This window comes from Mycobacterium sp. 852014-52450_SCH5900713 (assembly GCF_001667075.1).
Taxonomy (GTDB): domain Bacteria; phylum Actinomycetota; class Actinomycetes; order Mycobacteriales; family Mycobacteriaceae; genus Mycobacterium.
The window spans coordinates 1-56754 of the sequence record NZ_LZIL01000043.1 but is presented as its reverse complement, the minus strand read 5'-3'; the positions used below and the strand labels follow the sequence as shown (position 1 = coordinate 56754).

The window sequence follows — 56754 nt, the reverse complement described above, 5'->3', positions numbered from 1 at the left end:
TGGGACCGGCATCGCGTCGGGGATCTGCTCGACGCCGCGCTTGCGGAGTGGAGCACCTGAGCTAAGGCCCGTCGTCTTCGTCCCGGAGCAGCTTCTCCGGATGATGAAAACTGTTGGTACGGGGCTGGCCTCGATCCAGATGCGGGGGTGGGATCCATTCGGTGTCACCCTTTGCGTTCTTGCGGGTGCTCCAGCCGCCGGGTTTGAGCAGGCGGTGATGCGGTCCGCAGGCGAAGGTGAGGTTGTCGGCATCGGTGCGGCGGCACTTGGCCCAGTCGGCGACGTGGTGGACCTCGGAGAGGTAGCCGGGCACGGTGCAGCCGGGAGCCGAGCACCCCCGGTCTTTGGCGTAGAGGACGATGCGCTGACCGCGGGCGGCCAGCCGTTTGGTGTGATACAGCGCCAGCGCCTTGCCCTTGTCGAAGACGGCTAGATAGTGGTGGGCATGGCGGGCCAGCCGGATCACATCGCTCATCGGCAGCATGCTGCCGCCGCCGGTCAAACCCCTGCCGGCGGCGGCCTCCAGATCTTGTAGCGTCGTGGTGATGACGATCGATGCGGGTAACCCGTTGTGCTGGCCTAATTCTCCCGAGGCGAGCAACGACCTGAGCCCCGCATTGAGTCCATCGTGGTTGCGTTGCGCAGCCGAGCGGGCGTCGCGGTCGATGGTCTCTTGGCTGGGGGCGCCATCCACGCAAGGGGTGTCCTCGAGCGGGTTGCACATGCCGGGCGCGGCCAGTTTGGCCAACACCGCCTCCACGGTGGCCCGTAGCTCGCGGGTGATCATGCCGCGCAACTCGGACATTCCATCAGGGCCTTGCTTGCCCAAGGTGAGGCCGCGACGGCGGGCGCGGTGGTCGTCGGTGTAGGTGCCGTCGGGGTTCAGGCAATCGGCGACGTGATCGGCGAGCTGGGCTAATTGTTCGGGGCGGTAGTTCATTCCGTGAGCGACGAGGTCGGCTTCGACGGCCTGGCGGGTGGCGAAGTCCACCCAGCCGGGCAGCTGACGGAAGAACCGGCGGATCACCATCACCTGTCCGGTGCCCAGCTTTCCGTCTCGTTGGGCGTCAGCGGTTGCGGCAAGGATCGGCGCCAAGGGCGCCCCGGTCAGCCCGCGCCGCGGCCCGAGGTCGGTGGCTTCTTTCACGCGGCGTGACGCCTCCGCGCGGCTGATCAACGTGGCCTCGGCGATGGCACGCGGCAGCGTGCCGCCGAGCTCTTCGGGGGTGGCCTTGTGGGCCAGGGAATTGATCAGCGGGTGCTCGATGGCGGGCAGCCGGCGGCGCACGCTTTCGCAGTGTTCCAACATCGCCAGCTGCTCGCGGGTGGCCAGGGCGTCGCAGTCCGACCTGACCAGATCGTCGACCGCAGCGTTGATGACGGCAAAGGCCGCCGACAACGCCTCCGGGTCAACACTCATACCTCGAAACTATCGGGACCCACCGACAAAAAACGCGGTCTTGGGACCGCTGAAACTGAAGTGACGCAAGTGAATTCAGCAAGCCCACGCCGGGCTGGTGGTCATCACGTCGACGCCGCCTTCGGTGATGTGGACGGTGTCGCGCCGGAACACCGCTCCGACACCCTCTTCCCAGACATACCCGGTGATCGCCAACACCATGCCCGGCTCCAGCTCGTCGCGTTCGCCTGCGGCCAACAGTGTTTCGGACACCAACGGGGGGTCGAAGCCCAGCCCCAAGCCGTGTGCGATCGGCATCGGCGGAATCGGTTCTCCGGCCGCCTGATAGGCGGCCACCAAGTCGGAGGTGGGAGCGCCGGGCCGACAGGCCGCAAGCATGTTGTCGTACAACACATCCGAGCGGCCGAATAGCGTATGGGGAGAATCACCGGCCGGCCAGGTCCGACCCACCTCCGCGACGTATCCGTTCGCCAGGGCCCCCGCGGCGAACGCGACCAGATCACCCGGGCGTACCTCGCCCGAATCGGCACGGCGCCAGGGGTATTCCTTCGACGTCACCCAGGCGGCGTCCTGCGTGGCTGGCGTGCTCACCCCGCCCGCGGCCATGGCCTGCATCATCGCCCCGGCCAGCGTCCGCTCCGACACTCCCGGCGCGAATTCGGCCAGGGCGGCGGCAAGTCCGCGTTCGGCGACCCGAAGTGCGGGGCCCATCGCCGCGATTTCATCGGGAGTCTTGACGCGCCGCGCCGCGCGCATCGCCACCTCCGCGTCGACGAGCTCGGCATTGGGGAACGCCTCGGGCAGCAGCGCGGCGAAAGTGGGTGTGATCGCATCGGTTCCGACCCGCCGGGCCCTATCGGCCCCGTCGATCTTCTTCAGGACGTCGATGAGCGTCATCGGGTTCCAGGCCAGCCCGTAGAGGTGATCGTGCCCGATCTCCTCCGGAACCCCCTCGTCATCGGTGCTATTGAGGTAGATGTCCCCGGAGGCGCGCACTACGACACACATGGGACCGAACGGCCGCGTCCCGGCTATCCAGAGCTGCGGTGCGCCGGTGACGTAACGAATGTTGGCCTGCCGCCCGAGCACCAGGATGTCGAGCCCTTGTGCGTCCATTTGCGCCAGCGCCCGTTCCCGACGACCCGTCCGCAATGCGCGGGGGTCGGGCAAAACCTCAGTCGCCATAAGGGGCATAGGGGTAGTCGGTGATCGGCAGGTAGCCGTCTTCGGTGATCACCACGATCTCCTCACTGCGGTAGCCGCCTGTCCCGTCCTCCCACACTACGGGTTCCAGAACCAGAACCATCCCGGGTGAGAAGACGAAGTTGTCGTCGAATTCTTCGCCGAGATCCGTTCCGATCATGGGCGCTTCGGCGGGGTAGGTGCCGATGCCGTGGCCTAGATAGAAATGCGGCAACCACGGTTTGCGGCCACCGTTGGCGGCGATTGCCGCCCGCGCCAGATCGCCGGAAGTGACACCGGCTTTGGTCACGGCGAGCACCGCATCCAGGATGGCACGCCATTGCCGGAACTGATCCTGCTGCCGCGGCGTGGGCTGTTCGCCGACAACCCAGGTCCGGCCGAAATCGGAGCAGTATCCGAGGTAGGTCATGCTGATATCGGTCCAGAGCACATCACCGGCGGCGAGTTCACGATCGGTGGGCAACAGCGGCAACGCAAGATCGCCATGGGTCGTCCAGACTCCGGCTTCGCGCGAACTGGGCATGACCTGCCAGATGGCCTCCAGCATGTTGGTGGTGGCGCCCAGCTCGAAGGCGCGACGCACCAGCGTGGCCGAGAGATCGATCTGCCGCACTCCCGGCGCCAGGGCCCCCTGCACGTCCACGATCGCTTCCTCGGTGATGCGGGCCGCCCGGCGAAGGCAGGACAGCTCATCCCGTGTCTTCACCAACTGCGCGGCACCAACCACGATCGCCGCATCCGTCGGCGCGCCCGCGGGGAACAGCTTGGGGCCGGCCCTGCGCATCGCCCCGGTCAATTCGTCGACGGCGATGTTCGCACCCGGGGGGATCAGTCCCGCTAGCTCGCGCGCGAATTGCTCTACCCCATGGTCGAATTCGAGGTAGACCGGGCCGTGCAGGTGGTCGTCAGGCACCGGTGGCCGCGCGGACGCACCGCCGCGGAACGGCATGAACAGGTGCGGGTGTTCGTCGTCGGCGAGCACGACCGCGACCGGGCGCTCCACGTGCGAGAGGCCCGCGTCCACCAGGGGCCAGCTGGCCCCCGTCGCGTACCCGACGTAGCCGTTCATCAGCAGGATCAGCGCGTCGACGCCGTGGTCGGCCATCGCGGACCGCAGGCGCGCCCCGGTCTCCGCGCGCATGCGCGCCCGATCCGGTTCATCGGGTATGTCGATCACAGAGCCACGTGCTGTGGAAGAAGTCATCTCAGATACCCAGGAAGTTTCTGATGTTTCCGCTGACGACGCGGACGGCGTCCTCGGGACCGACGGCATCGACCACCGCGGCCAGGGACCGCTCCGAATATCCGTAAGTGCTTTCGTTGTGCGGGTAGTCGGACGACCACATCACCTTGTCGATGCCGATCTCGTCGATCTGGGCGAGCCCAAGGCCGTCCACCATGAACGAGGCGCACATGTGGGTGTCCCAGTAGTAACGGACGTCGTGTTCGGGTTGGTGTGCGAGCATGTGCCGGTACGAGGCCAGCACGTGCTCGGCGTCCTGCAAAGCCGGTGGGACCCAGGCGATACCGCCCTCGAACCAGCCGACCCGCAGCCGCGGATGGCGGTCGAGGATGCCGCCGAAGACGTACTTGGAGAACATCTCCCGGAACGAGTCGATGTTGACCATCATGGCCACCGCGACGCTGTTGACCTCGCTCGGAACCTTCGGCTGGCTCTCGCCGATGTGGTGGGCTACCGGCAGCCCGGCGTCCTCGATTTCGTCCCACACCGCACTCATCGCGGCACCGGCGAAGTCGATGGCGTGGCCGTTGTCGTCGATGCCGGGGCTTATCGGCATCAGAAACGTCTTGAGCCCCAGCGATTTCAGCTCGTTCAGCGTGCGCCGGGCTCCGCGCGGATCCCACCAGTTGATCAGACCGACACCGTAGCAGTGGCCATCGGAGCGCTCCTGGAAGGCGGCGATGTGTTCGTTGTAGATGCGGAAGATGCGCTCCCGAAGGTCCTTGTCGGGATAGTGGAACAGTGCCAACACCGCGTTGGGAAACACCAGTTCTTTATCGACGCCGTCCTCGGCGAGCTCGCGCACGCGGGCGTCGATGTTGCTGCTGACCGCCCCGGCCAGGTCGTCGTACTGCATCAGCACCGCGCTGAAATCGCCGATCACCATCGACTGCCCCGGCCGGCCGAGCAGGTAGGCGCCGTCCTCGTACCAGATTCGCGGCGCGTAATCCTTCAGGTCGTCGGGGAAGTGGTCGTAGAAGATGTCGTCGGCCACCGAAATGTGGTTGTCGGCGGAAAACACCTCAGTACCGGGGGGCAGGCCCGTGCTGACGCCGGCGGCGTGACCCCGCCGGTGCTTGGGCGCGCCGATCACGCCCTCCGGGTACAGGGCGCGAGTTTGCGATGACATCATCGTCCACTCACCATGTCACTGGCAGCTCGTAGAGGCCATAGGCCAGCGCGTCGTGTTTGAACGGCAGCTCTTCCACGGGCCCCGCGAGCCGCAGTGTCGGGACGCGGCGTAGCAAGGTGGGCAAGACGATCTGCAGTTCCATCCGGGCCAGCTGCTGCCCGACGCACTGGTGCCGGCCGTAGCCGAACCCGACGTGCGCGCCGTCCTCCCGGCGCAGGTCGAGCCGGTCCGGGTCGGGGAATTGCCGGGCATCCCAGTTCGCCGGCGCCACGTCGAGGATGATGCCCTCGCCGGCCCGGATCGTCTCGCCGCCCACCTCGATGTCCTCGACGGCGATGCGGCGCTGCCCGGTCTGAATGATGCTGAGGTAGCGCATCAATTCCTCGACCGCGACGGCGATCACCTTCGGGTCGTCGGTATCGCGCATCAGCGCCAGCTGGTCGGGGTGGTCGAGCAGTGCCGCGATGCTCAGACTGATCATGTTGGCGGTGGTCTCGTGGCCGGCGATGAGCACGCCGGTGGCCAACTGCGCGGCCTCGCGCACGCTGAGCTCTTCGGCGTTGACCCGCTCGGCCAGGTCGGACACCAAATCCTCCGACGGGTCTTGCATTTTGGCCCGCACCAAGTTCGCCAGGTACTTCGCCAACGACGCGGCGCCCTGCGCCGTGTCCTCCTCGGTGGCGTAGCGGCCCATGCCCCGCTGGGCCTGGGCCTGGAAGAAGTCGGCGTCCTCGTATGGCACGCCCAGCAATTGGCTGATGACCAGCGACGGGACGGGCAGCGCCAAGGTGCTGACGATGTCGCCCGGCTTGGGGCCGGCCAGCAATGCGTCGATGTGATCGTCGGTGATCTGCTGCACCGCGGGCCGCAGCGCCTCAACCCGCTTGAACGTGAAGGGTTTTGACAGCATCCGGCGGAATCGGGTGTGTTCTTCGGCGTCGGAGGTGAAAACCGATCGCGGACGCTTGTGCACCGTCGCGAGCATGCCCGCATTCCAATGCGGATAGCCGGGCAGTCGGTCGTCGACGCTGGCGCGTGAATCGGTGAACAACGCCCGGATCGCCTCATAGCCGTGGATCAACCACGGTGTGCTGTCGTCCCAGATCCGCACCCGGCTCAGCTGCTTGTCGGTGTTGAGCTCCAACACCTTTGGCGGCGGGGCGAACGGGCAACCCGGCGCGCGCGACATCGGGAACTCCGGAATATCCGTGGCGGTCGAGACGTCGGTCATCGTTCTCCTTGCTGGCCTGGTTTGGTTTTCGGTCGACTAGCCGGCTGCCGCGCCCACGTGGACCGGTGCGCGCCACAGGCCGACGATGGCGTCGATCAGGCCTTCGCCGGCGACCGGCCAGGCCGAACGCGAACGTGGCCCGTGTTCGGCCAGGGCGCCTTCGTGCTCGGCGCAGGTATGCATGAGCAGGTTGCGCACCATGACCATGCGTTCCGAACGCACCCGCTTGGGCAGGTCGGGGAGGCAGTGGTTGATGCCGTCGATGGTCTGCACCAGCAGTGGTGACGTGAGCGCGTCTTTGGTGACGACGTGGCGGTAGGTGGGGTCGGCCATCGCTTGGGCAGCGAAGCGCGCGTACCAGCTGGGCACCCCGAGCGCGTGCAGGTGATCGGTGAGGGGCCGCACCAACGCGCCCACCCAGTCGCGCAGGTCGGTCGAATCGTCGATGGCGGTCAGCATCTGCGCCCGCAATTCCTCGATCGGCTCCCGATGCTTGCTCTCGATCGCTCGGAGCAGGTCGGTCCTCGTCCCGAAGTGGTAGCACACCGCGGCGTTGTTGCCCTGCCCGGCCGCCTCGCTGATCTGCCGGTTCGATACGGCGTACATGCCACGTTCGGCGAACAGCACTTCCGCGGCCGACAGGATCGCCTCCCGGGTGCCTGTCGACCTGTCGGAACGGGCGATCCGCTCGGCGGTCATCGCCTCAGTGAACACCGCGTGCCCGATTAAATCAAGCAGTTTATTTAACGGCGTGGCGGCCGCGGCGGTGTGCTGCGCGTCGGCATTGGAATCCCGCCCCGTCAAGGCGATTTCATCGTTGCGACGCCCAAGCCGGCTCGCACGGGAATACAGTCACCGTATGAATCCGCTCCAGCGGTTGGCCGGCAATCCGGTGGCCTACCGCCGGTTCGTCCTCAATGGCCGGCCGGTCGCGGAAGCTGTTGAGGCGCTGTTGCGGTTCGCGACCGGTGGGCGGCTCGGCGTGCTGGACCTCGCCGGCCTGCCGAACGTGCGGATCACGACGTCGGGTCGCAAAACGGGCCTCGCCCGCACGGCGACGGTGCAGTACGTGCCCGTCGAGAATGGGTTGTTGCTGGTCGGTTCCAACTGGGGCCGGGACCGCCACCCGTCGTGGTCGGCGAATCTGAAAGCCACGCAGCGAGTTACCGTTCGCAGGCGCGGACAGCGCTTCGTCGCGACGGTGCGGTTGCTCACCGGCGAGGAGCGCGAAAAGGCGTGGTCCGAGGTGCTGGCGCACTGGCCGAACTATCAACTCGCCCAAGATCGCGCGGGCGGGCGCCAGTTCCGCCTGTTTCTGCTTACGCCCATTGCATAGGCGACGTGACGACCGTTAACCAGGGTGGTGGGATTGTTCCAGCCGGGTGATTTCGCCACCCCAAACCGATTGGGCCCCAGCATCACCCACGCGGTAGATCTGGACCGTCGATGCGATGGCGACGGCGAGCACCAGTATCGCGATGGTCGCGCGCACGACCACGCGGCGCTTGTCTGAGCGGCGTTCGATCAGCCGCATCGCCACCAGCACCAGCGCGGCCGCGAGCAGTGCGGCGGAGAAGTAGGTCATCGTCGCGCCCAGCGCGGCGTGCTTCTGCAGGATGGCGGTGGGTTTAGCCCTCAGGTCGTAAAGCCATTCCCCGGCGTTTACCGTGATCGGCGTCAACACCATGGTGGCGGCAGCCGATATCACCGCGAGCCACAACAGTGGGCCCCGCCGCGCCGTCGGCCAAATCACGCAAACGATCTCGAGCAGGGCGGTCAGCGGTACCAGCACGACCACGAAGTGCAGCAGCAGGGCATGGGCTGGCATGCCGTTGATGATGGTCATCGGGCTCCTTTGTGGTGGGCGGTCAGTTCGCGCTCAGCCGCCGAGCCCCTTCTTGATGGCCGCATCTTGTTTCTGGCCCACGTCGTTGACGAAATCCGCGGGGGCCAGGGTGTCGGGCGGGCCGTCGAACTGCAGCGTGACGAAGGCTCTGCCCTCGGTGAACAGGAGAATCGTCACGCCCTTGCTCTTGTCCGGATTATTGCCCAACAACGTTGTTCCGCCGGTTCCGACGTTGGCAGCTTGCGTCGTCGGGGTCTTGATCACGTCACCCTGAGCGCCCTTGGCCGTGTTCAACGCGTCGGTGGCGGCGCCGGGGTCCGCGAACACCTGGATGGTGTCCTTGATGACGTGGCTGCCGTCCTCGTCCTTGAACGTCGTCGCGACGCCCGGCTGGCCATTCGGGTTGGAGGTCGGTGGGGTGGCGGTGAACGGTATCGGCGCGTTGATGTCGCTCGCCTGGATCAACAGTCCGGTGTACTCGCTCGGCTGAGCGGCGGCCGACGACGTCGGTGCCGAGCTGTGCGCACTGGTGGCCGAGCTGGACGACCCCGACTTCGACGGCGTTGACGACGTCGGATTCTTGCCGCACCCCGCTACCGCCACCGCAAGCGCCGTCGCCACCGCGACGCCCGCGGCCACCGTCCGTGAAGTCCTCATAGCTCGAGCTCCCTTCCAGGCTGCCTCCGGCGCCACCGTCGAGTTCGTTCCCGAATCGCACAGTACATTGCGGCGCGGCGCCACCGTGGCACCGAAGGCCCTGGGAGAGATGAAGGGGCTAATCCAGTTGGTCGCGTAGGCCGCGCAGGGTGCTGGCCAGAATGCGGGACACCTGCATCTGCGAGACCCCGATGCACTCGGCGATCTGGCTCTGCGTCATCGATTCGAAGAATCGCATGCGCAAGACCTCGCGTTCACGCTCGGGGAGTGCGGACACCAGGACGCGCAGCGCTTCCCGGTTGGTGATGTGTTCGATCTGCGGGTCGATGCCGCCGACCGCGTCCGCGACCAGTCGCGGCGTGCCCGAGCTATCGGTGCCCACCGGCGCGTCCAGGGAATCCAGGCGGTAGGCGTCGCCCGCCACCAGGCATTCCACTATTTCCTCGCGGGAGACTTCCAGCGCTTGCGACAGCTCGCCCGCGGTGGGCGCGCGCCCCAGCTTCTGGGCCAGATCGCCGGTCGTCCTGCTGATCTGCACGTGCAATTCCCGCAGTCTCCGCGGTACCCGCATGCCCCAGCTGTAGTCGCGGAAGTAACGGCGAACCTCGCCCATCATGGTCGGAACCGCGAAGCCGATGAAGCTGGGCCCTTTATCGGGATCAAACCTGTTTATGGCGTTCATCAGCCCCAGTCGTGCCACCTGGATGAGGTCATCGAGACCCTCGCCGCGGCGCGCGAAGTGGCTGGCCACATGGTCGGCCAGGGGCAAACAGCGGGTCACGATCCGTTCGCGCTGGCGACGGTAGTCGTGCGACTCAGCCGGCATCTGGCGCAGCAGCACGAACATTTCGACCACGTCGTCGTACGAATCGTCGGCTTTTCTGTCACGGCTCGGGGCCGAAGGGGCGGAAGCAGGTCGGGCGGGGGCGATCACACTGGTCATAGGCGCACGCGCCCATTCTCGGCGCGGCTGATCCTGAAAGCTTTGGTGCACAAACATTTCTGCATTACTGACTCACTCCTCTGAGTCGTGTGCAGCGAGGCTGGCAGCTATGCGCACGTCGCCTCACCGCATCTGTATCCGCAGGACTGGTCACTTATCGAACGCGCGGGGTTACCGACGGGAGATGACTCAGGTGTTTGTCGCCGGAGCCATGTCGAGCTCAGTAGCCATACGGCTGACGGGCCGCTTTGAGCTAAACGGCGACACATCCAGAACGGACTTCGTTTACGACTATACGCCCCATTGCGTGCGCCCGCGATCGCTTACCCCAACCGGGTCCCGGCTCATGTCCCACCCGTTTCCACCGAATAAACCAACCGCATTGCAGCAAACCTCCTGGCGCTTGCCCATGCCGGCGCTTTCAGCTGGCGGAACTGGACCGTCCAGGTTTTTCCGGTTCGAACCGGCGACCGTCGGCAAAGCGGAGCGGCATTTCGAGGATCAACCGGAGGCGCCCGCGCTGCTCACGTTCCGCGCGTGTCGAAAGGTGTCGACCGCGGTTCTCATTTCTGTCCCGGCTGGGTACTGTTCGCCTAATGTTCGAGACCGATCTCCCGCGACTCACCCTCGGCTCTGACCGAGAGCTGTTCGCGCACAATGCATTACGACAGTCACGGCGATGAATGTCGGTGGGCGCCTGCTGGACGGGCGCGGCGTGGCGGTGGTCGGTGGCAGCCGTGGGATTGGGCGGGCCGTCGTCGAGCTGCTCTGCGGCCTGGGCGCCGGCGTGATCGTCAACGGGCGCGACGCGGGCCCGGTCGAGGAGACCGTCGCCGCGGTCACGGCGTCCGGCGGGCGCGCCGGTGCGGTGGTCGGACCCGCGGACGACGAGCGCATCGCCGGCGTCCTGATCGACGACTGCGTGCGCAGGTACGGACGGCTTGATGCCCTAATCAACTGCGCGGGGATCGCGGAGCCACCCGGCTCTTCGATCCTGAACATTTCGTCGGGCGACTTCGACCGCCTGATCAGCGCGCACCTCGGCACCGTGTTCCACACGTGCCGGGCGGGGGCTCGCGTCATGGCCGCCCAGGGGCACGGCGCCATCGTCAATACCAGTTCGGTCGCATTTCTGGGCGACTACGGCGGCACCGGCTATCCCGCGGGCAAGGGCGCCGTGAACTCCCTGACCCTGGCCATCGCCGCCGAACTGAAGGGCCACGGCGTGCGAGCCAACGTGGTGTGCCCGGGTGCCCGGACACGTCTGTCCACCGGCGCCGAGTACGAGAAGCACATCGAGGACCTGCACCGGCGCGGCCTGCTGGACGAAACGACCATGCAGGCCTCGCTCGACAGCGCGCCGCCCGCATTCGTGGCTCCGCTCTACGCGTATCTCGCAAGCGACCTGGCGCGGGCCGTGACGGGTCAGATCTTCGTCGCGGCAGGCGGATTCGTCGGTAGCTTCGACCGGCCGACACCGCGGGTCCTGGGCTACCGCGACCACCACGACGCCGGACCCTGGTCGGTCGAGGAGCTGCACACGATGATCGGCGCCGCGCGAGCCGCGCACTGAGCGCCCCGAACCGCCGGGCAACAGCAAATCGATCTCATCGACGCCGCGGCGGTGCCCGCGCGGGTCGGGCCCGGCGCCCCCGGGCACCCTGATTTTGCCGCCGGTGCACCGGAAAGACGCACGTTGCGGGTGTGCGAGGCGGTCCGGCGGCCTAGGCTGTCCTGCGAACCGCAGGAGGGTGTTTTGACAATGCAACCGAACCCGCTCGACCCAGTTGCCAGCGAACGGCTGTCGCACGCAGGCAAAGTGTTCACCTCCGATCTGTCGATCAACGAATTCGCCTTGCTGCACGGGGCCGGGTTCGAGCCGATCGAACTCGTGATGGGTGTCTCGGTCTACCACGTCGGTTATCAGTTCACCGGGATCCGGCAACAATCCGAACTGCCCGTGCTCACCGACGCGACCTACCGGGCGCGCTGGAACGCGATGTCGCGGATGCAGGCGGAGGCCGATTCGCTGGGCGCGGACGGCGTGGTCGGCGTCCGCCTCGAATGGCGTCATCAGGGCGAGGGCGAGCATCTGGAGTTCATCGCGGTCGGCACCGCGGTGCGATACACGGAGAAGCCCGGGGCCTATCGCCGCCCCAACGGGCAGGCGTTCACCAGTCACCTGTCCGGGCAGGATCTGACCACCCTCCTGCGATCGGGATTTGTCCCGGTGGCGTTCGTGATGGGCAACTGCGTATTCCACATCGCCGTGCAAGGGTTCCTGCGCACGCTCGGCCAGGTTGGACGCAACGCCGAGATGCCCCAGTGGACGCAGGGGAGCTACCAGGCGCGCGAGCTGGCGATGTCGCGCATGCAGAGTGAGGCCGAGCGCGACGGCGGAACCGGCGTCGTCGGGGTGCACTTCGCCATTTCCAACTACGCCTGGGGGCATCACACCGTGGAGTTCTATGTCGCGGGTACCGCGGTCCGCCGCGGCGGTGAGGCGCAGACGCTGACGCCGTCGTTCGTCCTGCCCATGAGCGATTGATGACGAGCCTCGATTACGAGCGGGTCGGCGAGTCCATCGGAACGGCCTTGTCCGGTCCCGGGGGAGTCGGGCTGGTCCTGAGAGTCTTCTCGGGCGTTCCGGGGGTGATTTTCGCTCCGGCGCGCCGCGGTTTCTTCCGGTCGCAGCCGGAGCGGGTGCAGATCGGCCATTGGCGTTATGAAGTCACTCCCGACGGCCGCCTGAGCGCCGCCCACCTGGTGAACGGCATCGTCCTGGCCGAAGAGGTCCTCGCCGCCGGCGCCGTCGGACCGCACATCGCTCGTGCCCTCGGGCAGCTGGTGACCAGCTACGGCCCGACGATCATCCCCAACATCGATGCGGCCCTCGAGGTCCTCGAGGCCGGGGCCGGACCGCGCTGAAAGCCGGTTCAGACGCGACCGGCGGCGAAATCGGCCGCCTGGTCGACCATGCCCGCCTCGACGTACTGCCGGTGCGCGACGGGGTTTCCCGCGTCCGAGCAGATCGGGTCGCCGGGCACGCATAATTCGATGGTCTTGGCCGCGTACGAGGGGCCGATCGTCACGGGCGGCTCGTTGATGATGTTCATGAACTGGCTCGACGGCTTTCCGAACAGCGCGACCGCCGACACGTGGTTGGAGACCTCGGCCGGCATCGGCTGCAGCGCCTGCACCAGGTGCACCCCGTCCGGTACCGCGCTTTCGGTGACGAAGCCAATCACGGCCGCGCCCTGGGAGTATCCGCCCAGCACCATCCTCGTTCGCGGGCAGGAGACCGCCATGTGTTCGACGTGCGCGCCCGCGTCGCTGATACCGTCCACCGCCCTGGGGAAGTCCGTGGTCGCCGGGTAGTCGACGGGATACACGCCCAGGGACCTGCCGCCGACGCGCGGGCGCAGGCTGTCGACGAAGCTCTGCCCGATCCGGCCGACGCCGGGCGGCTCGTTGGTACCCCGGGCGAACACCACCTCGACATCGGGACACGGCTCGGCGGCCGCGACGGGAGCGACCGGGAACCCCCAAAAGGGTGCCAGCACAGCACAAATCAAACTGCCGAGACGAAGCGCCTTCACAGCGTGATTTTGTCACAGGGTGACAAAGTGCGCGCGTTATGCGGCGGCGGCCCCCGGGCCGGGCTACCGCGGCGAGTCGGCCCCGGGCGCGTGGGATCGTCTGTGCACCAACGAGCCGGCGGAGCGCAGCACGCCGCGAAACGCGTAGGCGGCGGTCACGATGGTCAGCAGGATCAGCAGGACGAACATGGGCAACCAGTTGCCCCGGCTGTGGTCGACGTCCCACCAGATGATGGTGAACAGCACCGCGCAGACCAGGAGCACCACGTCCCGCCAGTTGCCCCGGTAGGACAACGCCGCCTTGCGCAGGGCCCGGCCCCGGTCGGCGGTCTCGATCAGGTCGTCGATGCGGGCGTCGATGGTGCGCTGCAATTCGGCGCGCCGCGTGGCGGCCTCCGGCGGCATCCGCTCGAGCAAGTCCATGTCCTGCGCGATCAGCCCCCGATAGTCCGGGCCCCGGAATTGGCCGGCCGCGACGGCCAGCATCGCGCCACCGAACACCGGCGCACTATTCAGAGCGATCTGTCCGAGACCCGTCATGCCCGCTCCTTCCGGTCGTCGTCAACGTCGCTCGATGACGGGGTCAGGATGCCTTGAAAGGGCGGCGTCGTGTTCGCGGCGGCTCCGGGCTTTGCAGCGCATCCATCGCGCGCACCAGCTGCGGGTAGGCGATCGCCGGTCCCAGCCAACGCGTGAGATAGCGCCGCAGATCGGCACCGCTGCGCGGCGCCCGCCCCGGGTCGGCGAGGAACGAATGCAGCACCCGCAGGCTGAATTCGTTCAATTCGTCGAGGCCGGATTCGTCGAAACCGTAACGCTCCCAATCGATGTCGTAGCGATGCAGCATCGACCGGCCGAACGCCAGGGCGGTGTCCGAGATGATGGAGACCTTCTGCCCGCCGCGATGGCGTTGGCTGAGCACGAATTCGACCTGGTTGTCCGACGCCAGCTCTTCGATGGCGTACGCCATTCCTTCGGTCATCGCCACGACGGGATCGGTGACCCCCTCGAGGTGTGCCGCCATCCGATCCAGGAACCCGTCGGCCGATCGCATCGCCGAGGCCACCAACAGCGCCTGCGTCCCGGGGAAGTACCGATACACGGTCTGCCGGGTGACCCCGAGCGCCCGCGCCACGTCGGCGATCCGCAGCGCCGACCCGCGTTCGTCGATGATCTGGTCGGCGGCATCCAGGATGCGCTCGATCGCCTCCTCGTCGGAGGCGGGCGTGTTCCCTGCCCAACCGTGACTGCGCATCTATCGAGCGGCAAATCCGTAGTCGGTGATCCCCACAGCCGGATCATAGCGGCTGGGAGCAGGCGATCGTGGCTGGTTAACACGACCGGACACTTCCCTCGTTATGTATGCTCATTGCGAACCATGGGGGTGCCGCGCGGCAGGAAGGCCGACCTTTGCACTACGACACCGTGATCACCAACGGCCGTTGGTTCGACGGGACGGGCGCGCCGTCGGGGCGCAGAAACATCGGGGTGCGCGACGGCCGGGTCGTCACCATCACGCCCGAACCGCTCGACACGGCGGGCGCCGACGTAATCGACGCGACGGGCCAGTGGGTGATCCCCGGAATAATCGACATCCACACTCACTACGACGTCGAAATCCTCTGTGAGCCCGAGCTTTCCGAATCGCTGAGGCACGGCGTGACGACCGTGATGCTGGGATCGTGTTCGCTGTCCACGGTGTATCTGGACAACGTCGACGCGGGTGACATCTTCGGCCGGGTCGAAGCGATTCCGCGGCGCTATGTCATCGAGCACCTGGATGCGGCCCGCTCGTGGACCAATCCGGCGGAGTATGTCGCCGAACTCGAGCGGCGGAACTTGGGTCCGAACGTCGCGGCCTTCATGGGCCACTCCGACATGCGCGCCGCGACGATGGGCCTGGACCGGGCAACCCGCAGGGACGTCCGGCCATCGGCAGCCGAGTTGGCGCGGATGGAGTCGATGCTGAACGAGGCACTCGACGAAGGCTTCGTCGGGATGTCGTCGCAACAACTGCTGTTCGACAAACTCGACGGCGAGGTCTGCCGGTCGCGCACCCTGCCGTCGACCTACGCGAAGCCCCGCGAACTGCGCCGGTTGAACGCTATCTTGCGGCGGCGCAACAAGATTCTGCAGTCGGGGCCGGACATCAAGAACCCGCTATCGGTGGTGTCACAGCTGGCGACGTCGCTGGGATTCGGCCGGCCCCGGTTGAAGACCAGCCTGCTCTCGGCGGCCGACATCAAGGCCATATCGCCGGTGATCCACCTCATGGACTCCCTTGCCCGGGTGGTGAACGCGCTGGGCGGCGACTTTCGTTGGCAGCATCTGCCGGTCCCGTTCGAGGTCTACGCCGACGGCATCTCGCTGGTGGTTTTCGAGGAGTTCGGGGCCGGTGCGGCGGCGCTGCACCTGCAGGGTGAGATCGAGCGCAATCAGCTCATGCGCGACGAGGACTACCGCCGCTGGTTCCGCGAGGACTACGACAAGAGGTTCGGGCCACGGGTGTGGCACCGCGACTTCTTCGACGCCGAGATCGTCGCCTGCCCGGACGCGTCGGTGATCGGCAAGTCGTTCGGCCAGGTGGGCCTGGACCGCGGCGGGCTGCATCCGGTCGACGCATTCCTCGACTTGGTGGTGGAGCACGGCGAAAACCTGCGCTGGCGGACCACTATCTCCAATCATCGTCCCCAGGTGCTCAGGAAGCTGGCGCAGAGCGGAACCGTCCAGATGGGTTTCTCGGACGCCGGCGCACACCTGCGCAACATGGCCTTCTACAACTCCGGACTGCGGCTGTTGCGGCACGTGCACGAGGCGGATAAGCACGGCTCCCCGTTCATGTCGATCGAGCGTGCCGTGCACCGGCTCACCGGCGAGCTCGGGTCCTGGTACGGAATCGACGCGGGCACCCTGCGCGAAGGGGATCGCGCCGACATCGTCGTGATCAACCCGGACAAGCTCGACGGTTCGCTGGATCGTTACGCCGAGCATCCGGTGCAGTCCTACGGCGGCTTGACCCGGATGGTCAACCGCAACGACGACACGGTCAGCGCCGTGTTGGTGGCGGGACAGTTCGCGTTCGGTGCCGGCGAGGCCGCACCGGCGCTGGGCAAGCGGAAGTTCGGCCGCTTCCTGCGGGCGGGCGAGTCGTCCAGGAGCTTGACGCCGGTCGCTTAATCGTTGCCGCGCAGCGGTTTATGCTACGGATGCACCCAGAATCAGGTTGACGGCCTCGTCGAGTTGTCCCGCAATCTCGTCGAAGCTGACGAACCGGGCGGTCATCAGAGCGCCGGAGAACGTCATCTGCAGCGTCGATTTCACGGCGCGGGGCCAGCCCGGCCCCAGTGCGGCGCCGATACGGGTGGCCACCTCGTGGCCGATCTGCTCCCGAATCGGCTTCACCGCCGGATCGTCGGCCATTAGGGCCGCGCCGCACGCGGCGGTCAGTTCGGGCTCGTCGGCGACCACGACGGCCATGTCGCGCAGCGTCGCGCTGACGCGCGTCTTCGTCGTGTCGTTGACATCGGTATGCAGCGGCAGCTCGCGGAGAAAGCGCAGGTACACCGCCGCGACCAGCGCGCTTTTCGACGGAAAGTAGGTGTAGGCGCTGGCGGGCGACACTCCGGCGCGACTCGCGACCGAACGCATCGTCAGGTTGGCGTACGACGACGCGCGCAGCTCGTCCAGCCCGGCATCCAGGACCTTGCGGATCGTCTGGCCGGGCCGGCGATCGGACCGGCGAGCCGCATCTTTAGACACCCGTCCAGTGTAGGAAGGCGGCGAGAGCGCGAACAACTTCCGTCCGGGTCGTGTCCAGGGACCGATCCGCGCCCCGCGCTGTTGTTTTGCGTCAGCCGCCGAAGGGCGGTCCGGTATCCGTCGGCCGAGATTTACAGACAGCTGTCCAGAACAGCGGGTGCCTCTAGAGTGGCGGCTATGGCCGAGGCGGACCGGCAGCGCTGGGACGAGCGGTACGCGACGAGAACACCGCCGTCAGTGAACGCGGTGGGACCACCCGACTTCTTGGTACCCCATGTAGATGTAGTGCCTACTGCGGGAAGGGCTCTCGATCTCGCTTGCGGACCCGGAGCCGGCGCGGTGTGGCTCGCGATGCGCGGGCTTGAGGTGGTGGGCGTGGACGTATCCCCGGTGGCGGTCGGCCAGGCGCGCGAGCTGGCCCAGCGCGCCGGCGTGAGCGGCCGGTGCCGCTTCGACGTCGCCGACCTCGATGACGGCCTGCCGGCCGGGCCGTCCGTCGACGTCATCCTGTGCCATAGATTCCGGGACCGCCGCCTCGACCGGGCGATCGTCGAACGCCTGGCGCCCGGCGGCGTGCTGGCGATCGCTGTGCTGAGCGAAGTGGGGGCCGCCGCGGGACCGTTTCGGGCGGTCGCCGGTGAGCTTCCCGCGGCGTTTGCCGATCTCGACCTGTTGGCCGCCGGTGAAGCCGAGGGCTACGCTTGGCTGCTGGCGCGCGCACGGCGCGAAGCTCGCTGAGTAGCAAGAGTTTTCCGCACGAATCGCGGCACGCCGAAATGGCGTTTGGCGGTGCCATTTCGGCTGCCGGCCGGGTAATGTCACGCAAATGGAGCGGCGCGTTCTCGAAGCGGTCATCTATGAGCGCGAGCCGCCGATTGCGCGGATCATCCTGAACCGGGTCGACAAGGCCAACACCAAGGACGCGGTCCTGGTGACCGAAGTCGACGAATGCCTGCATGAGGCCGACCGCGACAAGGAGATCAAGGTCGTCATCCTCAAGGCCAACGGAAAGGGTTTCTGTGGCGGACATGTGGCCCGCTGGGGCCCCGACGAAAACCCGTATCCCGACTTCGGCGAGACGTTCGAGGATCTGTACAAGGGCACGGCCGACCTGTTCCTGTGGCCGACGCTGTACCTGTGGGAGTTTCCAAAGCCGACCATCTCCGCGATTCACGGCTACTGCATGGGCGGCGGAATCTATCTCGGTCTGCTGACCGACTTCTGCGTCGCGTCGGAGGACGCGTATTTCCAAATGCCGCTTGCCCAAAGCCTTGGCGAGCCCGGCGGGCACACCATGATCGAACCGTGGTTGCTGATGAACTGGCATCGCACCATGGACTGGCTGCTGCTGGCTCCGACGCTCTCCGCGCAGGAAGCCCTCGACTGGGGCCTGCTCAACAAGGTGGTGCCGCGCGAAGACCTCGACGAAGTGGTCGAGCAGATGGCGCGCAAGATCGCCCAAATCCCGTTGACCACCCTGATGGCGGTGAAGAACAACGTGAAGCGCGCGTGGGAACTGATGGGCATGCGGGTGCACCTGCAAGTCAGCCACATCCTGACGAACATGGTCGGCGCCGCCTCCGACGTCCAGGCGCGGCGGGCCGAGCTGAAGCAATCGGGTATGAAGCCACGCGATTTCGTCGGCCGCGACGAAAAGGATGCCGGGACCTAGCGCCTTGGATCGCCGGCGACACGCGCGGCGGCGGCGTGCCGGGCGGCGACATAGCCGAACACCATTGTGTAGGCGATGCTTCCGCCCGCGCCCAGATAATTGCGGCCCATGACAGTCGCGGTGATGTTTCCCGTCGCGTACAGTCCGTCGATCACGCGGTCGTCCTCGTCGAGCACCTGGGCGTGCTCGTTCGTAATCACCCCGCCGCACGTTCCGACGTCGGCCGGAACGACTTTGGTGGCGTAGAACGGTGACCGCTCGAGCGGGCCGAGGGCGGCGTTCGGGCGATGCCCGGGATCACCCAGACAGTCGTTGTACGCCGACTGACCGCGCCCGAAGTCCGGGTCAAGGCCCTTGGCCGCAAAGCCGTTGAAGCGCTTGATCGTCTGCTCCAACGCGTCGGCCGGTACGCCCATCTGGCGCGCCAGCTCGCCGATGGTGTCGCCCCGCATCACCGCGCCCCGCGCGATGAGTTCTTCGGGCAGGCGACGCTTCTTGAACGGGTTGGCCCCCGAAACGTACCGGCTGATGTAACCCTCGTCGAAGACCATCCAGCACGGCACCGCCTTGTTCGCGTACATCGCCTTGCCGACTTCGACGTACGAGTTGGACTCGTTGCAGAACCGCCGGCCGGTTCCGTCGACGTAGATGGCGCCGGGACGCTGCCGCCCGCTGCCCAGCGCCTTCGCGGCGTCACCTCCGTCGGCGATGAAAACCGAGGGCAGCCACCAGGCCTCGTCCATCAGGTCGGTCTTGGCGCCCAGCCGGATCGCGGTCTGCAACACCTCGCCGGTGTCGCCGGCGTTCGCGATCGACCAGAGCCCCTCGTTGGGCTGCTCCCCGCTGTAGCGGCGGCGCATGTCCGCGTTACGGCTGAAGCCGCCCGCCGCCAACAGGACGCCCTTGCGCGCCTCGATGTTCAGCGCCTCGCCGTGACGTGAGACGCGCGCGCCGACGACCCGGCCGTCCTCGACGATCAGGTCCTCCATCGCCGCGCCGGTCCAGATCGGCGGCTCGCCGCGCAGATCGATCAGCACCTTGAGCATCTGACCGATGAGCGAGGCGCCGTTGGTGAGGATCTCCCGACGGCGGAGCCGGGCGGCCCTGGTGCGCGCGAACACTCGCATCGCCACCGCGAACGCTCGCGGCGACCGATTGAAGTACTGCACCGAACGCAGCTCGTTGGTTTTGAGAACGAACCCGCCGTAAGCCTTGGCCATCGAGGGCTGGACCCGGTCACGCCAGTTGCCCAGCGCGGCGGCATCGTACGGGACGCACTCGATGGCGCGACCGGCTTCGTTGCCCCCCTTGTGGTTCGGGTAATAGTCGCTCCAGCCGGGGCACCGCACAAACCGAACACCCTTGCGGGTGAGGAAGTTGATCATTTCGTATCCCGCGCTGAGGAACGTCTCGCGGCGCGCCGGTGACGAGGCCGGACCGATGTCGCCGACGACGTCGTCGAAATATGCCAGGCCGTCCTCGTGCGAGTCCGGGATGCCGTCGGCGCGCATCAGCGGGTTGTTCGGCAGCCACACCATGCCACCCGAAAGGCCGGTGGAACCTCCGACCAGGGATTGCTTTTCGATCACCAGCGGCTCGATGCCGGAGTCGAGCGCCGCCAGCGCCGCGACCATGCCGCCCCCGCCGCTGCCGGCGATGAGCAGGTCCACGGAGCGGTCCCACCGGGTGGTCATCGTGCCTCCGCGCGCAAGGCCAGGTCGGCGACCGGTACGTCGATGGTGGTGTTGGTCTTCTGGATCGCGGGGACCAGCGCCTCGTGCGGCAGCCCGGCGAGGAAGCCGTCGACGACGCGTTCGAAGTTGGAGATCAGGCCCTCGATCTGGTCCGACAGCCGCATGTATTCGAAGCCCTTGGAGTGCAACCCTTTCTGCTGTCTCGGCAGATTGGAGAAGTCTTGCGCGGGGATCGGCGGCCAGCGCGGGTCGTCGGGCGCCATCGGCTCCGGGGGCTGGGGCCTGCCTGCGGGAACGTCGTCGGGAAACCGGGTGAGGGACCAGATCTCGAACAGGGTGTCCTCGGGGCCGAGCGGGCGGATGCGGTACGACGACGCGCTGCTGTAGGTGGGGAGGATGAAGTAGTGCGGGAAGCAGAACCCGATCGCATCGGTGATCCCGCGGCGGACCAGCTCGTTCAGGTCGGGCATGGTGCTGCCCCGGGCCCGATGCCAGCTGACGACGGCGTCGTTGAGGGCGCTGCGCCAGGCATTCATCGCCGCCGCAGGATCGGCGGGCAGCTCGATGTTCTGCAGCCCCTCGGCGATTCGGATGTCGTTGTCGTGCGTCATGCCGCCCATGCCGGTGCCGAGGGTGCGCATGAAGTACAGGCTGCTCGCGACGACGGGATGCACCGCCGATTGGGCGGGGTCACCGTTCTGTGCGGATGGCAGCAGCTGAGGATGGGTTTGGGGGACGTGGTAGCCCTCCATGAACGCCGCCGCCGCCAGCTTCCAATTCACCGGCAACCGGCACGACTGCCACCACTCGACCCGCAGCGATTCCACCTGCCAGGCGTCGTAGGTCGACGCGAAGGGCTCCAGGCAGTCGCGCAGCGCGGGGGCCCCGTCGTCGAGGTTGATCCACGCGCATCCGCCCCAGGTCTCACACCGCACCGAAACCAGCTGCAGATCTTGGGGATTCATGTTTTCCGCGGCGAACGCCTCGGGCCGCAACACGAACGTGCTGCGCCCGTCGATGCCCCAGCACCAGCCGTGGAAGGGGCAAACGAAAGTCCGCCGGGAGCCGCTGCCTTCGACCAGCTTCACCCCGCGATGGCGGCACGCGTTGTGGTAAGCCTGCACCGTGTCCGCGTCGACACGCACCACGATGATCGACTGATCGAGGATCTCGTATTCGACGAAGTCGCCCGGCTTGGGAATCTCCTCGAGCCGGCACGCCATCTGCCAGACGCGCGGCCATAAGGCCTCCGCCTCCAGCGCGTAGAACTCGGGGTCGTAATAGCGCTGCTTGGGAATGCGGTCGACGGACTGGACCGCCCACGGCACCGGTAGCGGTGTCCAGTTCCTGGCCGTGCTCACCGAGCTGGTCGCTGAGTCTGTCTTGGAAGCCATCTCGCCATTCCTCTTCGATTACACGATCCGCGTTGACCGCCCCTGCCAGTAACGCTCGCGAATGCGTCTCTTGTACAGCTTTCCGTTCGGGTCCCGGGGCAGTGCCGGAACGAATTCGACGCTGCGCGGGCACTTGTAGCCCGCCAGGTGCGCTCGGCAGTACTCGATGAGTTCGGCCTCGAGGTCGGGCCCCGGCCGGACACCGTCGACTGGCTGTACGACGGCCTTGACCTCCTCGCCGAACTCGTCGTTGGGGACGCCAAAGACGGCCGCGTCAACAAGCTTGGGATGCATGATCAGAAGGTTCTCGACTTCCTGGGGGTAGATGTTCACCCCGCCGGAAACGATCATGAATGTGGACCGGTCGGTGAGGTAGAGATAGCCGTCGTCGTCGACGTACCCCATGTCGCCCAGGGTGCGCCAGCCCCGGTCGTTGAACACCGAGGCGGTCTTGGCGGGGTCCTTGAAGTATTCAAAGGCGGGCCCGCCTTCGAAGAAGAGCTCACCGGCGTGGCCGGCGGGCAACTCGACGCCGTCGTCTCCGATGACGTGCACCGGCGACATGGGTTTGCCCACCGAACCGGGATGGGCCAGCCATTCCTCCGGACCGATGGTCGTGCCCGCGAATCCCTCGGTGCCACCGTAGTATTCGTGGATGATCGGCCCGAACCACTTCATCATGTGGTGTTTGACGTCGACCGGGCAGGGCGCGGCCGCATGGATCACACATCGCAGGCTCGATACGTCATACCTTTCCCGAACCGCCCTGGGCAGCTTGAGCATTCGCACGAACATGGTGGGCACGAACTGGGCATGCGTCACGCGGTGCGTCTCGATCAACCGCAGGACGGTCTCGGCGTCGAACTTGCGCATGAGGATCGCCGCGGCGCCGACGCGGTTGACCGCCATGGTGTAGTTCACTCCGGCCGCGTGGTAGAGCGGTGCGGGGGAGAGGTACACGCTCGACGGGCTCATCCCGTACTTGTGGGTGAGCGCCAATTCCAGCACCGCCTGAGCCCAGGAACCGTTGCCGTCGGTCGGAAGGGGCCGGCGGACCGCCTTCGGCCTGCCGGTGGTGCCCGACGAATACAGCATCTCCGACCCGTCCGACGCGGGCGGTGCGGCACCGGCCGTCGCCAGCGCCTCCTCGTACGCGCGCCAGCCGGGCAAGGCTCCCCCCACCGCGAGGTGAACGGTGACGGCCGGGTTGGCCGCGCGGACGTGGGCGGCAAGTTCGGGCATGGTGGCGTCGACGAAGACCGCCCGCGCATCGGAGTCGTCGATGACGTAGGCGACCTCGTCCGCGGTGAAGTGGGTGTTGACCGCGGTGTAATAGAGGCCGGAAAGCTGGCAGGCCCAGGTGATTTCGAGGAACTCGGGTCGGTTCGGCAAGATCAGGGCCACGCCGTCGCCGGGGCGCAGCCCGGCGCCGTGCAGCACCGCGGCGACGCGCTGGCTGCGGGCGTACAGCGCGGAGTGCGAGATCGTGTCACCGCCCGCGACGATGAGGGCCGGCGCCTGTCCGGCCCTCGTGGCGTGATCGGCAAGATTCACTTGCGCGAGCCCCGCGGAACCCTAAGTGGCCGTGGCGCCGTCGGTCGACGCGGCCGCCGCGGCCTGCCGCCGGGCGTGCTCGGACGGCAACACCTTGTCCTTGAACACCGTCTGAATCAGCTGCTGGACGTCCTTGCTGATCGAGGCCAGCGCGACCAGGTCATTGGAGCTCTGCCAGTGCACCCGCATGCCCATCAGCTCCCAGGCCCGCTTCAGGTTGGCCTTCGTGAGCATCAGCGTCGTCAACGGAGCCTGGGCGATGTGCCGGGCAATGGCCTCGACACGGTCGTCGAGCTGATCACGTGGAACGACCTCGTTCACCAGGCCGACCTCCAGCGCCTTCTTGGCGTCGATCACCTCGGCGGTGAACAGGTAGTAGGCCGCGCGGCGCCAGTTCATGAAGACCCAGGGCTCGATGGAACATTCGCCCGAGGGCATCCCGAAGCCCTGCAGCGGCGGGTAGGAGAAATAGGCGTCCTCGGCGGCGATGACGATGTCGGTGGTCAGGCCCATATGGGTGCCGCCGCCGACGCAGTAGCCGTGCACCTGCGCGATGGTGGGCTTGGAGAACTCCCACAGATTCAGGGTCGGCTTGACGAACAGGTCCGACTGCGCCTTCCAGGGGTGGCCGGTCACCATGGCGTTCTCCACGAACGACGGGTAGTCGACGGCGTTGTTGCCGATGGCGTGTCCGGAGCAGAAGCCCTTGCCGTTGGCCTTGAGGACGAGCACCTTGATGTCGTAGTCGCGGTCGGCGTCCAGCAGCGCGGCATCCACCTCTTCGGCCAGCTTCTGATCCTGGGCGTTCGCCTTCTCCGGCCAGTTGAGGATGACGCGGGCGATGGGCCCCTCTTTCTGGTAGATGATTCTCTCGCGAGTCTCGTTGAGATCCATACGTGCTCACCTTTCCTGGTTCAAGAAGTGATGACGCCGATTTCGGCGCCGATGTCGTAGGTGGTGCCGACCTGGCCCGTCCATTGCACGGTGCCCGACGCCCCCGCTTCGATCTCCTGTTCCACCTTCTCGGTGGCGATCACGTAGAGGGGCGTGCCCGCATCCACGTGCTGGCCGGCGTCGACGAGAAGGTCGGTGAGCTCGGCCTCCGACACGGCCACCGAGACCCGCGGAATGCGGATGATGAAGTCAGCCATGCACTCTCGCTCCCGTCAGGGTCCTCCCTAAGGTCTTCAGCGCCGCGGCGACGATTCGTGCCGGGGAGGGGTACACCTGCGCTTCGAGCGCCGCCGCGGCCGGGTTGGGGACGAATCGGGCGGCCACCCGTTCGACGGGCGCCGCCAGCTCGGAGAACAACTCCGCGTGCAGGATCGCAGCGAGCTCCGCTCCGGGGCCGGCGAATTGGACCGCGTCATGGATGATGACGGCACGGCGGGTACGGCGGGCGGAGTCGACGATGGTCTCGACGTCGAGCGGTACCAGCGTGCGCAGATCGACGACCTCGGCGCTCACACCCTGTTCGGCCAGCGTGGCCGCGGCGGTGAGGGCGTCGTGCACGCAGCGTCCGTAGCCGATCAGGCTCACGTCGGTGCCCGGCCGCTTGATGTCGGCGAGGCCCAGCGGGATGGAGAACGCGGGATCGACGGGGACGGGACCCTTCTTGCCCTGCAGCCGAATGGTTTCGACGAAGAGGCAGGGATCCTCGTCGAAGATCGCCGATGTCAGGAGGCCCTTCCCGTCGCGGGGTGTGGACGGCACGATCACCTTCATGCCGGGGATGTGCATGAACCACGCCTCGAGGCTTTGCGAATGCGTGGCACCGGTGGCCAGCCCGGCGTAGACCTGGGTGCGAATGGTGATCGGCGCCGTCGTGCGTCCGGCGGTCATGAACCTCAGCTTGGCCGCGTTGTTGATCAGCTGGTCGGCCGCGATGCCGATGAAATCCATGATCATGATCTCGGCCACCGGCAGCAGGCCGTCGATGGCGGCGCCGATGGCCGCGCCGACGATCGCCGCCTCGGAAATCGGGGTGTCCAGGACGCGGTCGTGACCGTACTTGGTCGACAGTCCCGCGGTCGGTCCGGACGCGCCCGGATCGGCGATGTCCTCACCGAGCAGGAACACCCGGTCATCGGCGGCAAGCGCTTGATCCAGTGCGAGGTTGAGCGCCTCGCGCATCGTCATCTCCCGCTCTTGCGTGTTCATACCGGGAACCTGATCGGGGTCGCGTACACATCCATGTCCAGCTCTTCGATAGACGGGGAATCGGCGCCCATCACCGCTTGCAGCGCACTTTCCACCGCCGCCAGCGCCTCGTCGTCGATGCGGTCGAGTTCCTCCGGAGTGCAGAGGCCGGTGTCGGCGAGGTGGCTGCGGAACCGGGGGACCGGGTCGGCCTCCATCGCGGCGGCAAGTTGATCCTTGGGAATGTAGGGCATCCGGTCGCCGAAGTAATGGCCGCGGAAGCGAAACGTCACGCATTCGATGAAGGTGGGGCCGTCACCGGAGCGGGCCCGCCGCAGCGCGTCCTCGAGTGCGGATTTGACTGCCAGCGGGTCGTTTCCGTCGACACGCACCCCGGGCATGCCATAGCCGGCCGCCCGGTCGGCGACGTGTTCGAGCTTCATGGTGTCGGCCGTGGGCGTCATCTCGGCGTACTGGTTGTTCTGGCAGACGAAGACCATCGGCAGGTCCCACAGCGCCGCCATGTTCGCGGCCTCGTGGAAGGACCCGGTGTTCGTCGCGCCGTCACCGAAACTGACCACCGTGACGCGATCGGAGCCCTTGCGTTTGGCCGCCATCGCCAATCCCACCGCCACCGGTGGTCCGGCCCCGACGATCCCGGTCGAAAGCATCACGCCCTTAGCGGGATTGGCGATGTGCATAGTGCCGCCCTTGCCGCGGCTGGCGCCGACGGTGCGGCCCATCATCTCGCCGTAGATCTCCTCGAGCGGGACGCCCTTGCCGATGAGGTCGTGCAGCCCGCGGTAGGTGGTCACCAGCCGATCGTCGGGGCGCAGCGCCACGCCCATTGCGGCGGCGATGGCCTCCTGGCCGCGCGAGGGCCAGTAGACGCACATGAACTCGCCGGTGCCGATGCCTTTGGACAGCCGGTCGTCGGCCGCCTTCATCAGCACCATCAGCTCATAAAGCCGGCGCTGGGCGTCCGGTGCGGAGTCGGTCATCGGTATCACGCACCCGACCACGGCTTGACCTTGAGGAAGCCGCCGCCGTCGACGCGGAGCTGCTGGCCGGTGATGTAGCGCGCCGCGTCGGAGGCCAGGAACAACACCGCCTCGCTGATGTCCTCGGGTTCGACGTAGGGGATCGGCATCGCCTGCACGAGCGGGAAGACCGGTTCGGCATCCTCGCGGGTCGGATCCTTCAAGTCCGGCCGGAAGGCCCGATACATCGGCGGGCTGTGCAACATGTCGGTGTTGACGTTGGTGGGGTGCACCGCGTTCATCCGGATGGAGAACCGGGCGAGCGCCAGGGCGAAGTCGTTGACGTAATGCGCGGCAGCCAATTTCGCGAAGGCATATCCGGCACCGCCGGGCCCCCCGTCGATGCCGGTGGTGTTCATCGACGACATGAACGCCGCGTTGGAACCGATGACGATGATCGACGCGCCGGCCTGCAGGTGCTTGAGGCTCGCGTGCACCAGGTTCAGCACGCCGACCAGGTCCACGTCCACGGCGTCGGCGAAGGCCTGCGGCGGCAGGCCCGCGGTCAGCGGGCAGATGCCCGCGTTGGCGACGACGACGTCGAGATGCCCCAACTCGGCGACGCCCTCATCGATCGCCGCGGACAGGGCCACCCGATCGCGAACGTCCGCGACCGCGGTGAACGCGCGCTGGCCCTCCTTCTCGACCAACCGGGCCGTCTCGTCGAGGTCTTCCCGCCGGGCCAGGGGATACTCATTGGTCTCGATGTCGGCGCACAGGTCCACCGCGATGATGTCCGCGCCTTCGGCGGCCAGCATCCGCGCGTGCGAACGGCCTTGGCCGCGTGCGGCGCCACTGATCACGGCCACCTTGCCGGTTACCCTGCCCATCGCCCGTCCTTCGTCCGTGTATCTACACCGCGACCCACGTTGGGGCCCAACACCATTCGTCGGTGCGGCCGCAATGACTCCGCCGGCCGTCCCGTTTCGCCGGGATACGCGGGGTCACGGGTGTTGGAATCGGGCCAACGGTCGGATCCATCGCATCTCTTCCACGAAAAACTGCTCTGACCTGCAGCTGGGCTACCACTACGCCCTAGACTAGCTAGAATATCTAAAATAGCAAGGAATGAACCGGTCGACCGAGGGAGTTGGCGATGTCTGGCGTGCGCGGTGGTGTCCTGCAAGGGGTGCGGGTGGTCGAATTGGCGTCGTGGACCTACGTGCCGTCGGCCGGTGCGGCCCTGTCGGACTGGGGCGCCGACGTGATCAAAGTCGAGGGCGTCGCCTCGGGTGACCCCGGGCGCGCGCTGGTCGTCGGCGGCTTCACCCGGCAGGCGGCGCGCCCGGACGCCGACTTCATCCTCGAGCTGGGCAACCGAGGCAAGCGCAGCATCGCCATCGACATCAAGTCCGAAACCGGTCGCGAGCTGTTCGGCCGCCTCTTGGCGAGTGCGGATGTGTTCCTTACCAATTGGCTGCCCGGGGCGCTCGAGCGGGCCCGGCTCACCGTGGACGACATCCGTTCGTTCAACCCGAAAATCATCATCGCGCGCGGCACCGGGCTGGGCGTGCGGGGACCGGACCGCGACCGCGGCGGGTTCGACGCGGCCACCTATCTCGCGCGGGGCGGCGTCGCCTACACGCTCACGCCGTTCGGCACGGACACGCCCGCGGTGCAGGGGCCGGGGTTCGGCGACCTCCAAGGCGGTGCGACGCTCGCCGGTGGCGTCTGCGCCGCGCTCTTCCACCGCGAGCGCACTGGTGAACCGACGATCGTCGACTCCTCGCTGCTGGCCCAGGCGATGTGGGCGATAGCGCCGTCCATCTCGGCGGCCGACTTCTTCGACATCGACGGGATCCCGGGGGCGCCGCCGGGGCTGGCCATCAACCCGCTCGTGAACAGGTACAAGACCCGCGACGGCAGGTGGATTCAGTTGGTGTTCCTGCAGCCGGACAAGTTCTGGGCAGGGTTCTGTGAACGTGTGGGCCTGGCTGACCTGGTCACCGATGAGCGATTCGTGCCGTCGAGCAACTTGATCGCCAACGCCGCGGAGGCCACCGAGATTCTGGCCATCGTGTTCGCCCGGCACGATCTCGCCCACTGGCAGAAGGCGCTCGAAGACGAGCCGGGCGTGTGGGGTGCCCTGGCGACGCCGCGGGAAACGCTCAACGATCCGCAGGTCGAACCCAACGGGTACGTGGTGACCAACGTCGACGACCACGGCGAGAAGTACCGGATCGTCGCCGCGCCCGTTCAGTTCGACGAGACCCCGCCCGCGCCCGCGCGTGCGCCGGAACACGGTCAGCACACGGAAGAGATCCTGCTGGAACTCGACGTCGATTGGGACGACATCGCCAGGGCCAAGGATCTCAAGGCGATTCTGTAGGACGCCGGGACGGTCGACGAAAGGCGCTATCTGTGGTGACCAAAGTCATCGGCTGCCGATAACCCGGTGACCCAGGACGCTCGCCGACGTACGTTCGGTGCGAGGAGCACCGACATGACTGCATTCATGCGCGCCACAGACGCGTTCACCTGGGCGATGGAGACTGACCCACGGCTGCGATCGACCGTGGTCAGCGTCATACTTCTGGACCGGCCCCCGGACTGGGACGAAGTGCGGAAGCGATTCGACTTGATCAGCCGCACGCTCCCGATGTTCCGGCAGCGCGTGGTGCAGTCACCTCCGCCGGCCCCGCCGCGATGGGAGCGTTACCGGGACTTCGACCTCGATTACCACCTGCGGCGAGCGACAGTTTCCGCCCCCGGAACTCTTGACGACGTGCTCGAGATGGCCCGATTGGCCGAGATGCAGGATTTCGATCGGGCCCGCGCGTTGTGGGAAACGACGTTCGTCGAGGGTCTGGAAAACGGCGGTGCGGCCGTGATCTGCAAGTTTCACCACGCGCTCACCGATGGGGTCGGCGGGGTCCAGATCGCGATGCACCTGTTCGACCTCTCGGAAGATCTGTATTCCGTGGAACCCATGCCGCCCGAGCCACAGGTCACGGCCCCGGCGCTGCTGGGGGGTTACCGCGACGCCGTGCGCTACGACACCGGCTTGCTCAACAGCGCCCTGACGGGCGCGGCCACGTTGGTGCCACGTCTGATGTACGACGGCGTCCGCCGGCCCGTCGCCACCATCCGGTCCGCGGCGAACACCGCGGCATCGGTCTACCGAACCGTCCGGCCGATCAGCCGACCCGGGTCACCGCTGGCGACGGACCGTGGCCTGATCCGGCGTCTCGGGGTGCATCAGGTGCCGACGCGGCCGCTTCGGGAAGCGGCGCACCGTTGCGGTGGGGCGTTGAATGACGCTTTCGTCGCCGGGGTGGCGGGTGGACTGCGCCTCTATCACGAGAAGCACGGCGTCGCGGTGAACGACTTGCACATCACGATGCCGATCAGCCTGCGGACCGAAGCCGATGGCATTGGCGGGAACCGGATCACGCTGATGCGCTTCGACGTGCCCGTCGGCGAGGCGGATCCAGCAAAGCGGATCGCGGCGATACGCCAGCGCACCGCGGCGGTACGGAACGAAAGATCGCTGCCCTACACGCAATTGATCGCCGGAGTGCTCAATCTGGTGCCCCGTTGGTACATCGGCTCGGTTCTGCGCCACGTCGATTTCGTGGCCAGCGATGTGCCGGGCGTTCCCGTGCCGGTCTACCTCGGCGGTGCAGCGGTGCGCGCCCAGTACGCGTTCGGACCCACCATCGGCGCGGCGGTCAACGTCACGCTCCTCACCTATGTCGACACGTGTGGTCTCGGGTTGAACGTCGATACCACCGCGATACCCGACTACGACGTATTCCATGACGCTATCGTCGGTGGCTTTGACGAATTATTGTCTTTGGCAAACTGATCCGAAGATCACGGATTCCGGCACCGACCAGGCACTTCACCGGATTGGTTGATTAGCACCCGATCCCGGAACGGTCACAGGCGGGTATCGATCGCGGCGGTGGTCTGGCACAACGCGAAAGATCGACAAATCATGGCACAGGGCGCCTTTGAGGTTTGCGGCCGCGATGATGCGTAGCGCAGGAATTCCTCGTCCGCTGTGCGAGTGGTGGATTCGTGACGGCGCCGCAGGAGGTATCCACAACATGACAACGAATTGGGTTCCCGCCCAGACCTCGTGTGGCCCACACTCTGGTCGCATCCTCGACACCGCGCGGGGCATTCTCATCGGCCTTCGCCGGTGCCCGTCGGAAGCGGCCCTGGACGAATTGCACAGCGCGGCATTACGGCACAAGGTGCCGGTATTCGCGATGGCGTGGGCGCTGGTACACCTGGCCGGCGACGGCGAAAAGACACCGAGCTTCACCGACGCGCAATCCGCGGCTCGGCACGAGTGGGGAACGCTGTTCTCCTCCGCCGCAGTGCCCTGCTGAGCGGGCATCAAGACGTTGGGACGGCCGAGCTTTCGAGGGGTAACCCGGCCGTCTCCAACTCCAATCACGCCGGCATCGACGAGCTCCGCCGAGGCTAGCGCGGCCAGGCCGCCGATTCGCCGGCCGCACGCAATGCCGCCACGATGCGCTGCTCCTTCTCCCGGAAGCGCTCCGTCGGTGCCGGCACCGAGATAGCGATCAGGTTGTCGCCCACCCCGCGTCGCGCGATCGCGGCCGCCGAGATACCCGGCGTGTGTTCGTCTCGGTCGAAAGCGATTCCGGTGCGCCGGATCTCGGCCACCTCGGCGCGGAGGCGGTCGGCGGACCCGGGATCCAAGCGGCAGATCACCGCCTCGGCGTCGGAGTCGTCGATGCCGACGCGGGCCGCTTTGCCGTTGGCGGTCGACTCCAGCGGGAACCGGACGCCGACGGCCGACACGGCGCGCAGGCGATGCGACGATTCGATCTGGTCGACGAACCACATTCGCCGGCCACGCAAAACCGAGAGGTCGACCGTCTCGCCGTCGGTCGCGCGCGCTACCCGTTCGATCGTTGGGCGGAACACCGCCGCGATGTGCGCGCCGTCGGAATTGCCCAACCCCAGCAATCGGTCGCCGAGGGAGAAACGGCCCTGTGGATCGACACTGGCCAGTCCGACCTCGACCAGGCCCACCAGCAGCCGGCGAGCCGTCGACTTGGCCAGCCCGAGACGCTCACCGAGGTCCACCAGACGCAACCGGCCCGGCTCCGCGGCGATCTCGTCCAGCGCGGCGGCGGCGCGACGCAGTACCTGGATGCCCTCGTCGCGCCCGGCTGCAAAATTGTCCCCCGAGGACGGCATCCGTCCACTATAGTGTTCCGCATTGCGGATCACAAAGATCCGAACTGCGGATCACGGGAGATTCCAGATGAGCGGGCTACCGGCCGGGCGGCACCATTTCCGCGGCGATGACGGCTACGAGGCGGCCCGTCGTGGCACCGTCTGGCACCAGCGGGTACCGGAACGCTACCCCGAAGTGATCGTGCAGGCCGTCGACACCGACGACATCATCGCCGGCATCCGCCATGCGACGGCCCACGGTCTCAAGGTCAGCATTGTCTCGGGCGGACACAGCTTCGCGGCCAGCCATCTGCGCGACGGCTCCGTCCTGCTCGACGTCAGCCGCCTCGACCACGTTTCCATCGACGCCGAAAATGGCCTTGCCCGAGTGGGTCCGGGCAAGGGCGGCAGCCTCCTCATGGCCGACCTCGAGGCGCAGGGCTTGTTCTTTCCCGGCGGGCACTGCAAAGGGGTCTGCCTCGGTGGCTACCTCCTGCAGGGCGGATACGGCTGGAACAGCCGAATCTTCGGCCCGGCCTGCGAGAGCGTGGTGGGCCTCGATGTCGTCACCGCCGAGGGCGAACGGATTCACTGCGATGCCAGCAACAACGCCGACCTCTACTGGGCCGCCCGTGGGGCCGGACCCGGTTTTTTCGGCGTGGTCACGTCGTTCTATCTGAAGCTTTATCCGCGCCCCGGTGCCTGCGGCACCAGCGTCTATGTCTATCCGTTCGAGCTGGCCGACGAGGTTTTCGCGTGGACCCGCGCCGTCAGCGCCGAAGTGGACCCCCGGGTCGAGCTGCAGGCCGTGGCATCCCGCGGCGAACCGAACATGGGCATCGACACCCCGGTCATCTCGCTGGCGTCGCCCGCCTTCGCGGATTCCGATGCTGAGGCGGAAAAGGCGCTCGCCCTGTTCGGCACCTGCCCGGTCGCCGATCGGGCGCTGGTCAAAATCCCTTACATGCCAACCGATCTCGCGACCTGGTATGACGTCGCGATGAGCCATTACCTGTCCGATCATTACTACGCTGTTGACAACATGTGGACGTCGGCGCCCGCGGAAGACCTGCTGCCGGGCATCCGGACGATCCTGGACACCATGCCCCCACACCCGGCGCATTTTCTGTGGCTGAACTGGGGCCCGTGCCCTGCCCGCCAGGACATGGCCTACAGCATCGAAGGCGACATCTACCTGGCGCTCTACGGTTCGTGGAAGGACCCGGCCGACGAGGCGAAGTACGCCGACTGGGCGCGGTCCAACATGGCCGCGATGTCCGAATTCGCCATCGGGATTCAGCTCGCCGACGAGAACCTCGGCCAGCGTCCGGCGCGGTTCGCCAGCGACGCCGCAATGGCCAAACTCGACCGCGTGCGCGCCGAGTACGACCCCGACGGTGTGTTCAACAGCTGGATGGGGCGACTCTGATGGCGGGCGATCTGTATCTGGGGTATCGCGGTGACGACGCGAACACCCCGTTCGGCAAGTTCTTCACGCCCGAAATGGCCGCGCTGCCACGCCATGTCGTCGAGGCACTCGAACGCGGGCCGCAAGGCGCCATGGCGCTGTTGGCCTTCGACGACGCCGCGCGCGTCGCCGACGACGGCTACCAGCGGACCGAGAACGGCTACGGGGTCCTTGACGACGGCGGCTATCAGGTGTCGGTACGCACCGACATGCCGGGGGTCACGCCGGAGATGTGGTCGTGGTGGTTCGGCTGGCACGGCTGCGACGCCCGCCGCTACAAGCTGTGGCATCCCCGGGCCCATCTGCACGCCGCCTGGAAAGGTCAACGGCAGGACGGCCGGGACGACGCGGCCGTCGGCCTACGGGGCGCCGACCGCTACGTCGGCCGCTGGTCGTTGATCAGCGAGTACATCGGCTCGACGATGCTCAATGGCGCAATCCAATTCGTCGATCCTGCGGCGATGGGCTGCCCACCCGACAGCGACGGTGCGGTGGCGATCTGCGCCCGGCTGGGATCCAGCGAGGCCCCGGTGGACGTCGGATGGTTCATCCACCACGTCCGGTCGACGCCGAACGGGTCCGAGATGCGGTCACGATTCTGGATGGGCGGCCGGCACATCGAAGTGCGCAACGTCCCCGGCGTCGCTTCGCGCGCGGTGCGCCCGATCGCCTCGCGGGTGCTCGGCAACGCGGAAACCGGCGCCCGCAATCTGATGGTGCACTGCGCACAGGAGATGAATCACCTGGCGGCCTTCCTCCCGGAACTCTATGCCGCCTTCGGCAACGAGTAGCCGCACCGTTAGCGCCGAGCGCTCGCCGACGGATGCGTTGCACGAACCGCCGGAACCTCGGGCGTGCATGCATCGTGTGATGCGTTGGAAGATAGGGAAATTCGTGTGCTGCCGAGATATCCCGCCAACATCACGAGTGCGCAACCGGCAAGCTGAAGGGGAGACGGGCGTTCACCGAGCGCGACCGCGCCGAGCGTGATAGCACCCACCGGGGTGAGCAACAAGAGGGCGGAGCTCACGGTGCTGGGTAGGCGGCCCGAGCAGAAGGCGACGAGCAGCCAGCCGAACAATTGCCCGGTGATGGCAACCAGGGTCAACCATGCGAGAGCTCGCCAGCCCGGCCAGACCAGCAGGCCATGCCACCACGGGCCGACTGCCACCGCCACAATCGCGGACGTCGCGAGCACGACGCTATATGTCTGCATCGGCCTGCCGGCTTGCGCGCCGCGTCGCAGCAGGAACAGAAACCCGGAGTAGCACAGCGCTGCGCCCACGGCGTGCATCGTTCCGCGGATGGGATCAGAGCCCGAAATCCCTTGCTCGAGTAGGCCGCCGGCGAGCAACACGCCGACCAGCAAGGCGGGCAGCGACAGCAGGAATCGGCGCGAAATGCGTTCCCCGTCGGCCAGCCAGCTGAGCACCGGGACAACGGCGACCTGGACATTGACGAGGACCGTCGACAAGCCCGCTCCCACTTCCGGGATGGCCTGCGTCCACAGCAACATATCGCCGGCGAACAAGGCGCCACACAGGATCGCCGACAGCAGCGCCCGCCGTGGCAAGCCGCCGCGGCGTCGCCATTCCGGGGCCGCAAGGAGCATGACCACGGGCAACGCGATCAGGCAGCGCGCGGCCGTGGCGGTGGCCGGTGTGGTGGCGGCCAACTTGAGCAGCACCGCCGACGCCGACACGGACAAGGCGCCCGTTGCCAATCCGACCCGATCCAGTGAGCGTGCGGGAACATGTCTCATGGTCGGGGGATACCCACCATGCTAATGGGTAAATCAGTGCTTAACCATTAGCATGGTTGCTTATGGCACGGTCGGAAGCGGCCAATCTCGATTTGCGCGGGGGCCATCCCGCAGTCGATTTGGTCAACACGGTGGCATGGCGGGGCGACCCCCATCGCCGTACCGACTATTTGTCGGACTATCCGGACCTGGTCGCTTGGGCGGAGCACGCAGGGGTGTTGTCGCTCCGCGAGGCGCGCACCCTCGCCGCGGGCGTCACCTCGGACCGCGTTGCTTGCGACGGAGCGCTGCATCGGACGAAGCAGCTCAGGGAGGCCCTCCATCGCATCTGGACGGGGTGCGGGTCCGCCTGCGATGCCGGCAAAGTCGCTGACGCCTACCGATCCGCGCTGCGGGCCAGGCGCCTGGTCGTCGGTGCGGATGCCGCCGACTGGCAGGAGCCTGCGTTGATGGCGCAAACACCGCTCCACCGGCTCGCGGTCGAAGCGGTGACGTTCCTGACGGGGGTCCCGGGCTCACGTATCAAGCGATGCGGCGACGACGAGTGCGGATGGCTGTTCCTCGACACCAGCCACCGGCAGAACCGTCGCTGGTGCAGTACGGCCGACTGCGGCAACAGGGCCCGGGTCCGTCGGTTCTACGAGCGCACCAGGGACAGCTCAGATCGTTAAGCCGGCGGGAGCCGACGCGGGCCGGTCGGCGAATCCAGTTCGGCCGGACCCTCCCGCTGCGCCAACTCCGGGTTGTCGGCGCGCGCGCCCAGCGACGGGCCGCGCGGCTCCTGGCCACCCAGGTGGGTCACCGCCGCGCGCTCGACCCGCGACGAATCGATGAATCCCGCCTGACCGGGAGGGGCTTCACCGGCCTCAGCGGGCCGGGTGGGCCGACCGCCCGCGTCGGAACTTTCGGCGTCGACCGTCACCTTGTGGGTGCGCCTGAACGCGAACGTGATCTCCTCGACCTCTTCGAAGACGTGACGCGCGGTGCGCAGCGGCGCGGTCGTGGTGTCGATGACCCGGGCCACGAACGGCGGCACCAGCGGGCGTATCCAGCGCGCCGCGGCCTTGGTGGCGTCCGGAATCGACGGAATCGACGAGTTGTCCCGATCTTTGCGCGGCTCCACCTCGCGCGCGATGGGCGCCGGCAAGTTCTCCACATCGGCGGTGTGCACCGGGACGGGGGGGCCGAGGGCCGCACGGCTGGCGGCCTCGGCTTCCGCGGCGATCGGCAGGTAAATGTCTTCGTCGGCGGGCTCGAAGGCGCGGTGCGACGACGCCAGCACCGGGGGATCGAACGCGTCCACGATGCGCCGGCGTTGCTGCTCGCGGTCGATCTCGGTCTGAGCCTCGATCGCCAGCCGGGCCTGGGTGAGTTGGTGCTCGGCCCACATGATTTCGGCCTCGCGGCGAACCTCGGCCCGCTTGATCGCGATCGCCGTGTCCGCCTCGAGTTCCGCGCGTTCCCGCTCCGCACGCGCCGCCGCATGGCGATCGTGGCTGGTCTCGCCCCGCCACCGCCCCAGGATCAGCGGCAGCAAGTAGAGCAGCACGCAGAACGCCATAGTCAGCAGCCGCATCGCCAGCGCACCGAAGTCGGCGGAGGTCAGGTCGTTCATGGCGACCCAGCGCGCACCCAGACCACGATCCGCGTCCGCGATGACGCCGTGGCGTGCCTCGTCGAGTGCGTGCGCTTCGCGGGAGATTTCGGCGTCCAGCCCGGGCGCCTGGCGATCCCGGGCCGCCAGCGCGTCGTCGAGTTCGCGCTGGGCGTCCGCGAGAAGCTCGTTCGCCGTGCGCGTTTCGGGCCCGGCACCGGGCACACCGGTGATCCGGGTCTGCGGGCAGCCGGGCGTGGGGTGGTATTCGCAACGCGCGATGACCAGGGCCTGGTCTTGCTGCTGGTGAGCGCGGTCGACAGCCGTGTCGAGCGCGCCGCGTGCATCCCTGCTCTGTTGCAGGGACGCCGTCGCCTGCGCGACCGCCGGCGCGGAGCCGGCGTTGCGCAGGGCGCGTTCGTCGAGACGGTGGTCGATCGAGCCGGAGAGCAGGATGACTGCGGCCAATTCGCCGACGGTGACGCCGACGGCGGCCGCGACCACCGCCCGTGCCGCGAGTCCGGCGCGACTCCGGCCGGAACCGGAGGTGACGGCGCGGGTGACCGCGCCGGCCAGCAGGCCGAAGAGCAGGGTCAGCGGCACCACGAACAGGAGCGACCAGTGGGCCGATTCGCTCACCGCCAGCGCTGCGACGAGCCAGGCCAGCATCGCTCCGAACAACACCACCGCGCCGGTGACGGCGTGCGTGGACCGCTCATGGCGCTCCTCCAGCTCCCGCCGGTGCCCGCCGCCAAGCCAGGTGAGCAGGCCCGCGGGCGAGAAGTCCGAGCGCCGCTCGGGGATTTTCCGGGCACACATCGAAATCACCTCCCAAGTCATCAAGCCTCCCAGGCCACCACCCGCAGGATCGAATCGAAGCGCCCGGCCTGTGGCGTGCTTCACAGCGCGCCCGGATCACCGATGATCCCGGCGGGGGTGTAACGAACGCGGATTTCTGCGACGCGGGCAGATCAGCGACGGTTCCGGCGGCCGGCGTGAGACGGTATAAGCCTATGGAGACTCACGATTATGTCACCTACGAAGAGTTCGGACGCAGATTCTTCGAGGTCGCTGTCACCCCCGAGCGTGTCGCCGCCGCTTTGGCCGACATCGCGGGCAACGAGTTCGCCATGGAGCCCATCGCTCAGGGGCCTGGCGGGATCGCCAAGGTCAGCGCCAACGTCAAGATCCACGAACCCAAGGTCACCCGCCGCCTGGGCGACAGCATCACGTTCGTCATCCACATTCCCTTGTCGATCGATCTGCTGCTCGACCTTCGGCTCGACAAGCAGCGGTTCGTCGTCTCCGGGGACATCGCGCTGCGGGCCACGGCCCGAGCCGCCGAACCGCTGCTGCTGATCGTCGACGTCGCGAAACCGCGGCCTTCCGATATCACCGTCAACGTGTCGTCGAAGTCCTTCCGCGGCGAGGTGCTGCGCATCCTCGCCGGCGTCGATGGCGAGATCCGCCGATTCGTCGCGCAGTACGTCGCCGAGGAGATCGACGCGCCCCAGTCGCAGTCCGCGCAGATCATCGACGTGGCGAAGCAATTGCAGGAGGTCTGGCCCTAAGGGCGCGGCGAACGCGTAGGCCCGGCCCCACCGGGGTATCCAGTGCATTGCGCGCTGGTCGCCTGTGTTGCCGTGCCGGTGCCAACCGCAATCGTGGGGAGGAGCGACAAGGCGTGGCACGAGTAAATGTTTCGGTGTCGTCGGAGGTAGACCCGGAGGCCGCCTGGAAGCTGGCGTCCGACCTGAGCCGATTCGACGAGTGGATGACCATATTCGCCGGGTGGCGCGGACCGGTGCCCGACAAGATCGAGGAGGGCACGTGCGTCTCGTCGTGCGTGAAGGTGAAGGGTTTCCGCAACGTCATCCACTGGACGGTCACCAACTACGATGAACCGAAATCGATTGAGCTGCAAGGCCGCGGTCGCGGTGGGATCCGCCTCGGGGTCGCGATGACCGTCACCGATCAGCAGCCCGGAACCGATTTCCATCTCACCGCCGACCTCAGGGGCGGATTACTCAGCGGCCCGATCGGCGGGTTGGTCGCCCGGATCCTGCGCTCCGATGTGGAGAAGTCCGTGAAAAATCTCGCCTCGCTGCAGTAGGCGTTGCAACCGGCGGTGCTACCGCGCAGCGTGGCCGACGGGCCAGTCTCGTTCCGCCTGGCGAATCCGCCTGCGGTCCATGCCAAGCCACGCCAGCCCGGCCCCGAACGTGAGCATGGCGACGATCGCGGCGGCGACACCCGCGCCGGCGTCACCGAGGGCGAAGGTGGCCACGCACATCACGAGTGCCAACACCGCGGCCCCGACGACGATCAGCCCGGGCGTGCGCCCCAAGTCGTGCGCCGGTTCGACGCTACCGGAGCGAGGGATCCGATCATGATCGACAGGGCGGTGGCTCATGGGCGTCTCTCCTCCGGTCACTTCCGTTCGGCCGCTTCCGTGGAGCTACCCGGATTGCCGAAGGGACAAACGACCTGAGGCGTCGGCGCCGAGGGTTCGGCGCTACGCCCTACAGCGTCTGGTGCCGCCCAAAGTATTTGTGGTCCTCGCTGTAACCGCCGTAGCCGCTGCCGATGTCGCGGTAGTCGGCCACGAACTCGATCCCTTTGATCCACTTGACGAGTTTGAAACCGTGCTGCAGTTCGTTGCGCAACCGCAGCGGCCTGCCATGCATGTAGGGGAGGGGATGGTCGTTCATGTTGTAGGCGAGCATCGTCATGTGATGGTCCATCTGGCCGATGTGATGGGCGTTGTAATAGATGCCGCCGGTCGCGCCGAGGCCCATGGAATAGAACACCGCCCATTTGGCTTCGGGCAGCGGTTTGACGATGTCCATGATCGTCTTCATCTGCACGCCACCCCATTTGGCGACGCCCGACCAGGCTTGGATGCAGAAGTGCTGGCTGATCTGCTCGTGGTACGGCAGCGCCATCAAGTCCTCGAGCGAGAACTCCATCGGATGCTCGACCAGACCGTAGATCTTGAGCCGCCAGTCCCGGAAGTCGTTTGCTTCCAGCTCTTTGTACTCCACGGTCTCCGGCAGCCGGCCGTTGCGCCAGTGGTGCGGCGAGATGTCCTTTTCGGTGAAGGCGCCGGGCTTGGGGTCGAGCTGCTCCAGCATCCGCTGGAACGGGCCGACGAGCGCGTATCCGACCCGCTGAATCACCCGCGGATGGCGAATAGTGAAGGGCGTGGCCCAAACCCACGCGATCGCCGTCAGCACCATGGCCGCGGCGAAGATTCCGAAGCCCACCCAGCTGTTGTCGTCGCGGGAGGCGAACATGTGGTTGAGGTTTCGTAGCGCACTGGTGGTCAACACCATCGTGACGTGCACCAGGATGAAGAACAGGAAGTAGACCAGCACCACGAAATGCAGTGACCGCGCGTGCTGGATGCTCAGCCGCTTGCTGAGCCAGTGCACGCGCTGCGACAGCGCGGGCGACATGCCCAGCCCGGTGATCAACGCCGCGGGGGCGGCAATGAAGACCGTGGTGAAGTAGGACAACAGCTGCAGGCCGTTGTAGGCGACCCAGCCGTTGTCGGTGGGCCAGTCCAGCGACAGGTACTGGACGGCCACCGACGCGGCGTTGGGGAAGACATCCCAGCTGGTGGGCACGATGTGCCGCCACTGTCCGGTCGCGAAGAGCAACACGTAGAAGACCGCACCGTTGACGAGCCACAGCACATCGACGCCCAGGTGCCACCACCGGGCCAGTCCGATCGAGTGCCGGAATCCGGGCAGTCCCAATTGTGGTGGCAGGGCGACGGTGTCGGCGTTGGCGGTCCACAGCTCGTCGTCCGGCACCGGCGGGCCGACGCGCAGCCACTCGTCCTTACCCGGGGTGGCGTTGCGGCTGAAGTAGAGCCGGGGGTGGTCGCAGAGGATCTGGATCCCGGTCCTGATGATGAACATCATCATGAACAGATTGAAGAAATGCGTCCACCCGATCCAGGCCGGCAGGCCGGGGGTGACATTGGAGCTGTCCGTCCCCGGATGACGCGCAATGAACGACTGGACCGCCGGCATGTTGTGCAGGCCTTTGCCGACCGCCACCCCGGCGATCAGCAGGGCGAAGCCGATCGGGATCAGCCAGAGCAGGTTGAACCACCGGTCGCGGCCGATGCGCAGCTTCGGCGCGGTCGCCCGCCGGGTGAGATCGAAACCGCCGCCGTAGGTCTCGACGTCGATGACGTCTTCGGCGGTGTGAATCTCGTTGCGGTAATCCGGGGAGGAGTCCAGCGGCGTGCCCACCGCCAGCGTCGATACATTGCCGTTCGGCGCTTCCCGTCCTCTGGTGGTTCCGGCGGCATTGACGTTCAGGTTCCCCTGTTCCGTGTTCGTCACGCGGCCGAAAATACACGGATCCACTTGTAAAAATTGGACACGATCAGGAAGAAGCGCACCGGCCGCGGCCGCACCCGGGCCCAGGGCGGCCTGCTCCCGCCCGGAGCGGGCGAAATCCACCACGCTCCCCGGCGCGATGACCGCACCTGCCTAACGAAGCGCCCATTTGCGCCGCAGATTCGGTTTATGGAGGGTCGCTGTGAGTTTGCGCAAAGTCTTCTGCAAGCTTGCTAGATCGCGTCGTGTGGCCGCACCCGGCGGGCCTTTCGGGTCTCAAGGGCGTTGATGGTCAACGCACGGCGGCCGATCAGCCATCCGTCGGTCAGCTCGTATTCGTCGTCGTAGCGCAGATGCCAGACCACGTCGACGAATTCGTCGCCGCGCTGGTCCCAGTGGTGCGCGATGCACGCAACCCGCCCACGGGCCGCACCCGGCCCGGTGGCCTCGTAGACCTCGCCGACGATGGCGTGCTCGGTGCGGGCGACGGCCGCGACGGTAGCGACCGCGGCTGTGATGGCGCCTCGCCCACGGTGCGCATGGATCGGCTCAAGCGCCGTGGGCGGTTCGGGCACCGCCAGCACGGCGGTGTCAGTGAAAAGCGTTGCTATCAAATCGAATCGACGCTCGTCCAGGTGGGCCGCGTAGCTGTGCACCAAGTGGCTGAGGGCTGATCGGTCGTCGGCTGACAGGCTCATCGGGGTCACGCGATCAGCGAAAGCCGTTGCGCGCACGCCGATAGCACGTCCTTGGCCTGCTCGATGTCGACAGTCGACGGCATCGCCAGCACGAGCCGGTCGGCGCCCTGATCGGCCAGGCTGCCCGCCCGTTCGGCGTCGATCTTGTTGACGGCGTGGCCCAATGACACTTCCAGGGCCGCCGGATCGCGGCCCGCCGACGCGGCCTCGTCGCGCATGAGCGCGATCAGCGATGCCAGCTGCGGCCCCGCCACCCCGAGCGGTTGGAAGCCGTCCGCCAAGCGGCCGGTGCGACGGGCCGCTGCCCGGCTGTGCCCGCCGATGTGGACCGGAAGCCGCTCTCCGGCAATGGGTTTCGGGTAACACATGACGTTGTCGAAGCTGAAGAACTCCCCGTGGTACGAGGCCCCGTGCGGTTGATCGGCCCACAGTGCCCTCAAGACGGCCAGCTGCTCGTCGGCGCGTCTGCCGCGGTTCTCGAAGTCCGCGCCGCACGCCTCCAGCTCCTCCCTGAGCCATCCCACGCCCACGCACAGCCGCAGCCGCCCGCCCGACAACGCGTCCACGCTTGCGGCCCGTTTGGCGAGGACCACCGGATGGTGGTTGGGCAACACCAACACGCCCGTGGCCAGCCCGAGGGTGGTGGTGCGCCCGGCCAGGAACGACAGCAGATCGAGCGGGTCCGGGATGGGGCAGTCGGCCGCCAGGCCCACGCGTCCCGAACTGTCATACGGGTAGACGCTGTCGTAGCGGGTGACCAGCACCGTGTGCTCGACGACAACGATCGACTCGAACCCGCACTGTTCCAGGTGGCCGGCGAAGGCCGCCATCCACTCGGGATCCGCGGTGACGCCGTCGGCCACCGGCGCCACGACTGAGACCTTCATGGCCTCAGAAGTTAACAGGCACGCTCTCGACGGCCGCGGGCGCAATCGCACTGCGCACGGCCTCGGCCAGGGTGGCCGCGCGGACGTCGGTGAACAAGTCTTCGAGCAGCACCGGGCGCCCGGCGGGATCGGTCAGCGGAATCCGCCAGTTGGGGTATTCGTCGGTGGTGCCGGGCTGGTTCTGGGTCCGGCGGTCACCCACCGCGTCGGTCAGTGCCACGCCCACCAACCGCGACGGCGTCCGGCCTAAGTACCGGTACAAAGCGATGACGATTTTCTCCGCGTCGTCTTCGCCGTCGTCGAGCAAGCCCACCCGCCGTAATTCGGCCATCCAGGCCGCCAGCTCGGCCCTGTCGGTGGCGAGCTCGTCCTCGGCGGGGCGGGTCAGCAATCCCAGGGCTTCGCGCAGCCGCACGTGGTCGCCCGCCAGATAGCCCGCGGTCGGCGGCAGATCGTGCGTGGTCACCGAGGACAGGCAGTACTCGCGCCAGCGCTCGGCCGGCAGCGGACCGCCGTTTCCGTCCCGGTCCAACTCGAACCACAGGATCGAGGTGCCCAGCAATCCGCGCAGCAGCAGGTAGTCGCGCACCCACGGTTCGACCGTGCCCAGATCCTCGCCGACGACCAGCGCCCCGGCGCGATGTGCCTCGAGGGCCACGATGCCGATCATCGCTTCATGGTCGTAACGCACGTACGTACCCTCGGTGGGCGCTGCGCCCTCCGGGATCCACCACAGCCGGAACAATCCGATGATGTGGTCGATGCGTACGCCGCCGGCATGCCGCAGCACCGCGCTGATCACTGCCCGAAACGGCCGATACTCTTCGGCGTCGAGCCGATCTGGCCGCCAGGGCGGCTGGGACCAGTCCTGGCCGAGCTGATTGAACTCGTCCGGCGGCGCGCCGGCGGTGACACCGAGCGCCAACGCATCCTGTAGCGCCCACGCGTCGGCGCCGTTGGGATGCACGCCGACGGCGAGATCGTGCATCACGCCCAGCGCCATTCCGGCCCGGATCGCCTGCGACTGCGCCGAGGCAAGTTGCTCGTCGAGTTGCCACTGCAGCCACCGATGGAAATCGACTGCCTCCGCATGCTTCTCGACGAACCGCTCGACGCCGGGCGCGCGGGGATGCTGTAGCGACTTCGGCCACGAATGCCAATCGTCGCCGTACTTCTCGGCCAGGGCGCACCAGGTGGCGAAGTCATCGAGTGGGGTTCCCTCGCGGGCGCGGAAGGCTGCGTAGGACAGCTCGCGGCCCGCGGACCGCGGCACCCGGTGCAAAAGCTGGAGCGCCGCGCACTTCGCCGCCCACGCGCCGTCGCGATCGATCGCGTCGAGCCGAGCGGCTCGCTGTTGCGCGTCGAAGCGCAGCCGCCGCACCCGGCTGCGCTTGGGCAGCTCGGCGAACTCGGGAATCGCCTCGACGTGAAGATAAATGGGGTTGTCGAAGCGCCGTGATGTCGGCAGGTATGGCGACGGCTCCATATGTCCCGCCGGCCCAGAAAACTGAGCCGCGTGCAGCGGATTGACCAATAAGTAGTCGGCGCCGTGCCGCGACGCCGACCAGACGGCCAGGTCGGTCAGATCCGTCAGATCGCCGACGCCCCACGACTGTGTGGAGCGCACGCTGTAGAGCTGGGCGGCCAGGCCCCAGGCCCGCCGGGCGCCGAGCCGCTCCGGCAGCCCGAGCCAATCCGGCGTCACGATCACCGCGCTGCTGGTCTCACTGCCACCGGAACGCAGGTGCACCCGGTGATAACCGAGCGGCAGATCGGCCGGCAGCACGAAGCTGGCCTCGCCGACCCAGCGGCCGTCCAGGTCGAACGGCGGGGTGAAGTTGTCGACCTGCCGGATCCCGCCGCGTACCGTGCCGTCCTCGAGCCGTAACCAGACCTCGGCGGGATCGCCGTGGGTCACGTGCACCCAAAACCGCGTCTGGTCACCGGTGCGGCCGACGATGGTCGCCGGCAACCGGCGCGCCCAATACGACCGGAGCGTCGCGGTCAGCGCGACGTTGCGCTCCTGCTCCGTGCCGGCCGCGACGCCGAGCGCGGCCAACACTGCCACCAGCGTGGTTGCCGATACCGGCACCCGCCGCCCGGTCCAGTCGTCGTACTCGGTCGCGATGCCGTGCCTCCTGGCAAGTTCGACCAACGACGGCGCGAGCTCACTCATACCGCTCATCTTGCTGCCAGAAATCGCCGGCCCACCAATCGGGAGAGGCGGCGCGCGCCGCCGCCCATTGCGCCGCTCTTGCGTTCACTGGACGGCACACGCTCGACAGGACGAGCCGGCCATTCGCCATTACGATGCCCTGAGGAGACATGAGTGTCCGGGCGGGAATCGGCGGGGGAACTCGAAAGTGCCTGTTCAACGGCGCTTGGCGCGTTGTCCGCGTCGGCCGGCGCGGCGAGGCGGGGACGTCCGCATAGATGTACGCAAAGTGATGTAGATGTGAACGCACGTCGTCGCGTGGCGAGGTCGCTACGGGTGACTTACCGTTATCGATGTAATTCGCGCCGCGGATATTTTCAGGAACAATATCCAGGCGTTCTAGCAGACCGGATGGTGAATCAAAGTGGCGGAAGAGAGTCGCGGGCAACGCGGGTCGGGGTATGGCCTCGGGTTGTCGACGCGGACGCAGGTGACCGGCTACCAGTTCCTCGCTCGCCGCACCGCAATGGCGCTCACCCGGTGGCGCGTCCGCATGGAGGTCGAGCCAGGGCGGCGCCAGACTCTGGCCGTGGTGGCCTCGGTGTCGGCGGCGCTGGTGATCTGCCTGGGCGCGCTGCTCTACTCGTTCCTCAGCCCGGCGGGCCAGGTCGGTGATTCGCCGATCATTGCCGACCGTGACTCCGGCGCGCTTTATGTCCGCGTGGGCGACAAGCTGTACCCCGCGCTGAACCTGGCGTCTGCGCGGCTGATCACCGGCCGCCCGGACAACCCGCACCTGGTCAAGTCCAACCAGATCGCCACGCTGCCGCGCGGCCCAATGGTGGGCATCCCGGGTGCGCCGTCGAACTTCCACCCCTCGGCTCCGACCACGTCGTCGTGGCTGGTGTGCGACACCGTCGGCACCTCGAGCGGGGTCAGCGCGCCGTCCGGGGTGACGGTGACCGTCATCGACGGGAACCCGGACCTCAGCAACCACCGGCACGTGCTGAACGGGTCGGACGCCGTGGTGCTGAGCTACGGGGGGGACGCGTGGGTGATCCGCGAGGGACGCCGGTCGCGCATCGACGCGACGAACCGTTCGGTGCTGCTGCCGCTTGGTCTGACGCCCGAGCAGGTGGGCCAGGCCAAGCCCATGAGCCGCGCCCTGTTCGACGCGTTGCCGGTGGGCCCCGAACTGACCGTGCCGCAGGTGCAGAACGCGGGCTCCGGCGCGTCGTTCCCAAACGCGCCCGGCCCGATCGGCACGGTGATCGTCACGCCGCAAATCAGTGGGCCGCAACAGTATTCGCTGGTGCTGGCTGACGGTGTGCAGACGCTTCCCCCGTTGGTGGCGCAGATCCTGCAGAACGCCGGGCCCGGCAACACCAAGCCGGTGACCGTGGAACCGTCCGCGCTGGCCAAGATGCCCGTGGTCAACAAGCTGGACCTGTCCTCCTACCCGGACGCCCCGCTCAACGTGGCGGACATCCGCGAGAATCCGTCGACCTGCTGGTGGTGGCAGAAGACGTCCGGCGAGAACCGGGCCCGCATCCAGGTCGTGTCCGGCGCGACCATTCCGGTTGCGGCCAAGGACGAGAACAAAGTGGTGTCGCTGGTCAAGGCCGACACCACGGGTCGCGAAGCCGACCAGGTCTTCTTCGGTCCCGACTACGGGAACTTCGTGGCCGTCACCGGCAACGACCCCGGCGCCAAGACGACGGAGTCGCTGTGGTGGCTGACGGACGCGGGCGCCCGGTTCGGGGTTGACGACACCCGGGACGTGCGGGAGGCGTTGGGCCTGAAGACGAAACCGAGCCTGGCGCCGTGGGTGGCGCTGCGGCTGCTCCCACAAGGCCCCACCCTCTCGCGGGCGGACGCCCTCGTGGAGCACGACACCCTACCGATGGACATGTCCCCAGCAGAATTGGCGGTACCTAAGTGAAACGCGGGTTTGCTCGGCCGACACCGGAGAAGCCTCCGGTCATCAAGCCGGAGAACATCGTCCTTCCGACACCCCTGAGCATTCCGCCGCCGGAGGGCAAGCCCTGGTGGCTGATCGTGGTCGGCGTCGTGGTGGTCGGCCTGCTGATCGGCATGGTCGCCATGACCTTCGCCAGCGGGTCGCACGTGTTCGGCGGCGCCGGGTCGATCTTCCCGATCTTCATGATCGGTGGTGTCGCGATGATGATGTTCGGCGGCCGGTTCGGCGGTCAGCAGCAGATGAGCCGGCCCAAGCTGGACGCGATGCGCGCCCAGTTCATGCTGATGCTCGACATGCTGCGCGAGACCGCCCACGAGTCGGCGGACAGCATGGACGCCAACTACCGGTGGTTCCACCCGGCGCCCACCACGCTGTCCGCCGCGGTGGGATCGTCGCGGATGTGGGAACGCAAGCCCGACGGCAAGGACCTCAACTTCGGGGTGGTGCGGGTCGGCGTCGGCATGACGCGTCCCGAGGTGACCTGGGGTGAGCCCCAGAACATGCCGACCGACATCGAGCTGGAGCCGGTGACGGGGAAGGCGCTGCAGGAATTCGGGCGCTACCAAAGCGTCGTCTACAACCTGCCCAAGATGATCTCGCTGCTCGTCGAACCCTGGTACTCGCTCGACGGGGAGCGGGAGCAGGTCCTGGGACTGATGCGGGCGATCATCTGCCAGCTGGCGTTCTCGCACGGCCCGGATCACGTTCAGATGGTCGTCGTCACCTCGGATCTCGACGAGTGGGACTGGGTGAAGTGGCTTCCGCACTTCGGTGACTCGCGACGTCAGGACGCCGCGGGGAACGCGCGGATGGTCTACAGCTCGGTACGCGAGTTCGCCGCCGAGCAGGCCGAATTATTCGCCGGCCGTGGCTCTTTCACGCCGCGGCACGCGAGTTCGTCGGCGCAGACTCCGACGCCCCACACGGTGATCGTCGCCGACGTCGTCGACCCCCAGTGGGAGTACGTGATCAGCTCCGAAGGCGTCGACGGGGTGACGTTCTTCGACCTGACCGGCTCCTCGATGTGGACGGCGGTCCCCGAGCGCAGCCTGCGGTTCGACGACAAGGGTGTGATCGAGGCGCTGCCCCGCGACCGCGACACCTGGATGGTGATCGACGAGAAGCCGTGGTTCTTCGCGCTGACCGACCACATCAGCATCGCGGAGGCGGAGGAATTCGCCCAGGCGGTGGCTCGCTGGCGGCTCGCCGAGGCGTACGAAGAGATCGGTCAGCGGGTGGCCCACATCGGCGCCCGGGACATCATGGCCTACTACGGAATCGACGATCCGGGCCGCATCGACTTCGAGTCGCTGTGGGGCAGCCGTAACGACTCGATGGGCCGATCGCGGTTGCGGGCACCGTTCGGTGTTCGTTCGGACAACGGCGAGTTGCTGTTCTTGGACATGAAGTCGCTGGACGAGGGCGGTGACGGCCCGCACGGCGTCATGTCCGGTACGACGGGTTCCGGTAAATCGACGCTGGTGCGAACCGTGATCGAGTCGCTGATGCTCAGCCACCCGCCGGAAGAGCTGCAGTTCGTGTTGGCCGACCTCAAGGGTGGGTCGGCGGTCAAGCCGTTCGCCGGCGTACCGCACGTGTCGCGGATCATCACCGACCTGGAAGAGGACCAGGCGCTCATGGAGCGCTTCCTCGACGCCCTGTGGGGTGAGATCGCCCGGCGCAAGGCGATCTGCGACAGCGCCGGTGTCGACGACGCCAAGGAGTACAACTCGGTCCGCCTCAGGATGCGCGCACGCGGCCAGGACATGGCGCCGCTGCCGATGCTCGTGGTGGTCATCGACGAGTTCTACGAATGGTTCCGCATCATGCCGACCGCGGTCGACGTGCTCGACTCGATCGGCCGGCAGGGCCGCGCCTACTGGATCCACCTGATGATGGCGTCGCAGACCATTGAAAGCCGCGCCGAAAAGCTCATGGAGAACATGGGTTACCGGCTGGTGCTGAAGGCGCGCACCGCCGGTGCGGCGCAGGCGGCCGGTGTGCCGAACGCCGTGAACCTGCCGGCGCAGGCGGGTCTGGGCTACTTCCGGCGCAGCCTGGAAGACATCGTCCGCTTCCAGGCCGAGTTCCTGTGGCGGGACTACTTCCCCCGCGGGCTCACCGACGACGGTGAGGAAGCGCCTGCGTTGGTGCACAGCATCGATTACGTTCGCCCGCAACTGTTTACCAACTCGTTCACCCCGCTCGAGGTGAGCGTGGGCGGACCGGAGCTCACGCCGGCCGCCATCACGAATGGCGAGACGCTGGAAGCCGACGGCACGGCGCGCGATGACGACGACGTCGAGGGCATCCGGGTTCCGAAGGTCGGCACGGTCATCATCGATCAGCTGCGCAAGATCGACTTCGAGCCGTACCGGCTGTGGCAACCGCCGCTCAACCAGCCGATCCCCATCGACGAATTGGTCAACCGGTTCCTCGGCCACCCGTGGCAGGAGGATTACGGCACGGCCCGCGACCTGGTCTTCCCGATCGGGATCATCGACCGTCCGTTCAAGCACGACCAGCCGCCGTGGACGGTCGACACCTCGGGTCCGGGCGCCAACGTCCTGATCCTGGGCGCCGGCGGTTCGGGTAAGACCACGGCCCTGCAGACCCTGATCTGCTCGGCCGCGCTGACCCACACCCCCGAGCAGGTCCAGTTCTACTGCCTGGCCTACAGCAGCACCGCGCTGACCACCGTCGCCCGGCTGCCGCACGTGGGTGAGGTGGCCGGCCCGACCGATCCCTACGGCGTGCGCCGGACGGTGGCCGAGCTGCTGGCGCTGGTGCGGCAGCGGAAGAGCACCTTCCTCGAGTACGGGATCGCCTCGATGGAGGTGTTCCGGCGCCGCAAGTTCGGCGGCGAGCCCGGCCCCGTCCCCAACGACGGGTTCGGCGACGTCTACCTGGTGGTCGACAACTATCGGGCGCTGGCCGAAGAGAACGAGGTGCTGATCGAGCAGGTGAACCTGATCATCAACCAGGGCCCCTCGTTCGGGGTCCACGTGATCGTCACCGCGGACCGCGAATCCGAGCTGCGGCCCCCGGTGCGCAGTGGCTTCGGCTCCCGGGTCGAATTGCGGCTGGCGGCCGTGGAGGACGCCAAGCTGGTGCGGTCCCGCTTCGCCAAGGACGTTCCGGTCAAGCCGGGCCGCGGCATGGTCGCGGTCAACTACGTCCGACTGGACTCCGACCCGCAGGCGGGTCTGCACACGTTGGTTGCCCGGCCCGCACTCGCCACCACAGCGGGCTATGTCTTCGAATCCGACAGCGTCATCGACGCGGTCAGTCGTCTCACCAGCGGCCAGGCCCCACCGGTGCGCCGGCTCCCCGCTCGGTTCGACGTGGAGCAGCTGCGCGAGCTGGCCGCGCGGGACACCCGACAAGGGGTCGGCGCGGGCGGAATCGCCTGGGCCATCTCCGAATTGGATTTGTCGCCGGTTTACCTCAACTTCGCCGAGAATGCGCACCTGATGGTCACGGGTCGACGCGAATGTGGGCGTACCACCACGCTGGCGACCATCATGAGCGAAATCGGCCGCCTGTACGCGCCGGGAGCCAGCAGCGCACCTCCGCCACCGGCCGGCCAGCCGTCGGCACAGGTGTGGCTGGTGGACCCACGACGTCAGCTGCTGACCACACTGGGCCCGGACTACGTCGAGAAGTTCGCGTACAACCTCGACGGCGTCCAGGCGATGATGGGCGAGCTGGCAGCCGTCCTGGCCGGACGCGAACCGCCGCCCGGCCTCTCCGCGGAAGAGTTGCTGGCGCGGTCGTGGTGGAGCGGCCCGGAGATCTTCCTGATCGTCGACGACATCCAGCAGCTGCCGGCCGGATTCGATTCGCCGCTGCACAAGGCGGCGCCGTGGGTGACCCGGGCCGCCGACGTCGGCTTGCACGTGCTGGTGACGCGCACCTTCGGTGGCTGGTCTTCGGCGGGCAGCGACCCGATGCTGCGGGCCCTGGCCCAGGCGAATGCGCCGTTGCTGGTGATGGACGCCGACCCGGACGAGGGATTCATCCGCGGAAAGATGAAGGGTGGCCCGCTGCCCCGCGGTCGAGGCCTGCTGATGGCCGAGGACACCGGCGTGTTCGTACAGGTCGCGGCGACGGAGTTGCGCAAGTAAGACGGAATGCCGCTGCGTTGGGGTTGGCAGGATCAGCCCCAGCGCAGCGGTAACTCTTTGAGTGCGAAGCTTTTTGACGGGTAATTGATCGCGGGGACGTAGTCCGCGGGAACGTCGAAGTCGGGAATCTGTTTGAGCCATTCCCCGACGATCACGGTCAGTTCGATCCGCGCCAGGTGAGACCCCAGGCAGCGGTGCGGGCCGCCCCCAAACCCCCAGTGCCGGTGGATCTTTCCGTCCATCACCAATTCGTTGACCGACGTGGCATCGCTGTCGTCACGGTTGACCGCGGCCATGCACAACCGCACCGACGTCCCAGGGGGCAACGTCATCCCGCCAATGTTGACGAATTCGGTGGTGATCCGGGGTGCCACCGGTGCAGAAGGTTCCAGCCGGACGATCTCTTCGACGAAAACCCGGGTCTGCCTTGGGTTGTCGCGCAGCAACTCGCGCAGCTGTGGTCGGCGCGCCAGCTCGAACAGGCAGAATCCGATCGCCGCCGTCACCGTGTCCAGACCGGCCAGAACCAGCAGGTGGCTCATGCCCAGCAGTTCCAGATCGCTGAAATCACCGTCGCTGTTCATGATTTGCGACAGCATGTCGGGTCCTGGGTTCTGCCGGCGTTGCTGGATCGCATCGGCCAGATACGCCAGCAGCAGCTCACTCTTCTCGATGTCAGCCTGGGTGATGTAGGGCTTGTCGTTGACGACGGCGTCCTTCCAATCGATCAGGCGATCGCGATCTTGGATCGGCAGGCCATAGAGGTCCATGAAGACCTGAAAGGGGTACAGGTGTGCGAAGTCGGCCATCACTTCGCACGTGCCCTGGGCGGCAAGGGCAGCGATCATTTCGGCGGCGTGCCGCTCCAGCACCGGCCGCGATTTGCTCAGACCGAGGGGGCTGAAGAAGGGCTGCAGCACCTTCCGGTAACGCGTGTGTTGCGGCGGGTCAAAAGCCAGGGGCAGCACCGGCAATGGGTGCCCGGGGGGCTGAAGGATCGTCGACGAGAACACCTTGGGATCGCGTAGCGCGGCCAGCACGTCCTCACGGCGCGTGATGTAGTAGTGGCCGTTCATGAACACCACCGGCCCGGCATCCCGCAGCGTTTTCCACCCGACGCCCCGGTCCAAGGCCATGGGCAATTTCTCGAAATCGAGCCGCGGTAGGTGGAACGTGGCTTGCTGGCCTTGGCCAGGAGTGCTCATGGGCTCTCCGCTTATCTGTCTGATCTCGGCAACCGCTGCGGTGGGGACGTCGTCGGCACCGATTTTCGCTGAACCCCAATATCGCATGTGTCGCAAAGGGACACGAATCCGACCGCTGGTCCGTTTACGGCGGCCGGTCCCGCTCCGGGAGAATCTTCTACACTGCAGCGAGCGATCTCCGTTTGGATTGCTTCACGGAGCCGGGTAGGGAGGAAACCTGATGAGGGTTCGTCTCGAACAATCCAAATGCGTGGGTCACGCCCAGTGCTACGCCGTTGATCCGAATCTGTTCCCGATAGACGACTCTGGCTACTCGATCCTCGAAGAGCACGAGGTGCGGCCCGAGGACGAGCAGCTGACTCGCGACGGTGTGGCTTCCTGCCCGGAAATGGCATTGATTCTCGAAGAGGACTGACGTCCGAACCGCGTTGAAAGCAAACCGCGGATGAACAATCAGTTCGCAGAAATGAACGGCAGCCGACTGGGAGTGAACAGTGGCTGGCCTGGAATGAACAGTTGGCGTCGCGTATCGGCGTGCCCACGATAACGAACTAATCTCATTGACGAGCGACAGTTCGGCAAGACCGTGGACTGTCGCTCGGTTGCTGACAGCAGGGGATCAATCGAGGCTAAAGGTGCACGTTGTTCCTGACCCGGGTGTCCGAGAAGCGTGGTACGAGACCACATTTGGACGCCGGACAAGGGACGGGCGGATGCGCCGGCCAGCCCGCCGACTGGGGTGGCAGACCGTGAGGTCTGAGTCGGTGATTCCGGGCGTCAGCGACCTACGGGTGGCAATTGCTTACGAAGCCGTGACCACGGCCACCACTGATCCGATGCGACTGCCGCGATCGCCAGCGATCGCGGCCAACTGAGGAGAACAGGTGTTTGACTTCGGGGCGTTACCGCCGGAGGTTAATTCCGGTCGGATGTATGCGGGTCCGGGTTCGGGGCCGTTGATGGCGGCGGCGGCGGCGTGGGATGAGATTGCTGCTGAGGTGGCTGCGGCGGCTAGTGGGTATAGCTCGGTGGTTTCGGAGTTGACGTCGGGGCCGTGGGTGGGTCCGGCGGCGTCGTCGATGGTGTCGGCGGTGGTGCCGTATGTGAGTTGGTTGGGTGCGGTGGCGGGGTTGGCCGAGGATACGGCCAGTCAGGGTCGGGCGGCGGCGGCGGCGTTTGAGGCGGCGTTTGCGATGACGGTGCCTCCGCCGGTGATTGCGGCTAATCGGGTGTTGTTGGCGACGTTGATCGCGACGAATTTCTTTGGGCAGAACACCCCGGCGATCATGGCGACCGAGGCCCAGTACATGGAGATGTGGGCCCAAGACGCGGCGGCGATGTATGGCTATGCGGCGGCTTCGGCGACGGCTTCGGAGTTGGCGCCGTTTGCGGCTCCGCCGAATACCACCACCCCTGATGGGGTGGCCGATCAGGCGTTGGCGCTGACCCAGGCCGCTCAGCAGCCCGCGGGTAACACCGCCCAGACGGTGGCCTCGAGCACCTCGCAATTGGCGACTACGCAGTTGGTGACGGCCGCGGCGCCGACCCAGCAGGTGACGGCCGCGGCCACGACCCAGCCGGGCCCGTTCACCTGGCTGACCAATGCGATTCAGGGTCTGCAGACTGGGTTGCCCACGCCGACCAACAACTATCTGGGGCTCAACCCGACCTTGTACACGGTGCTGCTCAAGCAGACCACCGGTCTTGCCTATTTCTCGAACGGTATCCCGGCGTTTTGGTCGCAGCTTGCTCAGCAGTTGGTGTCGGGTCCTGGTGGTAGCACGGCCGGTGCCGGTGGTGCGTGGTATCCGACGCCGCAGTTCGCCCAGTTGGGTCTGGGCAACCTGGGCAGCCTGAGCAGCAACGTTGTCTCGGCCGGTGCCGGGCAGGCCACCCAGGTCGGGGGTTTGTCGGTGCCCCAGCAGTGGGCCACGCTGACTTCGGCGGTCAGCCCGGCCAACGAGGCCGAGGCCCTTCCCGTCCAGACCGCCGGGGCGACGGCGAGCCCGCCGGGCAACGCCCTGCTGCGCGGCATGCCCACCGGCGTGATGGGCCGACGCGCCGGGGCAGCCGCGGGCTACTCCCACAAATACGGCTTCCGCTACAGCGTCCTAACCCGCCCACCCTCGGCCGGATAGCAGCGGATATGAACACAACTCATTCGTTTTATCCGCGTCGGGATTTTATGGAGAGCCGGTTGCGGCTGAGCCCGGTAGCGACGACGGCGCGGCCCCCCGGCTACGGCCCGGTGACGCGCGAGGGCGATCACCGGGAGACTGTTTTCCCACCTCATGGCGGACAAACGGCCGGACGCCCAGCGCGTGGTCAGCTCTGGACCACCGGGGCGCAGCAGCCGCGGGCGATGCGCCCGCGCCCGGCCAGCTCTGACGTCAGCCGGTCGGCACGGCCGGGGGCCGGCCGGATGCGCTCTATCGTCTTTCACTACTCGACGTCATTCATGCAGCTGCGACGCGGTAAGGGGTAATTCGTGTTTGATTTTGGGGCGCTTCCGCCGGAGGTTAATTCGGCGCGGATTTATGCCGGTCCGGGGTCGGGGTCGTTGATGACCGCGGCGTCGGCGTGGAATGCGATTGCTGCGGAGTTGCAGTCGGCGGCGTTGAGTTATCAGAACGTGGTGACCCAGCTGGCCAGTGAGGAGTGGGCGGGCACGGCTTCGGCGGCGATGGCGGCCGCGGCGACGCCGTATGCGGAGTGGCTGGCCACTACGGCGGCGCAGGCCGAGCAGGCGGCCGTGCAGGCCAGCTCGGCGGCGGCGGCTTATGAGCAGGCGTTTTCGGCGGTGGTGCCTCCGCCGGTGATCGCGGCCAACCGGGCGCTGGTGCAGCAGTTGCAGGCCACCAATGTGATCGGGCAGAACACCGGGGCGATCGCGCAGTTGGAGGCCCAGTACGGCGAGTTCTGGGCCCAGGATGCCGGCGCGATGGCCGCCTACTCGGCGCAGTCCACGGCGGCGACCAAGGGCATCACGCAGTTTCAGGCCGCGCCCAAGGTCACCAACGACGCGGGCACGACCACCCAGGCCAGCACGTTGGCCAACGCGACGGCCAACACCACCGCGGGCAACACGGCCAACACCGTGCAAAAAGCCGCCACCACCGCCACGACGACCGCCGCCCCGCAGGTGACTCAGGCCGCGCAACAGTCGACCGACCCGCTAAGCGAGCTGTGGTTCCTGTTGACCGGCCAAACCGTCTTGCCTTCCAACCTGGGGACACTTGTCAACGGCTACAGCCCGTTCGCCGGCTTGTTCTATAACACCGAGGGTCTGCCCTACTTCAGTACCGGTATGGCCAACACGTTCACCCAGATCTCCAAGACGGTGGGGTTGATCGGTGGCGCGGCTCCCGCGGCCGCCAAGGCGCTGCCCGGCCTGGGCGGACTCGGCGGTCTGCTCGGCGGCGGTGCCGGTGCGGTGCACCCAGCCGCGGCCATCGGCGGCGCGGCCTCCATCGGGGGCAAGTTGTCGGTGCCGGTGGCCTGGACCGGCGGCCCGGCCGTGCCGGCCATGGGCCACACCGCCATCCCGGTCAGCGCCATCAGCGCCGCCCCCGAAGGCCCCGGGGGACCGGGCAACCTGCTCGGCGGCATGCCCCTGGCCGGTATGGGCTCCGGCACCCACGCCGGCGCCGGACCCCGATACGGATTCCGCCCCACCGTCATGGCCCGACCCCCCTTCGCCGGCTGATCGCCCACGGTGACCACGCGCAGCCGGCGCGGGCGAGGAATGGACGTGGACGCAGTCACGCCTCGTGGTGCCGCGCGGCGCCGCGACCATCCCGGCCGAGAGGACCTAGTGCCCCTGCTCAAGGGACTCAAAACCCTTTCGGAGAGGCCTGGTCATCGAGGATGCTGTGGGCGGTCGCCGACCGTGCGGAAGGAGTTTGCGAGCAACGAGATCTTATCGGGAGCCGCGGTGCCACAGGGGCTGGGAAACGCCCACCAGCAACTTTGCCTGCCTGGACTGTCACAGTTTGCTGTGACGCGACTGCAAGGTGCTGCGATCCAGGTCAGACGCTGTTACTGTGGCGTTACCAAAAATGAATTCGCCGTACCGTCAAGTGAACAGTTGCAAACAGGCGGCTTCCGAAACTGCTTCAGGGGTCGCGGTCATCTACTCTCTGCAGAGTCGGGGATTGAACTAGGAGGGAACCAAGTATGTCGTTCGTGACCACACAGCCCGAGGCTCTGGCCGCGGCGGCCGGAAACTTGCAGGCCATTGGCTCAACGCTGAGCGCTCAGAACGCGGCCGCCGCCGCCCCCACGACTGGGGTGGTGCCCGCCGCTGCCGACGAGGTGTCGGCGCTGACGGCGGCGCAGTTCGCGGCCCACGCGCAGATGTACCAGGCGGTTAGCGCGCAGGCCGCCGCCATTCACGAGGCGTTCGTGAACACGCTGTCGACAAGTTCTGGCTCGTACGCTGCGACCGAGGCAATCAACGCAGCTGCCACGGGCTAGTCGGTTGGCGGTTGAGGGTCTGGGACAGGACGTCTTCGACGTGGAATCCCACCTGACCGCCCAGCTACCGATGATCTCGGGGGCTGACGGCCGGACAACTCAAACGCCGGAGTTCGGGTTTGACGTCCGTCTCACCGCGTTAGAGCAACCGGTGGCCGCCGGCTGACGGGAAGGGGGGATCATCCTTTTGCATTCGGCTCGGCGGTTCGCCAGCGCGTGACCGGTCCGGCCATCGTCGTAACCACCGCAAGTATCTGAGTACTCACTTAATAAGGAGACAGCCACATGGCAACACGTTTTATGACTGACCCGCACGAAATGCGGGCGATGGCGGGCCGCTTCGAGGTGCACGCCCAGACG

General features: G+C 67.2%; 52 protein-coding genes and 1 pseudogene (1 of these 53 only partly in view). 23 read left to right on the top strand and 30 right to left on the bottom strand.

Features of this window, described 5'->3' with window-relative positions:
* Positions 1-60 carry the final stretch of a hypothetical protein gene (locus A5773_RS12320; protein ID WP_067261833.1) on the top strand. It extends 1221 nt beyond the left edge of the window, so 60 of the gene's 1281 nt are visible here — the last part of the coding sequence; its start codon lies beyond the left edge, outside the window; it ends in the stop codon at positions 58-60.
* 1 nt (position 61) lies between these two features.
* Here A5773_RS12320 and A5773_RS12315 read toward each other — a convergent pair whose 3' ends face one another.
* The 6 genes from A5773_RS12315 to A5773_RS12290 form a co-directional block, all read right to left on the bottom strand.
* Entirely contained in the window at positions 62-1420 is a 1359-nt protein-coding gene (locus A5773_RS12315) for an HNH endonuclease signature motif containing protein (protein WP_067791089.1), read from the bottom strand.
* Between the two features lie 75 nt (positions 1421-1495).
* Complete coding sequence (locus A5773_RS12310; protein ID WP_067791087.1) at positions 1496-2605, bottom strand: Xaa-Pro peptidase family protein; 1110 nt, start codon at positions 2603-2605, stop codon at positions 1496-1498.
* Positions 2595-3827, bottom strand: a complete 1233-nt coding sequence (locus A5773_RS12305) for a Xaa-Pro peptidase family protein (protein ID WP_066953813.1) — start codon at positions 3825-3827, stop codon at positions 2595-2597. Before A5773_RS12305 ends, A5773_RS12310 begins: the two co-directional genes overlap by 11 nt.
* Position 3828: 1 nt before the next feature.
* The gene (locus A5773_RS12300; protein WP_067791149.1) at positions 3829-4995 is read right to left on the bottom strand and encodes an amidohydrolase family protein; all 1167 of its coding nucleotides are present in this window, start codon (positions 4993-4995) and stop codon (positions 3829-3831) included.
* Between the two features lie 10 nt (positions 4996-5005).
* On the bottom strand, positions 5006-6229 hold the full coding sequence (locus A5773_RS12295; RefSeq protein ID WP_067261824.1) for a cytochrome P450: 1224 nt from the start codon (positions 6227-6229) through the stop codon (positions 5006-5008).
* Positions 6230-6265: 36 nt separating this feature from the next.
* Entirely contained in the window at positions 6266-6943 is a 678-nt protein-coding gene (locus A5773_RS12290) for a TetR family transcriptional regulator (RefSeq protein ID WP_067791142.1), read from the bottom strand.
* 145 nt (positions 6944-7088) lie between these two features.
* Here A5773_RS12290 and A5773_RS12285 point away from each other — a divergent pair, with 145 nt between their 5' ends.
* The gene (locus tag A5773_RS12285; RefSeq protein WP_067261821.1) at positions 7089-7565 is read left to right on the top strand and encodes a nitroreductase family deazaflavin-dependent oxidoreductase; all 477 of its coding nucleotides are present in this window, start codon (positions 7089-7091) and stop codon (positions 7563-7565) included.
* Positions 7566-7580: 15 nt separating this feature from the next.
* Here A5773_RS12285 and A5773_RS12280 read toward each other — a convergent pair whose 3' ends face one another.
* From A5773_RS12280 to A5773_RS12270, 3 genes are all read right to left on the bottom strand, one after another.
* The gene (locus A5773_RS12280; protein WP_066953823.1) at positions 7581-8075 is read right to left on the bottom strand and encodes a DUF2231 domain-containing protein; all 495 of its coding nucleotides are present in this window, start codon (positions 8073-8075) and stop codon (positions 7581-7583) included.
* A 33-nt stretch (positions 8076-8108) separates the two neighbouring features.
* On the bottom strand, positions 8109-8732 hold the full coding sequence (locus tag A5773_RS12275) for a hypothetical protein (protein ID WP_066953826.1): 624 nt from the start codon (positions 8730-8732) through the stop codon (positions 8109-8111).
* Positions 8733-8850: 118 nt separating this feature from the next.
* The gene (locus tag A5773_RS12270) at positions 8851-9675 is read right to left on the bottom strand and encodes a SigB/SigF/SigG family RNA polymerase sigma factor (protein WP_082948205.1); all 825 of its coding nucleotides are present in this window, start codon (positions 9673-9675) and stop codon (positions 8851-8853) included.
* A 679-nt stretch (positions 9676-10354) separates the two neighbouring features.
* On the opposite strand from A5773_RS12270, the gene A5773_RS12265 reads away from it, so the two are divergent.
* From A5773_RS12265 to A5773_RS12255, 3 genes are all read left to right on the top strand, one after another.
* Positions 10355-11248, top strand: coding sequence for an SDR family NAD(P)-dependent oxidoreductase (locus tag A5773_RS12265; protein ID WP_066953828.1), 894 nt, complete (start codon positions 10355-10357; stop codon positions 11246-11248).
* 189 nt (positions 11249-11437) lie between these two features.
* Positions 11438-12223 (top strand): heavy metal-binding domain-containing protein, encoded by a 786-nt coding sequence (locus A5773_RS12260; RefSeq protein WP_067261819.1) that lies wholly within the window; start codon positions 11438-11440, stop codon positions 12221-12223.
* Positions 12223-12603 carry a DUF5073 family protein gene (locus A5773_RS12255; protein ID WP_066953831.1) on the top strand — a complete coding sequence of 127 codons (381 nt, stop codon included), beginning with the start codon at positions 12223-12225 and terminating at the stop codon, positions 12601-12603. The genes A5773_RS12260 and A5773_RS12255 overlap by 1 nt, the downstream gene beginning before the upstream one ends.
* 8 nt (positions 12604-12611) lie before the next feature.
* On the opposite strand, the gene A5773_RS12250 is transcribed toward A5773_RS12255, so the two are convergent.
* The 3 genes from A5773_RS12250 to A5773_RS12240 form a co-directional block, all read right to left on the bottom strand.
* Positions 12612-13247: a cutinase family protein gene (locus A5773_RS12250; RefSeq protein WP_369817356.1), complete on the bottom strand. Its 636-nt coding sequence runs from the start codon at positions 13245-13247 to the stop codon at positions 12612-12614.
* A 90-nt stretch (positions 13248-13337) separates the two neighbouring features.
* Complete coding sequence (locus A5773_RS12245) at positions 13338-13814, bottom strand: hypothetical protein (RefSeq protein ID WP_067791082.1); 477 nt, start codon at positions 13812-13814, stop codon at positions 13338-13340.
* Positions 13815-13857: 43 nt separating this feature from the next.
* Positions 13858-14529 (bottom strand): TetR/AcrR family transcriptional regulator, encoded by a 672-nt coding sequence (locus A5773_RS12240; protein WP_067791081.1) that lies wholly within the window; start codon positions 14527-14529, stop codon positions 13858-13860.
* A gap of 155 nt (positions 14530-14684) precedes the next feature.
* Between A5773_RS12240 and A5773_RS12235 the strand changes: the two genes are divergently transcribed.
* Positions 14685-16451 (top strand): amidohydrolase family protein, encoded by a 1767-nt coding sequence (locus A5773_RS12235; protein WP_067791141.1) that lies wholly within the window; start codon positions 14685-14687, stop codon positions 16449-16451.
* An 18-nt stretch (positions 16452-16469) separates the two neighbouring features.
* Here the strand turns inward: A5773_RS12235 and A5773_RS12230 are convergent, their stop codons facing one another.
* The gene (locus tag A5773_RS12230) at positions 16470-17033 is read right to left on the bottom strand and encodes a TetR/AcrR family transcriptional regulator (protein ID WP_197507873.1); all 564 of its coding nucleotides are present in this window, start codon (positions 17031-17033) and stop codon (positions 16470-16472) included.
* A 177-nt stretch (positions 17034-17210) separates the two neighbouring features.
* Between A5773_RS12230 and A5773_RS12225 the strand changes: the two genes are divergently transcribed.
* Complete coding sequence (locus A5773_RS12225) at positions 17211-17771, top strand: bifunctional 2-polyprenyl-6-hydroxyphenol methylase/3-demethylubiquinol 3-O-methyltransferase UbiG (protein WP_066953845.1); 561 nt, start codon at positions 17211-17213, stop codon at positions 17769-17771.
* Positions 17772-17859: 88 nt separating this feature from the next.
* Positions 17860-18705 carry an enoyl-CoA hydratase/isomerase family protein gene (locus A5773_RS12220; protein ID WP_066953848.1) on the top strand — a complete coding sequence of 282 codons (846 nt, stop codon included), beginning with the start codon at positions 17860-17862 and terminating at the stop codon, positions 18703-18705.
* On the opposite strand, the gene A5773_RS12215 is transcribed toward A5773_RS12220, so the two are convergent.
* Genes A5773_RS12215 through A5773_RS12180 form a run of 8 tightly spaced genes read right to left on the bottom strand, consistent with a single transcriptional unit; the run spans position 18702 to position 27356 of the window.
* Positions 18702-20399, bottom strand: coding sequence for an FAD-binding protein (locus A5773_RS12215; RefSeq protein ID WP_067791079.1), 1698 nt, complete (start codon positions 20397-20399; stop codon positions 18702-18704). The genes A5773_RS12220 and A5773_RS12215 overlap by 4 nt on opposite strands.
* Positions 20396-21793 carry an SRPBCC family protein gene (locus tag A5773_RS12210; RefSeq protein ID WP_067791078.1) on the bottom strand — a complete coding sequence of 466 codons (1398 nt, stop codon included), beginning with the start codon at positions 21791-21793 and terminating at the stop codon, positions 20396-20398. The genes A5773_RS12215 and A5773_RS12210 overlap by 4 nt, the downstream gene beginning before the upstream one ends.
* 18 nt (positions 21794-21811) lie before the next feature.
* Positions 21812-23347 carry an acyl-CoA synthetase gene (locus A5773_RS12205; protein WP_067791076.1) on the bottom strand — a complete coding sequence of 512 codons (1536 nt, stop codon included), beginning with the start codon at positions 23345-23347 and terminating at the stop codon, positions 21812-21814.
* Between the two features lie 21 nt (positions 23348-23368).
* Positions 23369-24241 carry an enoyl-CoA hydratase-related protein gene (locus tag A5773_RS12200; RefSeq protein WP_066953859.1) on the bottom strand — a complete coding sequence of 291 codons (873 nt, stop codon included), beginning with the start codon at positions 24239-24241 and terminating at the stop codon, positions 23369-23371.
* A 20-nt stretch (positions 24242-24261) separates the two neighbouring features.
* Positions 24262-24498, bottom strand: coding sequence for a lipoyl domain-containing protein (locus A5773_RS12195; protein WP_066953863.1), 237 nt, complete (start codon positions 24496-24498; stop codon positions 24262-24264).
* Entirely contained in the window at positions 24491-25507 is a 1017-nt protein-coding gene (locus A5773_RS12190; protein WP_066953866.1) for an alpha-ketoacid dehydrogenase subunit beta, read from the bottom strand. Before A5773_RS12190 ends, A5773_RS12195 begins: the two co-directional genes overlap by 8 nt.
* Complete coding sequence (locus tag A5773_RS12185) at positions 25504-26487, bottom strand: thiamine pyrophosphate-dependent dehydrogenase E1 component subunit alpha (protein WP_067791140.1); 984 nt, start codon at positions 26485-26487, stop codon at positions 25504-25506. The genes A5773_RS12190 and A5773_RS12185 overlap by 4 nt, the downstream gene beginning before the upstream one ends.
* A gap of 5 nt (positions 26488-26492) precedes the next feature.
* Entirely contained in the window at positions 26493-27356 is an 864-nt protein-coding gene (locus A5773_RS12180) for a mycofactocin-coupled SDR family oxidoreductase (RefSeq protein WP_067201105.1), read from the bottom strand.
* Between the two features lie 266 nt (positions 27357-27622).
* Between A5773_RS12180 and A5773_RS12175 the strand changes: the two genes are divergently transcribed.
* The 3 genes from A5773_RS12175 (at position 27623) to A5773_RS12165 (ending at position 30866) form a co-directional block, all read left to right on the top strand.
* The gene (locus tag A5773_RS12175; RefSeq protein ID WP_067791075.1) at positions 27623-28855 is read left to right on the top strand and encodes a CaiB/BaiF CoA-transferase family protein; all 1233 of its coding nucleotides are present in this window, start codon (positions 27623-27625) and stop codon (positions 28853-28855) included.
* A gap of 114 nt (positions 28856-28969) precedes the next feature.
* A complete protein-coding gene (locus A5773_RS12170; RefSeq protein ID WP_067791074.1) occupies positions 28970-30334 on the top strand; it encodes a wax ester/triacylglycerol synthase domain-containing protein in 1365 nt (454 codons plus the stop codon).
* A gap of 244 nt (positions 30335-30578) precedes the next feature.
* The gene (locus tag A5773_RS12165; RefSeq protein ID WP_066953878.1) at positions 30579-30866 is read left to right on the top strand and encodes an ANTAR domain-containing protein; all 288 of its coding nucleotides are present in this window, start codon (positions 30579-30581) and stop codon (positions 30864-30866) included.
* A 94-nt stretch (positions 30867-30960) separates the two neighbouring features.
* On the opposite strand, the gene A5773_RS12160 is transcribed toward A5773_RS12165, so the two are convergent.
* Positions 30961-31707 (bottom strand): IclR family transcriptional regulator, encoded by a 747-nt coding sequence (locus tag A5773_RS12160; protein WP_067791073.1) that lies wholly within the window; start codon positions 31705-31707, stop codon positions 30961-30963.
* A gap of 67 nt (positions 31708-31774) precedes the next feature.
* Between A5773_RS12160 and A5773_RS12155 the strand changes: the two genes are divergently transcribed.
* Positions 31775-33115: an FAD-binding oxidoreductase gene (locus tag A5773_RS12155; protein ID WP_067791071.1), complete on the top strand. Its 1341-nt coding sequence runs from the start codon at positions 31775-31777 to the stop codon at positions 33113-33115.
* Entirely contained in the window at positions 33115-33945 is an 831-nt protein-coding gene (locus A5773_RS12150; protein ID WP_067791069.1) for a DAPG hydrolase family protein, read from the top strand. Before A5773_RS12155 ends, A5773_RS12150 begins: the two co-directional genes overlap by 1 nt.
* An 8-nt stretch (positions 33946-33953) precedes the next feature.
* On the opposite strand, the gene A5773_RS12145 is transcribed toward A5773_RS12150, so the two are convergent.
* On the bottom strand, positions 33954-34916 hold the full coding sequence (locus tag A5773_RS12145; protein WP_082948204.1) for a DMT family transporter: 963 nt from the start codon (positions 34914-34916) through the stop codon (positions 33954-33956).
* 62 nt (positions 34917-34978) lie between these two features.
* Here A5773_RS12145 and A5773_RS12140 point away from each other — a divergent pair, with 62 nt between their 5' ends.
* The gene (locus A5773_RS12140; RefSeq protein WP_067791065.1) at positions 34979-35587 is read left to right on the top strand and encodes a CGNR zinc finger domain-containing protein; all 609 of its coding nucleotides are present in this window, start codon (positions 34979-34981) and stop codon (positions 35585-35587) included.
* Here the strand turns inward: A5773_RS12140 and A5773_RS12135 are convergent.
* Positions 35584-37329, bottom strand: coding sequence for a DUF4407 domain-containing protein (locus tag A5773_RS12135; RefSeq protein ID WP_067791139.1), 1746 nt, complete (start codon positions 37327-37329; stop codon positions 35584-35586). The two genes, A5773_RS12140 and A5773_RS12135, sit on opposite strands and share 4 nt — an antisense overlap.
* A gap of 194 nt (positions 37330-37523) precedes the next feature.
* Between A5773_RS12135 and A5773_RS12130 the strand changes: the two genes are divergently transcribed.
* Together A5773_RS12130 and A5773_RS12125 are read left to right on the top strand one after the other, a co-directional pair.
* On the top strand, positions 37524-38081 hold the full coding sequence (locus tag A5773_RS12130; RefSeq protein ID WP_066953897.1) for a hypothetical protein: 558 nt from the start codon (positions 37524-37526) through the stop codon (positions 38079-38081).
* Between the two features lie 113 nt (positions 38082-38194).
* Positions 38195-38623, top strand: a complete 429-nt coding sequence (locus A5773_RS12125) for an SRPBCC family protein (RefSeq protein WP_066953901.1) — start codon at positions 38195-38197, stop codon at positions 38621-38623.
* An 18-nt stretch (positions 38624-38641) separates the two neighbouring features.
* Here A5773_RS12125 and A5773_RS12120 read toward each other — a convergent pair whose 3' ends face one another.
* From A5773_RS12120 to malQ, 5 genes are all read right to left on the bottom strand, one after another.
* Positions 38642-38923 (bottom strand): hypothetical protein, encoded by a 282-nt coding sequence (locus A5773_RS12120; protein ID WP_066953904.1) that lies wholly within the window; start codon positions 38921-38923, stop codon positions 38642-38644.
* A gap of 109 nt (positions 38924-39032) precedes the next feature.
* Positions 39033-40775 carry a molybdopterin-dependent oxidoreductase gene (locus A5773_RS12115; RefSeq protein ID WP_067791138.1) on the bottom strand — a complete coding sequence of 581 codons (1743 nt, stop codon included), beginning with the start codon at positions 40773-40775 and terminating at the stop codon, positions 39033-39035.
* 323 nt (positions 40776-41098) lie between these two features.
* Complete coding sequence (locus A5773_RS12110; RefSeq protein ID WP_067263151.1) at positions 41099-41563, bottom strand: nuclear transport factor 2 family protein; 465 nt, start codon at positions 41561-41563, stop codon at positions 41099-41101.
* Between the two features lie 5 nt (positions 41564-41568).
* Positions 41569-42450, bottom strand: a complete 882-nt coding sequence (locus tag A5773_RS12105) for an LLM class F420-dependent oxidoreductase (protein WP_067791063.1) — start codon at positions 42448-42450, stop codon at positions 41569-41571.
* Positions 42451-42454: 4 nt separating this feature from the next.
* Positions 42455-44626 (bottom strand): 4-alpha-glucanotransferase, encoded by a 2172-nt coding sequence (malQ, locus tag A5773_RS12100; protein ID WP_067791061.1) that lies wholly within the window; start codon positions 44624-44626, stop codon positions 42455-42457.
* A 403-nt stretch (positions 44627-45029) separates the two neighbouring features.
* Here malQ and eccB point away from each other — a divergent pair, with 403 nt between their 5' ends.
* Together eccB and eccCa are read left to right on the top strand one after the other, a co-directional pair.
* Positions 45030-46547: a type VII secretion protein EccB gene (eccB, locus tag A5773_RS12095; protein ID WP_066953915.1), complete on the top strand. Its 1518-nt coding sequence runs from the start codon at positions 45030-45032 to the stop codon at positions 46545-46547.
* Positions 46544-50713, top strand: coding sequence for a type VII secretion protein EccCa (eccCa, locus tag A5773_RS12090; RefSeq protein WP_067791060.1), 4170 nt, complete (start codon positions 46544-46546; stop codon positions 50711-50713). Before eccB ends, eccCa begins: the two co-directional genes overlap by 4 nt.
* 32 nt (positions 50714-50745) lie before the next feature.
* Here the strand turns inward: eccCa and A5773_RS12085 are convergent, their stop codons facing one another.
* Positions 50746-51918: a cytochrome P450 gene (locus A5773_RS12085; protein WP_066953921.1), complete on the bottom strand. Its 1173-nt coding sequence runs from the start codon at positions 51916-51918 to the stop codon at positions 50746-50748.
* A gap of 220 nt (positions 51919-52138) precedes the next feature.
* Between A5773_RS12085 and A5773_RS12080 the strand changes: the two genes are divergently transcribed.
* From A5773_RS12080 to A5773_RS25595, 5 genes and pseudogenes are all read left to right on the top strand, one after another.
* Positions 52139-52333: a ferredoxin gene (locus tag A5773_RS12080; protein WP_066953924.1), complete on the top strand. Its 195-nt coding sequence runs from the start codon at positions 52139-52141 to the stop codon at positions 52331-52333.
* A 469-nt stretch (positions 52334-52802) separates the two neighbouring features.
* Positions 52803-54056, top strand: coding sequence for a PPE family protein (locus A5773_RS12075; RefSeq protein ID WP_066953621.1), 1254 nt, complete (start codon positions 52803-52805; stop codon positions 54054-54056).
* A gap of 350 nt (positions 54057-54406) precedes the next feature.
* Positions 54407-55624: a PPE family protein gene (locus A5773_RS12070; protein WP_067791059.1), complete on the top strand. Its 1218-nt coding sequence runs from the start codon at positions 54407-54409 to the stop codon at positions 55622-55624.
* A 470-nt stretch (positions 55625-56094) separates the two neighbouring features.
* Positions 56095-56394, top strand: coding sequence for a PE family protein (locus A5773_RS12065; protein ID WP_066957025.1), 300 nt, complete (start codon positions 56095-56097; stop codon positions 56392-56394).
* Positions 56395-56679: 285 nt separating this feature from the next.
* Positions 56680-56754, top strand: a pseudogene (locus tag A5773_RS25595) (WXG100 family type VII secretion target); the annotation flags it as partial.

What these genes read in the sequence shown, in the direction of transcription:
- A5773_RS12150 (WP_067791069.1), top strand. Translation starts at nt 33,115, where the DNA reads ATGGCGGGCGATCTGTATCTGGGGTATCGCGGTGACGACGCGAACACC.
- A5773_RS12110 (WP_067263151.1), bottom strand. Translation starts at nt 41,563, where the DNA reads ATGAGCCTGTCAGCCGACGACCGATCAGCCCTCAGCCACTTGGTGCAC.
- A5773_RS12265 (WP_066953828.1), top strand. Translation starts at nt 10,355, where the DNA reads ATGAATGTCGGTGGGCGCCTGCTGGACGGGCGCGGCGTGGCGGTGGTC.
- A5773_RS12200 (WP_066953859.1), bottom strand. Translation starts at nt 24,241, where the DNA reads ATGGATCTCAACGAGACTCGCGAGAGAATCATCTACCAGAAAGAGGGG.
- A5773_RS12275 (WP_066953826.1), bottom strand. Translation starts at nt 8,732, where the DNA reads ATGAGGACTTCACGGACGGTGGCCGCGGGCGTCGCGGTGGCGACGGCG.
- malQ (WP_067791061.1), bottom strand. Translation starts at nt 44,626, where the DNA reads ATGAGTGAGCTCGCGCCGTCGTTGGTCGAACTTGCCAGGAGGCACGGC.
- A5773_RS12185 (WP_067791140.1), bottom strand. Translation starts at nt 26,487, where the DNA reads ATGACCGACTCCGCACCGGACGCCCAGCGCCGGCTTTATGAGCTGATG.
- A5773_RS12280 (WP_066953823.1), bottom strand. Translation starts at nt 8,075, where the DNA reads ATGACCATCATCAACGGCATGCCAGCCCATGCCCTGCTGCTGCACTTC.
- A5773_RS12255 (WP_066953831.1), top strand. Translation starts at nt 12,223, where the DNA reads ATGACGAGCCTCGATTACGAGCGGGTCGGCGAGTCCATCGGAACGGCC.
- A5773_RS12300 (WP_067791149.1), bottom strand. Translation starts at nt 4,995, where the DNA reads ATGTCATCGCAAACTCGCGCCCTGTACCCGGAGGGCGTGATCGGCGCG.
- A5773_RS12065 (WP_066957025.1), top strand. Translation starts at nt 56,095, where the DNA reads ATGTCGTTCGTGACCACACAGCCCGAGGCTCTGGCCGCGGCGGCCGGA.
- A5773_RS12085 (WP_066953921.1), bottom strand. Translation starts at nt 51,918, where the DNA reads ATGAGCACTCCTGGCCAAGGCCAGCAAGCCACGTTCCACCTACCGCGG.
- A5773_RS12175 (WP_067791075.1), top strand. Translation starts at nt 27,623, where the DNA reads ATGTCTGGCGTGCGCGGTGGTGTCCTGCAAGGGGTGCGGGTGGTCGAA.
- A5773_RS12270 (WP_082948205.1), bottom strand. Translation starts at nt 9,675, where the DNA reads ATGACCAGTGTGATCGCCCCCGCCCGACCTGCTTCCGCCCCTTCGGCC.
- A5773_RS12190 (WP_066953866.1), bottom strand. Translation starts at nt 25,507, where the DNA reads ATGAACACGCAAGAGCGGGAGATGACGATGCGCGAGGCGCTCAACCTC.
- A5773_RS12180 (WP_067201105.1), bottom strand. Translation starts at nt 27,356, where the DNA reads ATGGGCAGGGTAACCGGCAAGGTGGCCGTGATCAGTGGCGCCGCACGC.
- A5773_RS12285 (WP_067261821.1), top strand. Translation starts at nt 7,089, where the DNA reads ATGAATCCGCTCCAGCGGTTGGCCGGCAATCCGGTGGCCTACCGCCGG.
- A5773_RS12130 (WP_066953897.1), top strand. Translation starts at nt 37,524, where the DNA reads ATGGAGACTCACGATTATGTCACCTACGAAGAGTTCGGACGCAGATTC.
- A5773_RS12120 (WP_066953904.1), bottom strand. Translation starts at nt 38,923, where the DNA reads ATGAGCCACCGCCCTGTCGATCATGATCGGATCCCTCGCTCCGGTAGC.
- A5773_RS12210 (WP_067791078.1), bottom strand. Translation starts at nt 21,793, where the DNA reads ATGGCTTCCAAGACAGACTCAGCGACCAGCTCGGTGAGCACGGCCAGG.
- A5773_RS12170 (WP_067791074.1), top strand. Translation starts at nt 28,970, where the DNA reads ATGACTGCATTCATGCGCGCCACAGACGCGTTCACCTGGGCGATGGAG.
- A5773_RS12215 (WP_067791079.1), bottom strand. Translation starts at nt 20,399, where the DNA reads ATGACCACCCGGTGGGACCGCTCCGTGGACCTGCTCATCGCCGGCAGC.
- A5773_RS12155 (WP_067791071.1), top strand. Translation starts at nt 31,775, where the DNA reads ATGAGCGGGCTACCGGCCGGGCGGCACCATTTCCGCGGCGATGACGGC.
- A5773_RS12080 (WP_066953924.1), top strand. Translation starts at nt 52,139, where the DNA reads ATGAGGGTTCGTCTCGAACAATCCAAATGCGTGGGTCACGCCCAGTGC.
- A5773_RS12310 (WP_067791087.1), bottom strand. Translation starts at nt 2,605, where the DNA reads ATGGCGACTGAGGTTTTGCCCGACCCCCGCGCATTGCGGACGGGTCGT.
- A5773_RS12315 (WP_067791089.1), bottom strand. Translation starts at nt 1,420, where the DNA reads ATGAGTGTTGACCCGGAGGCGTTGTCGGCGGCCTTTGCCGTCATCAAC.
- A5773_RS12105 (WP_067791063.1), bottom strand. Translation starts at nt 42,450, where the DNA reads ATGAAGGTCTCAGTCGTGGCGCCGGTGGCCGACGGCGTCACCGCGGAT.
- A5773_RS12295 (WP_067261824.1), bottom strand. Translation starts at nt 6,229, where the DNA reads ATGACCGACGTCTCGACCGCCACGGATATTCCGGAGTTCCCGATGTCG.
- A5773_RS12245 (WP_067791082.1), bottom strand. Translation starts at nt 13,814, where the DNA reads ATGACGGGTCTCGGACAGATCGCTCTGAATAGTGCGCCGGTGTTCGGT.
- A5773_RS12140 (WP_067791065.1), top strand. Translation starts at nt 34,979, where the DNA reads ATGGCACGGTCGGAAGCGGCCAATCTCGATTTGCGCGGGGGCCATCCC.
- A5773_RS12145 (WP_082948204.1), bottom strand. Translation starts at nt 34,916, where the DNA reads ATGAGACATGTTCCCGCACGCTCACTGGATCGGGTCGGATTGGCAACG.
- A5773_RS12160 (WP_067791073.1), bottom strand. Translation starts at nt 31,707, where the DNA reads ATGCCGTCCTCGGGGGACAATTTTGCAGCCGGGCGCGACGAGGGCATC.
- A5773_RS12220 (WP_066953848.1), top strand. Translation starts at nt 17,860, where the DNA reads ATGGAGCGGCGCGTTCTCGAAGCGGTCATCTATGAGCGCGAGCCGCCG.
- A5773_RS12195 (WP_066953863.1), bottom strand. Translation starts at nt 24,498, where the DNA reads ATGGCTGACTTCATCATCCGCATTCCGCGGGTCTCGGTGGCCGTGTCG.
- A5773_RS12135 (WP_067791139.1), bottom strand. Translation starts at nt 37,329, where the DNA reads ATGTGTGCCCGGAAAATCCCCGAGCGGCGCTCGGACTTCTCGCCCGCG.
- A5773_RS12260 (WP_067261819.1), top strand. Translation starts at nt 11,438, where the DNA reads ATGCAACCGAACCCGCTCGACCCAGTTGCCAGCGAACGGCTGTCGCAC.
- A5773_RS12225 (WP_066953845.1), top strand. Translation starts at nt 17,211, where the DNA reads ATGGCCGAGGCGGACCGGCAGCGCTGGGACGAGCGGTACGCGACGAGA.
- A5773_RS12240 (WP_067791081.1), bottom strand. Translation starts at nt 14,529, where the DNA reads ATGCGCAGTCACGGTTGGGCAGGGAACACGCCCGCCTCCGACGAGGAG.
- A5773_RS12305 (WP_066953813.1), bottom strand. Translation starts at nt 3,827, where the DNA reads ATGACTTCTTCCACAGCACGTGGCTCTGTGATCGACATACCCGATGAA.
- A5773_RS12165 (WP_066953878.1), top strand. Translation starts at nt 30,579, where the DNA reads ATGACAACGAATTGGGTTCCCGCCCAGACCTCGTGTGGCCCACACTCT.